This window comes from Methylobacterium sp. J-072 (assembly GCF_022829425.1).
GTDB lineage: Bacteria > Pseudomonadota > Alphaproteobacteria > Rhizobiales > Beijerinckiaceae > Methylobacterium.
In genome coordinates this window covers 1-54,636 of the sequence record NZ_JAKSYK010000075.1, presented here as the reverse complement: position 1 = coordinate 54,636, position 54,636 = coordinate 1, and the positions used below count along the sequence as shown (strand labels likewise).

60 protein-coding genes, 2 tRNA genes and 1 pseudogene (1 of these 63 only partly in view) are annotated in these 54,636 nt (G+C 68.3%); 26 read left to right on the top strand and 37 right to left on the bottom strand.

Annotation, left to right across the window (positions count from 1 at the left end; genetic code table 11):
- Positions 1-42, top strand: the 3' end of a protein-coding gene (locus MKK67_RS07365; protein WP_243963128.1) for a bestrophin family protein. It extends 855 nt beyond the left edge of the window; only the last 42 of its 897 coding nucleotides appear in the window; its start codon lies beyond the left edge, outside the window; it ends in the stop codon at positions 40-42.
- An 8-nt stretch (positions 43-50) separates the two neighbouring features.
- Here MKK67_RS07365 and MKK67_RS07360 read toward each other — a convergent pair whose 3' ends face one another.
- Positions 51-632 (bottom strand): histidine phosphatase family protein, encoded by a 582-nt coding sequence (locus MKK67_RS07360; protein ID WP_243963126.1) that lies wholly within the window; start codon positions 630-632, stop codon positions 51-53.
- Between the two features lie 131 nt (positions 633-763).
- Between MKK67_RS07360 and MKK67_RS07355 the strand changes: the two genes are divergently transcribed.
- From MKK67_RS07355 to metH, 4 genes are all read left to right on the top strand, one after another.
- Positions 764-1,789, top strand: coding sequence for an ArsR/SmtB family transcription factor (locus MKK67_RS07355; protein ID WP_243963125.1), 1,026 nt, complete (start codon positions 764-766; stop codon positions 1,787-1,789).
- A 75-nt stretch (positions 1,790-1,864) separates the two neighbouring features.
- Positions 1,865-2,785: a methylenetetrahydrofolate reductase [NAD(P)H] gene (gene metF, locus MKK67_RS07350; RefSeq protein WP_243963124.1), complete on the top strand. Its 921-nt coding sequence runs from the start codon at positions 1,865-1,867 to the stop codon at positions 2,783-2,785.
- A gap of 39 nt (positions 2,786-2,824) precedes the next feature.
- Positions 2,825-3,076 carry a hypothetical protein gene (locus tag MKK67_RS07345; protein ID WP_243963123.1) on the top strand — a complete coding sequence of 84 codons (252 nt, stop codon included), beginning with the start codon at positions 2,825-2,827 and terminating at the stop codon, positions 3,074-3,076.
- Positions 3,077-3,254: 178 nt separating this feature from the next.
- Positions 3,255-7,007 (top strand): methionine synthase, encoded by a 3,753-nt coding sequence (gene metH / locus MKK67_RS07340; protein WP_243963122.1) that lies wholly within the window; start codon positions 3,255-3,257, stop codon positions 7,005-7,007.
- Between the two features lie 227 nt (positions 7,008-7,234).
- On the opposite strand, the gene MKK67_RS07335 is transcribed toward metH, so the two are convergent.
- The 4 genes from MKK67_RS07335 to MKK67_RS07320 form a co-directional block, all read right to left on the bottom strand.
- A complete protein-coding gene (locus MKK67_RS07335) occupies positions 7,235-8,239 on the bottom strand; it encodes an SMP-30/gluconolactonase/LRE family protein (RefSeq protein WP_243963121.1) in 1,005 nt (334 codons plus the stop codon).
- Positions 8,240-8,344: 105 nt separating this feature from the next.
- The gene (gene araD, locus MKK67_RS07330; protein ID WP_243963120.1) at positions 8,345-10,075 is read right to left on the bottom strand and encodes an L-arabinonate dehydratase; all 1,731 of its coding nucleotides are present in this window, start codon (positions 10,073-10,075) and stop codon (positions 8,345-8,347) included.
- Complete coding sequence (locus MKK67_RS07325; protein ID WP_243963118.1) at positions 10,075-11,442, bottom strand: MFS transporter; 1,368 nt, start codon at positions 11,440-11,442, stop codon at positions 10,075-10,077. The genes araD and MKK67_RS07325 overlap by 1 nt, the downstream gene beginning before the upstream one ends.
- Before the next feature lie 61 nt (positions 11,443-11,503).
- Entirely contained in the window at positions 11,504-12,223 is a 720-nt protein-coding gene (locus MKK67_RS07320) for a ribonuclease activity regulator RraA (protein WP_243963116.1), read from the bottom strand.
- A 188-nt stretch (positions 12,224-12,411) separates the two neighbouring features.
- Here MKK67_RS07320 and MKK67_RS07315 point away from each other — a divergent pair, with 188 nt between their 5' ends.
- The 4 genes from MKK67_RS07315 (at position 12,412) to MKK67_RS07300 (ending at position 16,768) form a co-directional block, all read left to right on the top strand.
- Complete coding sequence (locus MKK67_RS07315; protein WP_243963114.1) at positions 12,412-13,104, top strand: GntR family transcriptional regulator; 693 nt, start codon at positions 12,412-12,414, stop codon at positions 13,102-13,104.
- 151 nt (positions 13,105-13,255) lie between these two features.
- Positions 13,256-14,926 (top strand): thiamine pyrophosphate-binding protein, encoded by a 1,671-nt coding sequence (locus tag MKK67_RS07310; protein WP_243963113.1) that lies wholly within the window; start codon positions 13,256-13,258, stop codon positions 14,924-14,926.
- A 59-nt stretch (positions 14,927-14,985) separates the two neighbouring features.
- Positions 14,986-16,563 (top strand): aldehyde dehydrogenase (NADP(+)), encoded by a 1,578-nt coding sequence (locus MKK67_RS07305; protein WP_243963112.1) that lies wholly within the window; start codon positions 14,986-14,988, stop codon positions 16,561-16,563.
- A 130-nt stretch (positions 16,564-16,693) separates the two neighbouring features.
- A tRNA-Gln gene (locus MKK67_RS07300) sits at positions 16,694-16,768 on the top strand.
- Between the two features lie 185 nt (positions 16,769-16,953).
- Here MKK67_RS07300 and MKK67_RS07295 read toward each other — a convergent pair.
- The 3 genes and pseudogenes from MKK67_RS07295 to MKK67_RS07285 all read right to left on the bottom strand — a co-directional run.
- A pseudogene (locus tag MKK67_RS07295) lies at positions 16,954-17,417 on the bottom strand (IS3 family transposase); the annotation flags it as partial.
- Positions 17,418-17,718: 301 nt separating this feature from the next.
- Positions 17,719-19,959 (bottom strand): glycoside hydrolase family 16 protein, encoded by a 2,241-nt coding sequence (locus tag MKK67_RS07290; RefSeq protein WP_243963111.1) that lies wholly within the window; start codon positions 19,957-19,959, stop codon positions 17,719-17,721.
- 603 nt (positions 19,960-20,562) lie between these two features.
- A complete protein-coding gene (locus tag MKK67_RS07285; protein ID WP_243963110.1) occupies positions 20,563-21,273 on the bottom strand; it encodes a Crp/Fnr family transcriptional regulator in 711 nt (236 codons plus the stop codon).
- A gap of 241 nt (positions 21,274-21,514) precedes the next feature.
- Between MKK67_RS07285 and MKK67_RS07280 the strand changes: the two genes are divergently transcribed.
- Positions 21,515-22,228, top strand: a complete 714-nt coding sequence (locus tag MKK67_RS07280) for a Crp/Fnr family transcriptional regulator (protein WP_243963109.1) — start codon at positions 21,515-21,517, stop codon at positions 22,226-22,228.
- 90 nt (positions 22,229-22,318) lie between these two features.
- On the opposite strand, the gene MKK67_RS07275 is transcribed toward MKK67_RS07280, so the two are convergent.
- Entirely contained in the window at positions 22,319-22,543 is a 225-nt protein-coding gene (locus MKK67_RS07275; protein WP_243963108.1) for a hypothetical protein, read from the bottom strand.
- A 275-nt stretch (positions 22,544-22,818) separates the two neighbouring features.
- Between MKK67_RS07275 and MKK67_RS07270 the strand changes: the two genes are divergently transcribed.
- The 3 genes from MKK67_RS07270 (at position 22,819) to MKK67_RS07260 (ending at position 24,860) form a co-directional block, all read left to right on the top strand.
- A complete protein-coding gene (locus MKK67_RS07270; RefSeq protein WP_243963106.1) occupies positions 22,819-23,460 on the top strand; it encodes a DUF47 domain-containing protein in 642 nt (213 codons plus the stop codon).
- Positions 23,461-23,469: 9 nt separating this feature from the next.
- Positions 23,470-24,459 carry an inorganic phosphate transporter gene (locus MKK67_RS07265; RefSeq protein WP_243963104.1) on the top strand — a complete coding sequence of 330 codons (990 nt, stop codon included), beginning with the start codon at positions 23,470-23,472 and terminating at the stop codon, positions 24,457-24,459.
- 167 nt (positions 24,460-24,626) lie between these two features.
- Positions 24,627-24,860, top strand: coding sequence for a hypothetical protein (locus tag MKK67_RS07260; protein WP_243963103.1), 234 nt, complete (start codon positions 24,627-24,629; stop codon positions 24,858-24,860).
- 6 nt (positions 24,861-24,866) lie between these two features.
- Here the strand turns inward: MKK67_RS07260 and MKK67_RS07255 are convergent, their stop codons facing one another.
- Both MKK67_RS07255 and MKK67_RS07250 read right to left on the bottom strand, forming a co-directional pair.
- On the bottom strand, positions 24,867-25,007 hold the full coding sequence (locus MKK67_RS07255) for a hypothetical protein (RefSeq protein ID WP_243963102.1): 141 nt from the start codon (positions 25,005-25,007) through the stop codon (positions 24,867-24,869).
- Positions 25,008-25,145: 138 nt separating this feature from the next.
- Positions 25,146-25,526, bottom strand: a complete 381-nt coding sequence (locus tag MKK67_RS07250) for an energy transducer TonB (RefSeq protein ID WP_243963101.1) — start codon at positions 25,524-25,526, stop codon at positions 25,146-25,148.
- A gap of 433 nt (positions 25,527-25,959) precedes the next feature.
- Between MKK67_RS07250 and MKK67_RS07245 the strand changes: the two genes are divergently transcribed.
- Complete coding sequence (locus MKK67_RS07245; RefSeq protein WP_243963100.1) at positions 25,960-26,205, top strand: hypothetical protein; 246 nt, start codon at positions 25,960-25,962, stop codon at positions 26,203-26,205.
- 52 nt (positions 26,206-26,257) lie between these two features.
- Here MKK67_RS07245 and MKK67_RS07240 read toward each other — a convergent pair whose 3' ends face one another.
- From MKK67_RS07240 to MKK67_RS07195, 10 genes are all read right to left on the bottom strand, one after another.
- On the bottom strand, positions 26,258-26,533 hold the full coding sequence (locus MKK67_RS07240; RefSeq protein WP_243963099.1) for a hypothetical protein: 276 nt from the start codon (positions 26,531-26,533) through the stop codon (positions 26,258-26,260).
- 179 nt (positions 26,534-26,712) lie between these two features.
- Positions 26,713-26,787 (bottom strand) — tRNA-Thr (locus tag MKK67_RS07235).
- Between the two features lie 85 nt (positions 26,788-26,872).
- Entirely contained in the window at positions 26,873-27,328 is a 456-nt protein-coding gene (locus tag MKK67_RS07230; RefSeq protein ID WP_243963098.1) for an NUDIX hydrolase, read from the bottom strand.
- A gap of 241 nt (positions 27,329-27,569) precedes the next feature.
- Positions 27,570-29,066: a heme biosynthesis protein HemY gene (locus tag MKK67_RS07225; protein ID WP_243963097.1), complete on the bottom strand. Its 1,497-nt coding sequence runs from the start codon at positions 29,064-29,066 to the stop codon at positions 27,570-27,572.
- Positions 29,067-29,186: 120 nt separating this feature from the next.
- Positions 29,187-31,406, bottom strand: coding sequence for a translation initiation factor 2 (locus MKK67_RS07220; RefSeq protein WP_243963095.1), 2,220 nt, complete (start codon positions 31,404-31,406; stop codon positions 29,187-29,189).
- A gap of 95 nt (positions 31,407-31,501) precedes the next feature.
- Positions 31,502-32,221 carry a uroporphyrinogen-III synthase gene (locus MKK67_RS07215; RefSeq protein ID WP_243963093.1) on the bottom strand — a complete coding sequence of 240 codons (720 nt, stop codon included), beginning with the start codon at positions 32,219-32,221 and terminating at the stop codon, positions 31,502-31,504.
- Positions 32,222-32,224: 3 nt separating this feature from the next.
- Positions 32,225-33,100 (bottom strand): aldose 1-epimerase family protein, encoded by an 876-nt coding sequence (locus MKK67_RS07210; RefSeq protein ID WP_243963092.1) that lies wholly within the window; start codon positions 33,098-33,100, stop codon positions 32,225-32,227.
- Positions 33,101-33,173: 73 nt separating this feature from the next.
- Entirely contained in the window at positions 33,174-34,925 is a 1,752-nt protein-coding gene (locus MKK67_RS07205; protein WP_243963091.1) for an ABC transporter ATP-binding protein, read from the bottom strand.
- A 300-nt stretch (positions 34,926-35,225) separates the two neighbouring features.
- Positions 35,226-35,516 (bottom strand): hypothetical protein, encoded by a 291-nt coding sequence (locus MKK67_RS07200; RefSeq protein WP_243963090.1) that lies wholly within the window; start codon positions 35,514-35,516, stop codon positions 35,226-35,228.
- Positions 35,517-35,600: 84 nt separating this feature from the next.
- On the bottom strand, positions 35,601-36,281 hold the full coding sequence (locus tag MKK67_RS07195; RefSeq protein WP_243963089.1) for a DNA-binding protein: 681 nt from the start codon (positions 36,279-36,281) through the stop codon (positions 35,601-35,603).
- A gap of 255 nt (positions 36,282-36,536) precedes the next feature.
- On the opposite strand from MKK67_RS07195, the gene MKK67_RS07190 reads away from it, so the two are divergent.
- Both MKK67_RS07190 and MKK67_RS07185 read left to right on the top strand, forming a co-directional pair.
- Entirely contained in the window at positions 36,537-37,202 is a 666-nt protein-coding gene (locus MKK67_RS07190) for a response regulator transcription factor (protein ID WP_092038362.1), read from the top strand.
- On the top strand, positions 37,202-38,539 hold the full coding sequence (locus MKK67_RS07185) for a sensor histidine kinase (protein ID WP_243963088.1): 1,338 nt from the start codon (positions 37,202-37,204) through the stop codon (positions 38,537-38,539). The genes MKK67_RS07190 and MKK67_RS07185 overlap by 1 nt, the downstream gene beginning before the upstream one ends.
- A gap of 4 nt (positions 38,540-38,543) precedes the next feature.
- Here the strand turns inward: MKK67_RS07185 and MKK67_RS07180 are convergent, their stop codons facing one another.
- Complete coding sequence (locus MKK67_RS07180) at positions 38,544-39,935, bottom strand: PLP-dependent aminotransferase family protein (RefSeq protein WP_243963087.1); 1,392 nt, start codon at positions 39,933-39,935, stop codon at positions 38,544-38,546.
- A gap of 113 nt (positions 39,936-40,048) precedes the next feature.
- On the opposite strand from MKK67_RS07180, the gene MKK67_RS07175 reads away from it, so the two are divergent.
- The 4 genes from MKK67_RS07175 to MKK67_RS07165 all read left to right on the top strand — a co-directional run bounded on the left by MKK67_RS07175 (position 40,049) and on the right by MKK67_RS07165 (position 41,583).
- Positions 40,049-40,354, top strand: a complete 306-nt coding sequence (locus tag MKK67_RS07175; RefSeq protein WP_243963085.1) for a DUF1127 domain-containing protein — start codon at positions 40,049-40,051, stop codon at positions 40,352-40,354.
- A 66-nt stretch (positions 40,355-40,420) separates the two neighbouring features.
- Positions 40,421-40,672 carry a DUF4926 domain-containing protein gene (locus MKK67_RS07170; protein WP_243963084.1) on the top strand — a complete coding sequence of 84 codons (252 nt, stop codon included), beginning with the start codon at positions 40,421-40,423 and terminating at the stop codon, positions 40,670-40,672.
- On the top strand, positions 40,653-40,958 hold the full coding sequence (locus tag MKK67_RS32865; protein ID WP_409568376.1) for a DUF6883 domain-containing protein: 306 nt from the start codon (positions 40,653-40,655) through the stop codon (positions 40,956-40,958). The genes MKK67_RS07170 and MKK67_RS32865 overlap by 20 nt, the downstream gene beginning before the upstream one ends.
- Positions 40,959-41,322: 364 nt before the next feature.
- A complete protein-coding gene (locus MKK67_RS07165; protein WP_243963082.1) occupies positions 41,323-41,583 on the top strand; it encodes a hypothetical protein in 261 nt (86 codons plus the stop codon).
- Here the strand turns inward: MKK67_RS07165 and MKK67_RS07160 are convergent.
- A complete protein-coding gene (locus MKK67_RS07160) occupies positions 41,510-42,130 on the bottom strand; it encodes a DEAD/DEAH box helicase (protein WP_243963080.1) in 621 nt (206 codons plus the stop codon). The genes MKK67_RS07165 and MKK67_RS07160 overlap by 74 nt on opposite strands.
- Positions 42,130-42,852 carry a hypothetical protein gene (locus MKK67_RS07155; protein ID WP_243963078.1) on the bottom strand — a complete coding sequence of 241 codons (723 nt, stop codon included), beginning with the start codon at positions 42,850-42,852 and terminating at the stop codon, positions 42,130-42,132. Before MKK67_RS07155 ends, MKK67_RS07160 begins: the two co-directional genes overlap by 1 nt.
- A gap of 300 nt (positions 42,853-43,152) precedes the next feature.
- Between MKK67_RS07155 and MKK67_RS07150 the strand changes: the two genes are divergently transcribed.
- From MKK67_RS07150 to MKK67_RS07140, 3 genes are read left to right on the top strand one after another with little or no spacing between them, the layout of a single operon-like run.
- Positions 43,153-43,356 carry a hypothetical protein gene (locus MKK67_RS07150; RefSeq protein ID WP_243963076.1) on the top strand — a complete coding sequence of 68 codons (204 nt, stop codon included), beginning with the start codon at positions 43,153-43,155 and terminating at the stop codon, positions 43,354-43,356.
- Positions 43,356-43,685 carry a hypothetical protein gene (locus tag MKK67_RS07145; RefSeq protein ID WP_243963074.1) on the top strand — a complete coding sequence of 110 codons (330 nt, stop codon included), beginning with the start codon at positions 43,356-43,358 and terminating at the stop codon, positions 43,683-43,685. The genes MKK67_RS07150 and MKK67_RS07145 overlap by 1 nt, the downstream gene beginning before the upstream one ends.
- Positions 43,682-44,233, top strand: coding sequence for a hypothetical protein (locus MKK67_RS07140; protein WP_243963073.1), 552 nt, complete (start codon positions 43,682-43,684; stop codon positions 44,231-44,233). Before MKK67_RS07145 ends, MKK67_RS07140 begins: the two co-directional genes overlap by 4 nt.
- 91 nt (positions 44,234-44,324) lie before the next feature.
- On the opposite strand, the gene MKK67_RS07135 is transcribed toward MKK67_RS07140, so the two are convergent.
- From MKK67_RS07135 to MKK67_RS07095, 9 genes are all read right to left on the bottom strand, one after another.
- A complete protein-coding gene (locus MKK67_RS07135) occupies positions 44,325-44,528 on the bottom strand; it encodes a hypothetical protein (RefSeq protein ID WP_243963071.1) in 204 nt (67 codons plus the stop codon).
- Positions 44,525-44,818, bottom strand: coding sequence for a hypothetical protein (locus MKK67_RS07130; protein ID WP_243963069.1), 294 nt, complete (start codon positions 44,816-44,818; stop codon positions 44,525-44,527). Before MKK67_RS07130 ends, MKK67_RS07135 begins: the two co-directional genes overlap by 4 nt.
- On the bottom strand, positions 44,815-44,982 hold the full coding sequence (locus MKK67_RS07125; protein WP_243963067.1) for a hypothetical protein: 168 nt from the start codon (positions 44,980-44,982) through the stop codon (positions 44,815-44,817). Before MKK67_RS07125 ends, MKK67_RS07130 begins: the two co-directional genes overlap by 4 nt.
- A 1-nt stretch (position 44,983) precedes the next feature.
- Positions 44,984-45,133, bottom strand: coding sequence for a hypothetical protein (locus MKK67_RS07120; protein WP_243963065.1), 150 nt, complete (start codon positions 45,131-45,133; stop codon positions 44,984-44,986).
- Entirely contained in the window at positions 45,130-45,360 is a 231-nt protein-coding gene (locus MKK67_RS07115) for a hypothetical protein (protein WP_243963064.1), read from the bottom strand. The genes MKK67_RS07120 and MKK67_RS07115 overlap by 4 nt, the downstream gene beginning before the upstream one ends.
- Positions 45,361-45,373: 13 nt before the next feature.
- Complete coding sequence (locus tag MKK67_RS07110) at positions 45,374-45,523, bottom strand: hypothetical protein (RefSeq protein WP_243963063.1); 150 nt, start codon at positions 45,521-45,523, stop codon at positions 45,374-45,376.
- Between the two features lie 194 nt (positions 45,524-45,717).
- Positions 45,718-45,984, bottom strand: a complete 267-nt coding sequence (locus MKK67_RS07105) for a hypothetical protein (RefSeq protein WP_243963062.1) — start codon at positions 45,982-45,984, stop codon at positions 45,718-45,720.
- 321 nt (positions 45,985-46,305) lie between these two features.
- The gene (locus tag MKK67_RS07100) at positions 46,306-47,250 is read right to left on the bottom strand and encodes a hypothetical protein (RefSeq protein WP_243963061.1); all 945 of its coding nucleotides are present in this window, start codon (positions 47,248-47,250) and stop codon (positions 46,306-46,308) included.
- A 234-nt stretch (positions 47,251-47,484) separates the two neighbouring features.
- Entirely contained in the window at positions 47,485-48,513 is a 1,029-nt protein-coding gene (locus MKK67_RS07095; RefSeq protein WP_243963060.1) for a LysR family transcriptional regulator, read from the bottom strand.
- An 81-nt stretch (positions 48,514-48,594) separates the two neighbouring features.
- Between MKK67_RS07095 and MKK67_RS07090 the strand changes: the two genes are divergently transcribed.
- A complete protein-coding gene (locus tag MKK67_RS07090) occupies positions 48,595-49,893 on the top strand; it encodes a GNAT family N-acetyltransferase (RefSeq protein WP_243963058.1) in 1,299 nt (432 codons plus the stop codon).
- Positions 49,894-50,477: 584 nt separating this feature from the next.
- Here the strand turns inward: MKK67_RS07090 and MKK67_RS07085 are convergent.
- Positions 50,478-50,777 (bottom strand): hypothetical protein, encoded by a 300-nt coding sequence (locus tag MKK67_RS07085; protein ID WP_243963056.1) that lies wholly within the window; start codon positions 50,775-50,777, stop codon positions 50,478-50,480.
- A 352-nt stretch (positions 50,778-51,129) separates the two neighbouring features.
- On the opposite strand from MKK67_RS07085, the gene MKK67_RS07080 reads away from it, so the two are divergent.
- The gene (locus MKK67_RS07080) at positions 51,130-51,432 is read left to right on the top strand and encodes a PilZ domain-containing protein (RefSeq protein ID WP_243963055.1); all 303 of its coding nucleotides are present in this window, start codon (positions 51,130-51,132) and stop codon (positions 51,430-51,432) included.
- Positions 51,433-51,507: 75 nt separating this feature from the next.
- Here the strand turns inward: MKK67_RS07080 and MKK67_RS07075 are convergent, their stop codons facing one another.
- From MKK67_RS07075 to MKK67_RS07065, 3 genes are read right to left on the bottom strand one after another with little or no spacing between them, the layout of a single operon-like run.
- Positions 51,508-51,954 carry a hypothetical protein gene (locus MKK67_RS07075; RefSeq protein ID WP_243963054.1) on the bottom strand — a complete coding sequence of 149 codons (447 nt, stop codon included), beginning with the start codon at positions 51,952-51,954 and terminating at the stop codon, positions 51,508-51,510.
- Between the two features lie 43 nt (positions 51,955-51,997).
- Complete coding sequence (locus tag MKK67_RS07070) at positions 51,998-53,194, bottom strand: glutathionylspermidine synthase family protein (RefSeq protein WP_243963053.1); 1,197 nt, start codon at positions 53,192-53,194, stop codon at positions 51,998-52,000.
- Positions 53,194-53,619 carry a hypothetical protein gene (locus MKK67_RS07065; RefSeq protein WP_243963052.1) on the bottom strand — a complete coding sequence of 142 codons (426 nt, stop codon included), beginning with the start codon at positions 53,617-53,619 and terminating at the stop codon, positions 53,194-53,196. The genes MKK67_RS07070 and MKK67_RS07065 overlap by 1 nt, the downstream gene beginning before the upstream one ends.
- Before the next feature lie 350 nt (positions 53,620-53,969).
- Between MKK67_RS07065 and MKK67_RS07060 the strand changes: the two genes are divergently transcribed.
- On the top strand, positions 53,970-54,636 hold a 667-nt coding region (locus tag MKK67_RS07060; RefSeq protein WP_243963051.1), incomplete at its 3' end, for an MCP four helix bundle domain-containing protein.

Genomic DNA, 54,636 nt, shown 5'->3' with positions numbered 1-54,636 from the left:
ATGCCGGTCCCGCTGGCGCCGGACGGGTACTGGCTGCGGTAGGGCCGGGATCAGCCGTTCCAGCCGCGCAGCACCGGCTCGCTCCGGTCGTGCTCATAGCCAAGGACGCTGACGCTTGCGGTGCCGAGCACCAGCAGCGCGCCGCCTTCCGGCGGCAGGCCGATCCAGCGGGCCGCGAGCACGCGCAGAACATGCGCGCTGGAGAACAGGATCAGGTCGGCATCCAGGGCGCGGATCCGCGCGATGACCCGATCCGCCCGGGCGGCGACAGCGGCCGCATTCTCGCCGCCGGGGCATCCGTCGCGGAACAACCGCCAGCCCGGACGCTCGGCCAGGATCTCCTTCGTGGTCCGGCCCTCGTAGGCGCCGTAATCCCACTCGGCGAGGTCCGGGTCGATGATGCGGTTTTCCCCGAATCCCGCCAAGTCGCAGGTGGTCACCGCCCGGCTCGACGGGCTCGACCAGACCGCCGCATAGGATCCGGCCGCCAGGCGCGGCGCGAGGGCACGGGCCGCCGCCTCGCCCACCGGCGTCAGCGGGATATCGCTGCGCCCGGTATGTTGGCCGGATAGGCTCCAGGCGGTCTCGCCGTGGCGGACCAGGGTGATCTGCGGATGTTTGGTCTCGGACATGCACGCCTCCGGCTGCCTGCCATCAACGCGTCCCGGCCGATCCGGCACCGGGCACCAAGACAACAAGACAATACGCGGGCGCCGCAACATCGCGCTTGCGTCACCGGCGAAACGGACATAAACATATCTTTATGTCTATCGCTGAGAGTCGAACGGCGGGATCAATCCCCTTTCCGGAAGCCCTGGGCGTCCTGCGGGCGGCGGCCGAGGAGACGCGCCTGCGTATCCTGGCGCTGCTCACGGATGGAGAACTGTCGGTCTCAGATCTCACCGACATCCTCGGTCAGTCCCAGCCGCGCATCTCGCGCCATCTGAAGCTTCTGGTCGAAGCCGGACTTGTCGAGCGCCATCGTGAGGGCGCCTGGGCGTTCTTCCGCCTGTCCGAGGCCCGCGCTGGCCTCGCAGACCCGCTCTTGTCCGGGCTCGACCGAAGCACGCCGCCGCTTTCGGAGGATCGCGCCCGCCTCGATGCGGTGCGCACCCAGAGGGCCGAGGCGGCCCAGACCTTCTTCGCGCGGCTCGCACCGAAATGGGACGAGTTGCGCTCCCTGCACGTGCCCGAAGCCACCGTCGAGGCGGCGGTGCTCGACGCCCTGGGCGAGCGCCCCCTCGGCAGCCTGATCGATCTCGGCACCGGCACGGGCAAGATGCTCGGCCTGCTCGCCCCCCGGGCCGCCCGGGCTACGGGGCTCGATTCGAGCCACGCCATGCTGTCCGTCGCCCGAGCCAATCTGGAGCGGCAGGGCCTGTCGCGGGTGGACCTGCGCCAGGGGGACATCCACGCGCCGCCCTTCGCCCGGGCGAGCTTCGACCTGGTGGTGGTGCATCAGGTGCTCCACTATCTCGACGATCCGGCCCGCGCCCTGCGGGGCGCCGCGCGCCTCGTAGCGCCCGGCGGGAGGCTTCTGGTGGTTGATTTCGCGCCGCACGATCTCGAATTCCTGCGGACGAGCCAGGCGCACCGCCGGCTCGGTTTCTCCGCCGACCAAGTCTCACACTGGCTGGCCGAGGCCGGGCTCGCCACGGTCGCGACTTCCGACCTGGTGCCCCGGGAGGCCGGCCAGCTCACCGTCACGCTCTGGCTTGCCCAGGAGGCAGGCCATCAGCAGGCGGGCCTCGGCCGCGACGCCGAACCGCTCCAGTGGGCGGTCGCCTGACCCTGGGTCCGGCGACCTCCGCACACCTAGTCCCCCTTCATCGTCTGAACCGATCGACATAGAGGACGAGACCCGATGCGCCGCTCCACCCACCGCGCCAGCCGCGACGGCTACCACCCGATCCGCGTCTCGATCGAGTTCTTCCCGCCCAAGACCGACGAGATGGAAAAGGTCCTGTGGTCGTCGATCGAGCGGCTGGCCCCGCTCCAGCCGAAATTCGTCTCCGTGACCTACGGGGCCGGCGGCTCGACCCGGGAGCGCACCCACAACACGGTCGCCCGGATGATCCGCGAGACGACCCTCAAGCCGGCCGCGCATCTCACCTGCGTGGACGCCAGCCGCGCGGAGATCGACGCGGTGGTGCAGGCCTACTGGGATGTCGGCGTGCGCCACATCGTGGCCCTGCGCGGCGATCCGGCCAACGGCGTCGGCCATGCCTACAAGCCGCATCCCGAGGGCTACGCCACGACCGCCGAGCTGGTCGAGGGCATCAAGCGCATCGGTGACTTCAAGGTCTCGGTCTCGGCCTATCCCGAGAAGCACCCGGAGGCCGCCTCCCTCGATGCCGACATCGACGCCCTGAAGGCCAAGGTCGATGCCGGCGCCGACCAGGCGATCACCCAGTTCTTCTTCGAGAACGAGGTCTACCTGCGCTACCTCGAGAAGGTCCGGGCGGCCGGGATCACGATCCCGATCATTCCGGGCATCCTGACGGTGCAGAACTTCAAGCAATCGGCCAACTTCGCCCGCCGCACCGGCGCCTCGGTGCCGTACTGGCTGGCTGCCCGGTTCGAGGGTCTGGACAACGACGTGGAGACCCGCCGGCTCGTCGCTGCCGCCGTGGCGGCCGAGCAGGTGCTCGACCTGGTGGACGAGGGCGTCCAGGACTTCCACTTCTACTCTATGAACCGCTCGGACCTCGTCTACGCGATCTGCCACCTGCTGGGCCTGCGCGCGCAGGCGCCGAAGCTGGCGGCGGAAAAGGCGGCGGCCTAGATTCAGCTGTGCCCGCACGGCGCAGCAGGGGGCAGGACGATGGCCGAACCGCAGAACCTGATTCTTCCGCTTCTTCGGGAGATGCGGACCGAGTTGCAGGCCGGCCTCTCCGATGTTTGGTGGCAGTTCGATGCGGTCGATGCGCGCTTCGACAGATTGGAGCGCCAATGCGACGATCTCCGTAAAGCCATGACGGGCGAATCGGTGCTCGGTCGCTACGCGGCCGCGGGGGTCGGGAAGCGTCTCGCCGCGATTGAGGGGCGGCTCGCCGCCCTGGAAAAAGCGGGCTGACCCGGACGATCTCCGGGCCGGTCCAAAACCGAGAATCCCACCCTCCACCTCATCCTGAGGTGCCGCGAAAGCGGCCTCGAAGGAGGGCTCCAGGGCTCGCCTCGACATCTGGAGGGCTCCTTCGAGGCCTCCGCTTCGCTCCGTCACCTCAGGATGAGGTGATCTGACAGGACGCACGATGACCGATTTTGCCCCCGTCGACGGCACTGAGATCGCCACCGCCCTGCGCAGGCGCGCGGCGGAAAAGATCCTCGTCCTCGACGGGGCGATGGGCACGGTGATCCAGCGGCTCGGGCTGACCGAGGCGGATTTCCGGGGCGACCGTTTCAAGGATCATCCGAACGATCAGAAGGGCAACAACGACCTCCTGATCCTGACGCAGCCGGACGCGATCCGGCAGATCCACCTGGATTATTTTTTGGCCGGCGCCGACGTCTGCGAGACCAACACGTTCTCCGGCACCACCATTGCGCAAGGAGATTACGGCCTCGAATCGATCATCCACGACCTGAACCGGGAGGGCGCGCGGCTCGCCCGCGAGGCGGCGCAGCTCGCCGAAAGCCAAGATGGCCGCCGCCGCTTCGTGGCCGGCGCCATCGGCCCGACGAACCGCACGCTCTCGATCTCGCCGGACGTGAACAATCCCGGCTACCGCGCCGTCACCTTCGATCAGGTCAAGACCGCCTACATGGAGCAGGTCCGCGGCCTGATCGCCGGCGGGGCCGAGCTGATCCTGATCGAGACGATCTTCGACACGCTCAACGCCAAGGCGGCGGTGGCCGCCTGCTGGGCGGTGTTCGAGGAGACCGGGATCCGCCTGCCGATCCAGATCTCCGGCACGATCACCGACCTGTCGGGCCGGACCCTGTCGGGCCAGACCCCGGCGGCGTTCTGGAACGCGCTGCGCCATTCCGATCCGCTGACCTTCGGCCTCAACTGCGCGCTCGGCGCCCGCGAGATGCGCGGCCACATCGCCGAGCTATCCCGGATCTGCGACACCCTGGTCTGCGCCTATCCGAATGCCGGCCTGCCCAACGAGTTCGGACTCTACGACGAGAGCCCGGAGGCCATGGGCAAGCTCGTCGGCGAATTCGCCGAATCCGGCTTGGTCAACATGGTCGGCGGCTGCTGCGGCACCACGCCGGACCATATCCGCGCGATCGCTGAGTCGGTCGCCGGCAAGACGCCGCGGCAGATCCCGGAGATCCCGCGCCTGATGCGGCTCTCGGGGCTGGAGCCCTTCGTGCTCACCAAGGAAATCCCGTTCGTGAACGTCGGTGAGCGCACCAACGTCACCGGGTCGGCCAAGTTCAGGAAGCTCATCACCAACGGCGACTACGCCGCCGCCCTGGACGTCGCCCGCGACCAGGTCGCCGCCGGCGCCCAGGTGATCGACATCAACATGGACGAGGGCCTGCTCGACTCGCAGAAGGCGATGGTCGAGTTCCTCAACCTGGTCGCCGCCGAGCCCGACATCGCCCGGGTGCCGGTGATGGTCGATTCCTCGAAGTTCGAGGTGATCGAGGCCGGCCTGAAATGCATCCAGGGCAAGGCGATCGTGAACTCGATCTCCATGAAGGAGGGCGAGGAGAAGTTCATCGAGGCGGCCCGCGTCTGCCGCTCCTACGGCGCCGCCGTGGTGGTGATGGCCTTCGACGAGCAGGGCCAGGCGGATACCTACGAGCGCAAGGTCGAGATCTGCACCAAGGCCTACCGGATCCTGACCGAGCAGGTCGGCTACCCGCCGGAAGACATCATCTTCGATCCCAACATCTTCGCGGTCGCCACCGGCATCGAGGAGCATAACGGCTACGGCGTCGCCTTCATCGAGGCGACCCGCACGATCCGCGAGACCCTGCCGCACGCCCACATCTCGGGCGGCGTCTCGAATCTCAGCTTCGCGTTCCGCGGCAACGAGCCGGTGCGCGAGGCGATGCACGCGGTGTTCCTGTACCACTGCATCCAGGCCGGGATGGACATGGGTATCGTCAATGCCGGCCAGCTCGCCGTCTACGACGAGATCCCGGCGGAGCTGCGCGAGCTGTGCGAGGACGTGGTCCTCAACCGCCGCGACGATTCCACCGAGCGCCTGCTGGAATCGGCCGAGCGCTTCAAGACCGGCGCCTCGGCCCAGGCCAAGACCGCCGACCTGACTTGGCGCGAGGCCCCGGTGGCCAAGCGCATCGAGCACGCCCTGGTCAACGGCATCACCGAGTACATCATCGCCGACACCGAAGAGGCACGGCAGGGCGTCGAGCGGCCGCTCCACGTGATCGAGGGCCCGCTGATGGCCGGCATGAACGTGGTCGGCGACCTGTTCGGCGCCGGCAAGATGTTCCTGCCCCAGGTGGTGAAGTCCGCCCGGGTGATGAAGCAGGCGGTCGCCTATCTCGAGCCGTACATGGAGGAGGAGAAGCGCGCCAATGGCGGCGACGGCAAGCGCCAGGCCGCCGGCAAGGTGCTGATGGCCACCGTGAAGGGCGACGTCCACGATATCGGCAAGAACATCGTCGGCGTCGTGCTGGCCTGCAACAATTACGAGATCATCGATCTCGGCGTCATGGTCCCAGCCGCCAAGATCCTCGACGTGGCCCGCAAGGAGAATGTCGACATCGTCGGCCTGTCCGGCCTGATCACCCCGTCCCTCGACGAGATGGTCCATGTCGCGGGCGAGATGGAGCGCGAGGGGTTCTCCGTGCCGCTGCTGATCGGCGGCGCCACCACCAGCCGCGTCCACACGGCGGTGAAGATCCACCCGGCCTACGCCAAGGGCCAAGCGGTCTACGTCACCGACGCGAGCCGCGCGGTCGGCGTGGTGTCGAGCCTGCTGTCCAAGGAGACCCGCGACACGACGATCGAGAAGGTGCGCGCCGAGTACGCCAAGGTCTCGGCCGCCCATGCCCGCTCGGAGCTCGACAAGCAGCGCCTGCCCCTCACCAAGGCCCGGGCCAACGCCTTCAAGATCGACTGGTCGGGCTACGCGCCGAAGAAGCCGGCCTTCACGGATGCGCGGGTGTTCGGTTCCTACGAGGTCGCCGACCTCGTGCCGTATATCGACTGGACGCCGTTCCTGCAGACCTACGAGTTCAAGGGCCGCTTCCCGGCGATCCTCGACGACCCGGACCAGGGTCCCGCCGCCCGCGCCCTCTACGAGGACGCGCAGGAGATGCTCAAGCAGATCGTGGCGGAGCGCTGGTTCAACCCGAAGGGCGTGATCGGCTTCTGGCCGGCCAACAGCGTCGGCGACGACATCGTGCTCTACACCGGCGAGAGCCGCAGCGACCGGCTGGCGACCTTCCACGGCCTGCGCCAGCAGCTCTCGAAGCGCGACGGCCGGCCGAACACCTGCCTGTCGGATTTCGTCGCCCCGAAGGAGACCGGGATCGCCGATTACGTCGGCGGCTTCGTGGTCACCGCCGGCCTGGAGGAGGTACGGATCGCCGAGCGCTTCGAGCGGGCGAACGACGATTACCGGGCGATCCTGGTGAAGGCGCTCGCCGACCGGATCGCCGAGGCCTTCGCCGAGCGCATGCACGAGCGCGTCCGCCGGGAGTTCTGGGGCTACGCGGCGGACGAGACTTACTCGCCCGCCGAACTGGCGAGCGAGCCCTATGACGGCATCCGCCCGGCCCCGGGTTACCCGTCCCAGCCCGACCACACCGAGAAGACGCAGCTGTTCGATCTGCTGAAGGCCGAGCGGCGGATCGGGGTGAAGCTGACCGAATCCTACGCGATGTGGCCGGGCTCCTCGGTCTCGGGCCTCTACCTGGCGCACCCGCAGGCGCATTATTTCGGCGTCGCCAAGGTCGAGCGCGATCAGGTCGAGGATTACGCCCTGCGCAAGGGCATGGACGTCCGCGAGGTCGAGCGCTGGCTCGGGCCGATCCTGAACTACGACCCGACGCGGTACCTGGCCGAAGCCGCGGAGTAGGGGGCTCGGCCGGCCTCACCTGTGAGGGACGCCTTGCCGCGCCTGAACACCCGCGTCGTCATTCCGGGGCTCGCCGCAGGCGAGAGCCCGGAATCCAGAACCACGGGTGGGATCGGATGATGCACGCGGGTTGTTCAGAACTCGCAAGCTCGGCGGTTCTGGATTCCGGGCTCCGCTGCGCGGCCCCGGAATGACGGCGCGTCTCAGCTCCTTCGGAGCAACCCGGATCAGCAGGTCCCGGCGCCGCGGGTGTTGACGTAGAGCGCGTAGACCGAATGCGAGGCGGTCATCAGCAGCAGGTTGCGGTTGAGGCCGCCGAAGCAGAGGTTGGCGCAGCGTTCGGGCAGGCGGATCCGGCCGATCGGCTTGGCTTGCGGCGACAGGATGAGCACGCCGTCCTCGGCCTCGCTCATGCCCCAGCCGCACCAGAGATTGCCGTCGACATCGACCCGGAACCCGTCCGGCGTGCCGGTGCCGGCGTCGAAGAACACCCGTCCGTTGGCGGTCTTGGTGCCGTTCTCGATCACGTCGTAGACGCGGATCAGGCGATTCGGCTTGGCGCGCGCCTCGATGACGTAGAGCTTGGACTCGTCCGGCGAGAAGGCCAGCCCGTTCGGGCCCGCGATCCCCGCCACCGCGACGCTCGCCTGACCGGTCGCCGGGTCGACCCGGTAGACGTTGCCCGGAAGCTCCGGCGGCGCCATGGCTTCGTGCGGGTTCGGCCCGAAGACCGGGTCGGTGAACCAGACGGCCCCGTCGGAATGGCAGACCACGTCGTTGGGCGAATTCAGCGGCTTGCCGTCGAACCGGTCGAGCAGCGTGGTGATCGCGCCGTCATGCTCGGTCCGGGTGACGCTGCGGGTCTTGTGCTGGCAGGTGACGAGGCGCCCCTGCCGGTCCCGGGTGTTGCCGTTGGCGTAGGAAGACGGTTTGCGGAACACCGTGAGCGCGCCGGAGGCCTCGTCCCAGCGCATGATTCGGTCGTTGACCAAGTCGCTGAACAGCAGCGCGCCCATGTCGCCGAACCAGACCGGCCCCTCGGCCCAGCGCAGGCCGGTGGCGACCCGCTCCACGGTGGCGGAGGCGAGGCGGTACTTGGCGAAGGCCGGGTCGAGCACTTCCACGGCCGGATCGGGCACGCGCAGCGACGGCTCCCATCCGGCCCCGGCCGCCCGCGCGGCCCCGAGCAGGGCCGCGCCCGCGAGCAGGCCCCTGCGTGCGATCATCGCCATGTATCCTCCCGGTTCTTATCAGCCGCCGGCCATCGCCGACGGGCCGCTCTTTCGACGGGCTTCCTTGCGCCGGGCTGGGATCGGGTCCGGCGGGAGGCGCGTGGATCAGTGGATCTCGGGTTCGGGAATGCCGCCCGCACCCTCCAGGAAATCGAAGTCGCAGCCCTCGTGCGCTTGCTTCACGTGCTGGGCGAACAGACGGTTGTAGCCGCGTGGATAAGCCCGGTCCGGCGGCACGAATGCCGCGACGCGTGCGGCGATCTCGGCATCGTCCAGGTGCAGGTGGATGCGCCGCTCGGACACGTCGACCGTGATCAGGTCGCCGTTGCGGACGGCCGCCAGCGGCCCGCCGGCCGCCGATTCCGGCGAGACGTGCAGGATGCAGGCGCCGTAGCTGGTGCCGCTCATGCGGGCGTCCGAGATCCGCAGCATGTCGCGCACGCCCTGCCGGAGCAGGACCTTCGGGATCGGCAGCATGCCCCATTCCGGCATGCCGGGGCCGCCGATCGGGCCGGCATTGCGCAGGACCATGATGTGGTCCGGGGTGACGTCGAGGTCGAGGTCGTTCACCGCGGCGGTCATGGCGTCGTAATTGTCGAACACCAGGGCCGGGCCGGTATGCTTGAGGAAGCGCGGGTCCGCGGCCGGCGGCTTGATCACGCAGCCATGCGGCGCGAGGTTGCCGTAGAGGATCGCGGTACCGCCGAGGGAGACGATCGGCTTGTCCAGCGGGCGGATCACGTCGTCGTTGTAGACACTCATGCCGGCGAGCCCGTCGCCGATGGTGCCGCCGGTGACCGAGCGGGCGTCGAGGTGGAGGAGGGGGGACAGCCGCACCATCAGCGCCCGGATGCCGCCGGCGATGTGGAAATCCTCCATCAGCCACTGGCCCGAGGGCCGCAGGTTGGCGATCACCGGCACCTTCTGGGCGAACTCGTCGAACTCCGCGAGCTTGACCGGGATCCCGGCCCGGCCCGCCATCGCCACCAGGTGGATCATCGCGTTGGTCGAGCCGGCCAGCGCGTTGTGGACCACGAGGGCGTTCTCCACCGAGCGCCGGTCGAGGATGTCGGACGGCTTCAGGTCCTCCCAGATCATCTCGACGATGCGCCGGCCGCAGGCGCTGGCCATGCGCGGATGGTCGGCATCGGCCGCCGGGATCGAGGCTGCGCCAGGCAGCGACAAGCCGAGCGCCTCGGCGATCGACGTCATGGTCGACGCGGTGCCCATGGTCATGCAGGTGCCGAAGGTGCGGGCGATGCCCGCCTCCATGTCGTTCCACTGCTGCGTGGTGATGGTGCCGGCTTCCTTCTCGGCCCAGTATTTCCACACGTCGGAGCCCGAGCCGAGGATCTTGCCGCCGGAATGCCCGCGCATCATCGGCCCGGCCGGCAGGAAGATCATCGGCAGGTTCATCGAGATGCCGCCCATCACCGTGCCCGGCGTGGTCTTGTCGCAACCGCCCATCAGCACCGCCCCATCGACCGGGTGCTGGCGCAGCAACTCCTCCACCTCCATGGCCAGGAGGTTGCGGTAGAGCATCGTGGTCGGCTTGACGAAGTTTTCGGATAGCGAGAGAGCCGGGAGCTCGATCGGGAAGCCGCCCGCCTGCCAGACGCCGCGCTTCACCTGCTCGACCCGCTCGCGGAAGTGGAGATGGCAGGGGTTGATGTCGCTCCAGGTGTTGATGATCCCGACGATCGGCTTGCCGGTGAAATCGGCGCGCTCGTAGCCCATCTGGAGCATGCGCGAGCGGTGGCCGAAGCTGCGCAGGTCGGTGGTGCCGAACCAGCGCTGGCTGCGCAGATCGCCGATGTCTTTCTTGCGTGCGGTCATCAGACGGTCTCCGGTCTCGCGCGTTCGGTCGCGGCAGCCGCCGGCAGGTCCGACGCGAAGCCCGGATCCGCCGCCACGGCCGGCCGGACCGTCAGGAAGGTAATCGTCGCCGAGGCGAGCGCACAGGCTGCCAGGAAGTACAGGCCGGCCTCATAGGTGCCGGTGGCATCCTTCAGCCAGCCCAGGACGTAGGGGCCGACGAAGCCGCCGAGATTGCCGACGGCGTTGATCAGCGCGATGCCCCCGGCCGCGGCCGGTCCCGACAGGAACTCTCCCGGCATCGCCCAGAAGGCGGGCTTGGTGCCGTAGAGGCCGATCGCGGCCACCGACATCGCCGTGAGCGCCCAGAGGCTGCCCAGCATCGGTCCGGCGGCGATCAAACCGAGCATGGCGATCAGGCCGGCGACCACGAAGTGCCAGCGCCGCTCGTCGCGCCGGTCCGACGACCAGCTCCAGGCGATCATGCCCACAGTGCCTATGACGTAGGGGACCGCCGTGGCGAGGCCGGTCTCCCAGTCGGTGAGCTTCAGGCTCTTGAGGATCGGCGGCAGGAAGAAGGTGATGCCGTAGGTCGCCGTGCCGATGCAGAAGTAGATCGATGCGAGGGCGAGCACGCGGCGATCGGTCAGGGCCTGCTTGAGGGTGAAATGCCCGTGCGTCTGGACCGTGCTCCGGCGCTCGGCCTCCAGGGTGTCCTCCAGCCAGGCTCGTTCCTCGGGTGTGAGCCAGGCCGCCTTGGCGGGCCGGTCGGTCATCAGCGCGAGCACGACGAAAGCCAGCAGGATCGAGGGCACCGCCTCCAGGATGAACAGCCATTGCCAGCCGTGCAGGCCGAGCACGCCGTCGAGCTGGAGCAGCGCCCCCGAGATCACCGCCGTGAGGGCGTTCGAGCCCGGCACCGCCAGGAACAGGGCCGCCACCACCCGGGCGCGGTAGCGCCTTGGGAACCAGTAGGTGAAGTACAGGATCATGCCCGGGAAGAAGCCGGCCTCGGCCACGCCGAGCAGGAAGCGCATCGCCAAAAAACTCACCGGGCCGGTGATGAAGGCCATGCTGCCCGCGACCAGGCCCCAGGTGACCATGATCCGGGCGATCCAGAGCCGCGCGCCGTTGCGCTCCAGGAGGACGTTGCTCGGGATCTCGAAGATGACGTAGCCGAGGAAGAAGATGCCCGCGCCCCAGCCGTAGAGGGTCGCCGAGAAGCCGAACTCCCGGTTCAGGCCGAACGAGGCGAAGCCGACATTCGTGCGGTCCATGTAGGCGACGAAGTAGATCACCACGATGAGCGGCAGGAGCCGCCACGAGATCTTGGCGACCGTGTGCCGCTCGATCTCCGGCAGCGCGACCACAGGTATGCCCCCCGACATAGCCCTCTCCCAATCTCGACGTCGGTCTTGCCGGCTTTTCGCCGATCGGTGCCGGACGCCGTCAGCGCCCGGTCTGCTTCCGCCACGCGGCGAAGTCGGCGAGACTCTGCTCGTCGGTGGCAGGATAGAGGCCGAGGATGGAGCGGCCCTTGCGCACCTCCTCGGTGACGAAATCCTCGTAGGCGGTCATCTCGACGGCCTCGTCGGCGATCGCGTCGGCGAGGTGGGCGGGAATCACGGCCACGCCGTCGCCGTCGCCCACGATCACGTCGCCCGGGAAGACCGGGGCGTCGCCGCAGCCGATCGGCACGTTGATGTCGATGGCCTGGTGGTGGGTGAGGTTGGTCGGCGCCGAGGGGCGCACGTGGTAGCTCGGCATGTCGAGCCGGGCGATCTCGTCGGCGTCGCGGAAGCCGCCATCGGTGACGAGACCGGCGCAGCCCCGGATCATCAGGCGGGTCGCCAGGATCGAGCCGGCCGAGGCCGCCCGGGCATCCTTGCGACTGTCGATCACGAACACGGCGCCGGGCGGGCACTCCTCCACCGCCTTGCGTTGCGGATGGGCCCGGTCGCGGAACACCGTGATCGGGTTCAGGTCCTCGCGGGCCGGCATGTAGCGCAGGGTGAACGCCTCGCCGACCATGGTGTCGCCGCCGGCTTTCAGCGGTCGCACGTCCTGGATCATCTGATTGCGCAGGCCGCGCTTGAACAAGGCGGTCATCAGCGTCGCCGTGCTGACGGTCTTGAGCTTGTCGCGCGTTTCAGGAGACAATCCGGGCATCCGCAACTCCTCCCATGAAGACGGTCGCCGTCGAGCCCGGATCGTCAAGGATCCGGCCGGCGCGGATGCGCCCTGGGCGACCACTGATATCCCAGGGCTTGAGTAGGGCGCCGCTCGGAGCCATTGTCAACCGGAGCAGGGGGCGGCTTCGACACAGGCGGAGGATTCGGTTGGCCGATGCGAGGATCTTGACGACGGGTCCCGACGCGAGCGGACTCCTAGCCAACGCGAAGCGGGCGCGATCCCTCGCGGAGACCGCCTACGACGCGATCGAGCAGATGATCATCAGCCGGCGTCTCGCTCCGGGCGCGATGGTGTCGGAGGGCGAGCTCGGGGCGGAGCTGGCGCTCGGGCGAACCCCGGTCCGCGAGGCGCTGGCCCGGCTCAAGACGATCGGCTTCGTCGAGGTCCATCCGCGCCGCGGCGTGCTGGTCACCCCGGTCGACATCATCAAGCATCTCGAATTGCTCGAAGTCCGGCGCCCGCTCGATGAGACTGTGGCCCGCTGTGTGATCGCCCGCGCCTCGGACCGCGATCTCGAGACCCTGCAGACGCACACCGAGGGCCTCCTCGTGGCCGCCGCCGCCCGGGACCGCGAGGTCTACTTCCGGGTGAAACGCGCCCTGCACGAGGCCCTGGTCGGGGCGGCCCACAACCCGACCCTGACCAGCACGATGGGCCCTCTCCACGCCCAGTCCCGGCGCTTCTGGTACACCTACGAGCCCACAGCCAGCTTCCTCGACTGTGCCGGGATTCACGCGACGATCGTGGCCGGCATCGCGGCCCGCGAGGCCGAGCAGGCCCTTTCCGGAATCGGCACGCTGTTCGACCTCCTCGACCGGATGACCCGTCGCGCCCTCGACCGCCGGCCTCTGGTCTGACAGGTTGACCGGGCCACCCGCGGCCCTATCTTGAGACTGACATATCAGTCGCATCCCAGGACATGGCATCGGTCAGGCTGAGGCCGGAAACATCGGCCTGCCGCCCCTGGGAAGAATCCTCCGGGCGGCGTCATCGCCAGGGAGAAACGGCTTGAGCGGATTGCCCCCACGCACCGGCGCGCAGGTGCTCGTCGATCAATTGCTCATCCAGGGCGTCGAGCGGGTAACCTGCGTCCCCGGCGAGAGCTACCTCGCGGTCCTCGATGCCCTGCGCGACAGCGGCATCGACGTGCTCGTGTGCCGGCAGGAGGGCGGCGCCGCGATCATGGCGGAGGCCGCCGGCAAGCTCACAGGCCGTCCCGGCATCTGCTTCGTCACCCGCGGCCCCGGGGCCACCAACGCCTCGGCGGGAGTCCATATCGCCCGCCAGGATTCGACGCCGATGATCCTGTTCGTCGGGCAGATCGCCCGGGCGATGCGCGGCCGCGAGGCGTTCCAGGAGGTCGATTACCGGCAGATGTTCGGCGGCCTGGCCAAGTGGGCGGTGGAGATCGACGACGCGGCCCGCATCCCGGAGATCCTGGCCCGAGCCTTCCGGGTCGCGCTCCAGGGCCGGCCCGGGCCGGTGGTGATCGCCCTGCCGGAGGACATGCTCGACGATGTCGCGGCGGTGGCGGACGCGCCGCGGGTGGTCCCGGCCGATCCGGCGCCGTCGCCCGAGGATGTGGAGCGGCTGCGCACGATGCTGGCCGCGGCGCAGCGGCCGGTCGTCCTGCTCGGCGGCGCGCGCTGGACGGAATCCGCCCGCGCTGCCCTGGCCGCCTGGGCCGAGCGCCACGACCTGCCGGTGGCGGTCTCGTTCCGGCGGGCCAACCTGTTCGATGCCGACCACCCGAATTTTGCGGGCGAACTCGGGATCGGGCCGAACCCGGATCTTCTGGCCCGGATCAAGGGCTCCGATCTGCTGCTCATGGTCGGCGGCCGCCTCTCCGAGATGCCGGCGCAATCCTACGGCCTGCTCGGCATCCCCGATCCCGGCCTGCCGCTGGTCCACGTTCATCCCGACCCGGAGGAACTCGGCCGGGTCTACCAGCCGGCGCTGGCGATCCAGGCGAGCCCGAGGGCGTTCTGCGCGGCCCTGCCGACCTACGACGCGACGCGGACCGGCCGCGCCGCCGAGGCCCACGCCTCCTATCGCGCTTGGTCCGAAACGCCGGAGCCGAAGCCCGGCGCGTTCCAGTACGGCCAAGCGATCACCTGGCTGCGCGAGCGGCTGCCGGCGGAGGCGGTGATCTGCAACGGCGCCGGCAACTTCGCCACCTGGATCCACCGCTACTACCGGTTCCGCGCCTTCGGGACGCAGCTCGCCCCGACCTCGGGCTCCATGGGCTATGGGCTGCCGGCCGCCGTGATGGCCAAGCGCAGCCAGCCGGATCGGATCGTCGTGGCGCTTGCGGGCGACGGCGACGTGATGATGACCGTGCAGGAATTCGCCACGGCCGTGCAATACGGCATCGCCATCGTGGTCGTGGTCCTGGACAACGGCATGTACGGCACGATCCGGATGCACCAAGAGCGCGAGTATCCCGGGCGCGTCTCGGCGACCGAGCTGCGCAATCCCGACTTCGCCGCCCTGGCCCGCTCCTGCGGCGGCCACGGCGAGCGCGTGGAGCGCACCGAGGAGTTCGCCCCCGCCTTCGAGCGCAGCCTCGCCGCCGGGATTCCGGCGATGATCCACTGCCGCGTCGATCCGGAGGCCCTGACACCGACCATGACCCTCGCGGCGATCCGCGCGAAGGCCCTGGCGGCCCGCGAGGGCTGACAGCCCTCAACACCGACCCGGTGCGGAAGACCCGCACCCCATGTGAACAGGAGTCGACGATGATCGTGCGTGGTGAGAACCTGATCGGCGCTCAGGCCCGGCGAGGCACGCAGGCCGCGTTCCGGGGCATAGAGGCGGCCACCGGCCAAGACCTGGAGCCCGACTTCCCCGGCGCCAGCCTCGACGATCTCGACCGGGCCTGCGCCCTGGCGGATTCCGCCTTCGACACCTACCGCGAGACCACCCCGGAGGCCCGGGCGGCCTTCCTCGAGACGATCGCGGCCAACATCCTCGATCTCGGCGACGACCTCGTCACCCGCTGCATGCAGGAGACCGGGCTGCCCCGGCCGCGGATCGAGGGCGAGCGCGGCCGCACCGTCGGCCAGCTGCGCCTGTTCGCCGGCGTCCTGCGCGAGGGCAGCGCCTTCGAGATCCGCATCGACCCGGCGCTGCCGGACCGCAAGCCGCTGCCGCGTCCGGACCTGCGCCTGCGCAACGTCGCGCTCGGGCCGGTGGCGGTGTTCGGCGCCAGCAACTTCCCGCTCGCCTTCTCGGTGGCCGGGGGCGACACCGCCTCGGCGCTGGCCGCCGGCTGCCCGGTGATCGTCAAGGCGCACCCGGCCCATCCCGGCACCTCCGAACTGGTCGGCCGGGCGATCCAGAAGGCGGTCGCCGCCTCCGGCCTGCCGGAGGGGGTGTTCTCGCTGCTGTTCGATGCCGGCCAGTCGATCGGGCAGGGGCTGGTGGCCGATCCCCGCATCGCCGCGGTGGGCTTCACCGGATCGCGCCGGGGCGGCACCGCCCTGGTCGAGATCGCGGCCAGGCGGCCCCGCCCGATCCCGGTCTATGCCGAGATGAGCAGCATCAACCCGGTCCTGCTGTTCCCGGGCGCCCTGGCGGCCCGGGGCGAGGCGATCGGCCGGGCCTTCGCGGCCTCGCTGACCCTCGGCGCCGGTCAGTTCTGCACCAATCCCGGCCTGATCCTGGCTGTGCCCGGCCCCGGCCTCGACGCCTTCCTGGCCTCGGCCACGGCCGCCCTGCGGGAGAGCCCGGCCGCGACCATGCTGACCCCGGGCATCCACCGGGCCTATTGCGAGGGCGTCGCGCGGCTCGCCGGCCACGCCGCGGTCACGCGCCTTGCCGAAGGCCCCGAAGGCTCCGCCACCCAGGGCCGGGCGGCCCTGTTCGCCACCGATTCGGACGCCTTCCTGGCGGAGCCGGAACTGCAGGAGGAGATGTTCGGCGCCGCGGCCCTGGTGGTGCGCTGCCCCGACCTCGCGGCGGTCCGCAAGGTGCTGGAGCATCTCGAAGGTCAGCTCACCGCCTCCCTGCACATCACGCCCGAGGACCACGCGGCCGTGCGGGAGCTGCTGCCGCTGCTTGAGCGCCGGGTCGGCCGCATCCTGGTCGATGGCTTCGGCACCGGGGTCGAGGTGGCCCACGCCATGGTCCACGGCGGCCCGTACCCGGCGACCTCGGACGGCCGCACCACCTCCGTGGGCAGCCTCGCGATCGACCGGTTCCTGCGGCCGGTGAGCTACCAGGACCTCCCCGACGCCCTGCTGCCCGCCGCCCTCCAGGAAGCCAACCCCCTCGGCCTGCCGCGCCGGATCGACGGCGCCCTCGAACGCCGCTGACAAGCCCAGGCGCGCGGGGACAGGCGCAAGCCGCCCACACCCGCGCGCCATCGGCTCAAACGGTGTCGTTCGAGCCCCATCGACCGCTTGCCAGGCCGGGGCAGCCCGTCTAGACAGCCCCGGCCCACGGTGGGGCGTCGCCAAGTGGTAAGGCAGCGGTTTTTGGTACCGCCATTCCCAGGTTCGAATCCTGGCGCCCCAGCCAAGCTTCCGTTAAGTCATTGATCTGATGGCAATCGGCTCGCAGCCGCTCCCGCGGCACGGCCGATTGTACGCAGCGCTGTTGCACGCGCTTGTCCACAGGGGCAGGCCGTTGACACTGTGTTTGATCCTCCCCCGACTTCACGGACAGGAGGTTTAGCTCGCGTTCCGTTCCGCTTGCTCAGACGTCCGGACGTGGTCGAGACGGCGACGGTTGGACGCCGACCGGGCACTCTCGGGACGGGATCGCCAGTCGTAGTAGCCATTGTGAGAGACTTCGAGCACGCGGCACATGAGACGCACCGGCCAGGTGCTCGCATGCTGCTCGATGAAAGCGAACGTCACTTGGGCATCTCCGCAAAGATGCCGATCGCTTTTTTTTAGGACGTCGCGCTCCATGCGCGTCCGATCGAGTTCACGCCGCAGACGAGCGATCTCGGCGGCTTGGTCGGAGGGGGAAGCCAACGGGCTCGCAGCCGCGGCTCCTGGTGATGCTGCTGCCCGTGGTGGTGGTGAAGAGCCTCCCATCAGCGCCGTGCGCCACTGCCTCAGCATGCAGGGTTGGATCCCAAGTTCGGCCGCGATCTGCATCTGTGGTCGGCCCCCGCCTCGCGTTTGAACCCGGGCGTGAACTCCCGGCTCGTCTTCGCCATCAAACACCTTCCCAGCCAGCAAGGAGCGTATCAGAGGTGCCCATGGGGCCGGGGGAGGATCAAGATGCAGGGCGATGGCTCTGTGGGCGAGTCACGGCCAGGTGCTGCGGCGAGGTCGAATTCCCCGCCGGGGACGAAGGGCACCCCGGGGCGAGGCCCGACGCCACCTGTTCATCCACCTCGAAGGCTACGACAAGCGGCAGCGCATCCACTTGGCGGTCAGCTTCCCGATGCCCGAGCGCCGCCCGATCGCGTCGCGACCGGGCGGAGCTCCGAGTTTTTGGCCGAACGCGCCCGTCGCCTACCAAAGATGCATCAGGACATTGGAAAGCTTGGCGAACCAGCTGGTCGACGCGGCGTGACTGGGCTCGGCATGGTTGAACTTCTCCATCACGGCGATCGCAGCCTTTCGCTGGCTCTCGGAAATGGAGAACGTCTGATAGTTGGCGGCCTTGCTCACCGGCGGAGTCCCGGCTGAGCCCTGCGTGCTTGTCCCGCTCGCAGTCGCGGGCTGCGACGAGCTCGTCGGGCTGACCGGGCTCGGGGTAGCGGGGGACGAGACAGGCGCATTGCCGGTCGGCGCTTGCAGGCTCGGGCTGACGGTGGGCGAACGCGTCGCGCCGGCGAGCGCCGACTGTGCCGGGCTGGCGGTGCCGTTGGTCGCGCCTGCCGTTGGGCTGGTCGGGACGGTGGCAGCCGCCGGCTGGACCGGGCTTGTCGGCGCGTTGGTCGGACTGATGCTCGCGGCCGGGGAAGTCGGGATGCCGGTTGCGCTGGTTGCCGCACCGTTCGTGCCCGTCGGAGCCGGGCTCGTGGGGCTGGGCGCCGTGGCAGGGACTGCGTTGGCGGGCGCGGTCGTGACGGTGGAGGTCCCGCCTGCAGATGCAGAACCAGTGATGGTCGGGGCCGCCGTTCCGGAAGAGCCGGGTGTGATGGCAGCAGCGCCCGCGGCATTCGATCCTGCGGCTGGTGTATTGGCCATGCCATTTGCGGGCGTGGGCGCGGCGACCGTATTCGTCGAGCCGGTGGACGAATGATTTGCCACGTTGGACGCGGTCGGACTCGCCGTGCCGGTCGAGCTCGCGGAGGCGCTGGCCTGCGCGGCGGGGACGGTGGAACTCGTCGCCGGGATCGCGGCCGCGTTGGACGTCGCGCTGGCCGTGACCGGGCGCGTCCCGACCGATGCGGTGCCGCTCGCTGCATTCGTCGTGCTGGTCGAGCTCGGGGCAGTACCAGTCGCACTCGGAGCGGCGCCTGCCGGATTCGGCGGGACGGTGGCGCTCACGGTTGGGCTTGTCGTGCCGGCAGACCCCGTCGACGGGGCGGCCGCCTGGGGTGTCGCGCTGGCGGCTGCCGCAGGGGGCGTAGCCGTCGTCGTGCTGCCGATCGCCGAATTCGTCGCGCCGGTCACGCTGGGAGCGGCGCTGGCCGGAGCGGTCGAGACGGTGGAACTCGGGGTCGTGGTCGTCGTGCCGGTGGTCGAGCTGCTTGCCCCCGAGGTGTTGCCAGTCGTCGAACCGGTCGCCGGCTTGGTCGTCACGCCGGTCGTCGTCGCAGAACCGGTGGCCGGGCTGCTCGCGCCCTGGGACGAATTGGTCGACGGTGTCGAACTCGCCGCACCCGTCGTGTTGCTCGAAGGGGCCGCACTCATGGTCGTGGCGCTGGCCGTGGTCGTGGCGGTCGTACTTGTCGATGCGGCCGCCGCGGGGGTGGCGCCGTACAAACCCGGATCCTTGCCGTCCGGGCTCGATACGGCATCCTGCTTGACGGCGACGGCCGTCGGATCCTTCGAATAGGCCCGAACGTAGTCGATTTTGGACGTGATCGGCACACCGGCGCTGTCGGCGTTGTTGCCGCCCGAACCCTGCGTGGCCAAATTGACCAGCATGTACATCGGGCTGTGCAGATCCGAGGGGGTGGCCTGCGAGCCGGCCAGCTGGCCGTCGACGTAGAAGCTGAGCCGGTCGGCCTGCCAGTCCATGCCGTAGGTGTGATAGCCGTTCTCGTTCGGCATCTCGCTGGTGACCTGGCGATTCTGCTGCCAGGGAATATTCGGCGTCTGGTCCGTGGTGTGGATCGTGCTGTAGACGGTCTTCGGCCCACCGCCGTATCGCTCGACGACGTCGAGTTCCTGGTGCTGACCCGCATTGTGCGGATCCGGTGTCTGCTGGTTGGGCAACAACCAGAACGCATCCCACGCGCCGACCTGCTCGGAGAAGTCGGCCCGGACCTCGAAATACCCGTAGGTCTGCGAGAAGTTGCCCTGGGTGGTCAGCAGGCCGGATTCCCAGCTGCCGGGAACGCCCGACGACGTCCTGTCCGGCACCGCGGTGATCGACAGGGCGCCGTTCTGAACCTGGAACGGGTCATAGCCCGAGCCCTTGTCCACGAAGGACGAGTGACCGAAGCCGACATCGGCGTTCGCATCGCCGCGGTCCTGCGCGCGGATATCCGCCCAGGTGGTGCCTGCTCCAGTTTGTGAAATGCTGCGCGTGTTGAATTCGTCGTCGAAGGTCAGCTTGTAGCCGGTCAGATCGACCATGAATGTTTCCCCAGACTTGCAGCAAGGCGCGATTCTTCGATCGCAGCACAAGAAAGCTTGCCTACGTGGCGTCAGGTCCCCGAGACGACGGGCAACCGGCTCAGCTATGTTTTCCTATATTTAACACTGTGGAAACAATACGTACGTGGTTGCGCTGCTGTCAAGATTGGTATGGGCTCAGAATTCAAGCTACTCTTTTTGATGTATATAGATTAGGCACTGCAGGCACCGTGTCGGGGATTGACAGTGTCCGGCAGGCCCCACCCGCGTGTAGCTTTATAGTCCTGTCCTTCGGCCGGCCCGGGCTCGTTGGAGAAGGCGCATCGGACGGTTCTGGATCTGTCGGCGCTTGGTCGCAGCCAGCGCCTCGCTGCCGAAATCCAGCGCCGGTCGCGGCATACGCTGGCGGATCGTCGCGCAGGATGAGCGCCGCAGGGATCTGCTTCGTCGCGGTGCGGCTTTCGATCCCGGTGGGAAAGCGGCGCGGCAGATCCGGGAGGGCGCCCAAATTTTGAGCCCCTGGCATCCGAAGGCCGGGCCGCGGATCAGGATCGGCCGCAGGGGCTCGACACGAGAACCGGCCGCGTGCGTCCTGGATTCCGCTCAGGCTTCCGCCAGCAGGCGCTCGTACTCGCCCTCCGCCGGCCCATAGGTATCGCCGGCCAGATCCTTCAGCCTGTCGCGGTCGAGCACGGTGATGCGCCCCTCGCTCGCCCGGACCATGCCGGCGCCGCTCAGGACATACAGGGCGGCGGTGACGCCGGTGCGGCGCACGCCCAGCATCATCGCCATGAACTCCTGGGTAAGCGGCATCGCTTCGGCGTTCAGCCGGTCATGGGTCATCAGGATCCAGCGGGCGAGCCGCGCCTCGACGTTCAATTCGGCGCTCGCGTAGACCGTATAGCCCATCTGGATCATCAGGCTCAGAACGTAGCGGCCCAGAACGCCCCGCAATCCCGGGCTCGCTTGCAGCGCCTCGCGCAAGGCGGAAGCCGGGATGCGCAGAGCCTCGCCCCCGCCCTGCACGATCCCCAGGACGGGACCGCGATCGGTCCCGAGCACGAGCGGCACGCCAGCCAGCCCCTCCTGGCCGACCAGGCCGATCTCGATCCGACCGCCCTCGGTGGCCGCCACGAGCGAGACCAGGCCGGTCTCGACGAAATAGGCGTGCGACAGCGGCTCATGGGCGCGGATCAGGGTGTCGTGGAGGTGGAGCGGCCAGCGCTCGAGAGCCGGGGCCAGACGGGTGAAGTCCTCCGGCGCCAGGGCGCCGAGCAGGCGGTTGCGACTGTCGGATTGCTGAAGCTGAAGCATGGCTCTGCTCCCAATCAGGGCAAGAGTACGCGGCCTCCCAGTCGTCCGCGCCCGAAAAATCCGACGGACAATCACACAGCTATAGTACTATTTTACACAGAAAAACAGCGCCATGATAAGGGTACGATTCCGGACACAAGGAATATACCTCTATATAAATCTGGTCCAAATCCATCTGGAGGCTTTGTATTCACAGCTCAGACGATCTTTACTGAATCGATACTCGGTGCATGAACCGCAGATGGACTGGAACGCACGGATGCTCACTGCTCGGCCAGCCGACATGGCGGCCTACGCGACCCATCCCCGGAGCCTGACGAACGAACTCGGCTTTTCACTGCGGGAACGCACGGTTCCGAAGCAGAACGAGATTCTGGTCCCCGGGGCCACGCCAAACGTCGCTCACCTGCTGCTGGCCGGCCATACCTGCCGCTACCGCATGCTGCAGGATGGCCGTCGCCAGATCACCGCCATCCTGGTTCCCGGCGACATCTGCGACCTGGAAGCGATCCTGGCGGGGCGCTCCAGCTATGCCGTCAGTACGCTGACCCGCTGCACGCTCGGCGAAATCCCGCTGTCGCGGTTCACGGCGCCACACGATCCGGCCCTCGCGACATTCCTGCAGCGCCGCCTGCGCCGCGACGAGGCCATCGCCCGCGAGTGGATCGTCAGCCTCGGCCGTCGAGACGGGATCGAGCGCACGGCGCATCTGTTCTGCGAATTGCGCTGGCGGCTTGCCGAGGTCGGACAGGCGACGGAAGACAGCTGCAAATTGCGCATCACCCAACACGACCTGGCGGATGCGCTGGGCCTGACCTCCGTGCACGTGAACCGCGTGCTCATGCATCTGCGCGCCGAAGGGCTGATCCACCTCAAGGCCGGCCAGCTGACGATCATCGACCGCACGCGCCTGAAGCACTTGGCCCAGTTCGATCCGGCTTATCTGGTCCCGTGATCGCCGCCCCGGCTGGTCTGCGTCGACCTCCATGCGAAGGCGCATCCCGGCGTGAGGTCCGGGATGCGCCTTCGATAGGGACCGGCCACCTCAGCGGGTCGGCAGCGCGGTCGCGGTGACGACACGGGTCGCGGTCGGGACCGCCGGGACGAGGCGCGGCGTGGTCGCCAGTTCCGTTGCGGGACGCTGGGCGGAGGTCGCGCGGGCCTGCTCGCGGTAGAGCGGCGGTGTCAGGGTGAGGGCCTCGTCCGCCAGAGCGGAGCCGATCATCGGCAGGGACGCCAGGGTGGCGATCAGGAAGGGTCGCAGGGTCATGATAGGGTGCCTCTCGCTATCCAGGCCCGAAGCCCGGTGTCGAGGCGATATTTGCGCTGCACTGCGTCATGATTCAAACAGATAGGATCGATACTGGAAATCGATACTGTCAATGATCCGGACGGCGTCAGCCTGTGCCGGCGAGAACCGCCCATCCGTATGGGGCCATGCGGCGCGTCGTCTCCGCGGGCCGGATGCAGTTCATCGACGGCCATGCTAGGCCCCTCGGGTCCGTCGAAGTCGAACGGATACCAGTCCTCGAACTGAGACATCGCATGCTGGGCTGGTTTCGTGCACTGATGCCGAAGGAAGATCGGTTCTTCGACCTGTTCGAGCGTCATGCCGCGACGATCGTGGCCGGCGCGGCCGCCCTCCGGGCGCTGCTCGACGGCACGGAGGACGTGCCGGTGGCCTGCCAGGCGATCGCCGACCACGAGGACGAGGCCGACACGATCACCCGCGAGGCCCTGCTCGCCGTGCGCCGGACCTTCATCACCCCGTTCGACCGGGGCGACATCCAGGCCCTGGTCGGCTCCCTGGACGACGCCATCGACCAGATGCTCAAGACCGCCAAGACCGTGCAACTGTTCGAGGTCACCGCCTTCGAGCCCTCGATGCGCGAGATGGGCGCGGTGATCCAGGAGGCCGCCGCCGCCACGGCCGAGGCCCTGCCGAAGCTGCGGGCGCTGGGCGAGAACGCGACCGTCCTGAACACCCTCACCGAGCGGGTGATCCAACTCGAAGGCCGGGCCGACGACCTGCACAATGCCGGGCTGAAGGCGCTGTTCAAGGCGTCGCGCCAGGATCCCATGGCCTTCGTGGTCGGGGCCGAGCTCTACGATCACCTGGAGAAGGTCATGGACCGGTTCGAGGATGTCGCGAACCAGATCAGCAGCATCGTGGTCGAGCATGTCTGAGTCGATCGCGTGACGCTCCTGATCGTCCTCATCGCCGTCGCCCTGGTCTTCGACTTTCTGAACGGCCTCCACGACGCGGCCAATTCGATCGCCACCATCGTGTCGACCCGGGTGCTCGCACCCCGCTACGCCGTCATCTGGGCGGCGTTCTTCAACTTCGTGGCGTTCCTGATCTTCGGCCTGCACGTCGCCGGCACGGTGGGGTCCGGCATCGTCGACGTCACGATGGTGACAGACCGGGTGATCCTGGGCGCGCTCGGCGGTGCGATCAGCTGGAACCTGATCACCTGGTACGCCGGCATCCCGTCCTCGAGCTCGCATGCGCTGATCGGCGGCCTGCTCGGGGCCGGCATCGCCAAGGCGGGCTTGAGCGCGATCGTCTGGCCGGGCGTGATCGCCACCAGCGCCGCGATCGTGCTCTCGCCCGCCCTGGGCTTCGGCCTCGGGCTGCTGCTGATGCTAGCGGTGTCGTGGATCTTCGTGCGCTCGACACCCCACGCCGTGGATAGGCTGTTCCGGGGGATGCAGTTCGTCTCGGCCTCGCTCTACTCCCTCGGCCATGGCGGCAACGACGCACAGAAGACCATGGGCATCATCGCGGTGCTGCTCTACGCCCACGGGGAGGGGGGCGGCGCGTTCCATGTGCCGCTCTGGGTGGTGCTCTCCTGCCAGACCGCCATGGCGCTCGGCACGCTGCTCGGCGGCTGGCGCATCGTCCACACGATGGGCTCGAAGATCACCCGGCTCTCGCCCATGCAGGGCTTCTGCGCCGAGACCGGCGGGGCCGTGACCCTGTTCGCCGCCACCGCGTTCGGGATCCCGGTCTCGACAACCCACACGATCACCGGGGCGATCATCGGCGTTGGCGCGGCCAAGCGCGTGTCGGCGGTGCGCTGGAACGTCGCCCAGGGGATCGTGGTCGCCTGGGTGATCACCATGCCGGCCGCAGCCCTGGTGGCGGCCCTGGTCTACGGCGTCTCGGGCTTCGTGCTGCCGTGACCGATCCGGCGTCGGAACAGCAGGGCGGGACACCGTCGGCCCGGCCCTGCCGGCGCGTGGCGGACATCACATCCGCCGCGGATCACTAAATTTGGGTTTCTTAATATTGCAGCTCGTATAGAATTGGAGCGTAATCCCTAATATTGCATCCAATAGGGTCCTGCTTGTTGCTTATCGCGGCCCTTTTGTTCGCGCTCGGGGTTCTGGAAGGCTGGCGCTACCGGGCCCCGATGGTGGTGGCGAGCTCGATGCTCATCGCCCTGGTCTGCCTGCCGCTCTGGGCCCTCGCCGCCACGCTCGACGCCGGGAAGGTGCTGGTCCTGCTCGCCTATCTGGCGGCGCATCAATCCGGCTTCCTGGTGGGGGCCTATCTCAGCGCCGGCCCGCATCCCGACCGGTGAAGCCGCTCACCAAGTCCAGACGATCCGGCCGGCAGAGTGACAGATCACCACCCAGATCCCGATCGAGACGATCAGCGACGCCACGACCACCGGGAGGGGCGGCTTCCTGCCATCCACCCGGCGCAGTCTCACGAATGCGTCCTTCACGCGCAGCCTCCCGGGCGCAACCTGCGCCGCGGGCCTCAACGGAGACGTTCAGGAGAAAGTTTCAGGTTGCAGCTACGCCAAGCCGGATCGCCGAGAAGGCGACGGCTTGGGCAATGCCCCCATCGCGGGTGCTGCAACTCAGGGGCCGAACTCCACCGGCACGCTGAGGTCGGCTACACCGGTCTCGGCCAGCAGCTCGGCCGGGGGCGGCTTGAACGGGCTGGCGCCCCGGACCGCCCGGAGCGCCCGCTGGTCGAGGCCGGGGGAGCCGGAGCTGCTCTCGATCTCTGCCTGCCGCACCGATCCGTCGGGGGCGATCGCGACGTGCACCACCACGGTGCCGGCCGCCCCGCGGGTCTGCCCGCGCCGGTCGGTCCGGTCGACCGCGTCGATCCGCGTGACCAGCGCGGACAGCCAGCTGCGCACCGCGGGCGTGACGCCCGTCCGCGCCTGCGCCGGCCAGGGCACCAGCAGGAGGCCGAGCAGGACGGTTCCGTGGGTCAACAGGCGCGACGACATGCTGGAACAACGACCCTACGGCGGAATGAACGCATCCATCCTTACGCCGAAGGGTTTACCGGCCGTCACCCGAAAGCCGGGCTGCGGCGAGGCGCCGCCCGGGATGATGCGGGCCGGCGCTGGGGCGGCCCGGATGCCCGGGCGCCCACCATCGATATCGCGCGCTCGCGCATGACGGGGATGACCCCGACGGGTCATTCTCGCTGCCACCCGGACCGAGGGGCGAGCGGATGGAAAACTTGATCCATGATGCGAAAACCGCCTAGCTTGATGCTTATGGTGGTCGATTGTCGGACTTCGACCCCAAAGTATGATCGCCGACTTCGCCCGCACACAGGGCGCCGCGGCGGCACCGCTGGAGAGATCCTTGCGCGGGCGCCTCGAAGCCTCGGCGAGTCCCATGGCATCCACCCCGATCCAAGAGAGAGCCCACATGACCCGATTGGCCGAGCTGCAGAGCGACCCGGCGTTCCAGCAGGCCGTGCTCGCGGTGCGCGGCGCGGCCAGCACCCTGAGCGGCCGCGCCGTCACCGCGGAGGAAGCCAGCTTCCTGGTGGGTGTCGCGCTGGCCACCTTCGCCAATGCCGGCGGCCTGAACGAGCCGAGCCTCAGCCGCCTCGGGCGGTTCTCGGACACGCTCGGGCAGAACGAGACCGTCGACAGCCTGACGAAGCACTGAACGCGCGGGGGTTTCTCGGGGAGGGGGCACGCGGCTGCCGCGGCGGGCCTCGCTACAAAAACCCCGTGCGCCGGGCCAGCATCACGCCGAAGGCCAGGCAGGCCGCGAGGCTGACCGCCAGCATCGCGACATTCGTCCAGAACCGTACCGGACGGCTGGAGCCCTCGATCCCGCTGGCGCGGAGCCTGACCCAGGGAACGTAGAGAAACAGCGCGACCACGGTCAGGACCAGGAACGCGAAACTGGCGATCCGGCCGGAAAACAGCGCGATCCCGGCCAGGACGGCCCAGCCGAGCACGATGCCCAGCATCGTGAAAAGCGCCGTCATATTCACGTCCGCATCATCCCCTCATCGGATGCATCGGCACGCCGTCATGCGCAGGACGGAAGGCTCACCCGGGAGGACCGGCTTTCTCGCGATCCGATGCGCACGATCAACGCTCAGCACGAGACTTCACGCAAGAGCGTTAGAAAGTCCGGATCCGATTACGCTGGCGTCGAGATATCTGGTGCTGCGAGACAGGATTGAACTGTCGACCTCTTCATTACCAATGAAGTGCTCTACCACTGAGCTACCGCAGCAAGCGCCGTGGCGACCCCGCTCGGGGGCGTGTCCGTCCGGCTGAGGGGGGCAATAACGGATCAGCGACGGCTTGGCAACGGTGAGTTACGCGTCCGCCGCCTTTACCTGCCGGCAGGTGGCGCGAATGATCGCGGCAAGGCCGGGTTCGGACACGGCCTCGGCGGCCTCGGCCGGCGTGAACCAGCGCAGCTCGCGCTGGTTCACCTCGGGGAAGGTCTTGAGCTGCTTGCGGACCTTGAGCGGGAACACCTTGACCTGGCACAGGACCGCATCGAGGTTCTTCAGGCGCTTCTGGTAGACATAGTAGCCGAGCGGGCGCTTACCGACATCGCCGCGCAGGCCGGCCTCCTCGTAGGCTTCGCGCGCCGCCGCCTCGAACGGCTTGCGGCCCTTCATCGGCCAGCCCTTCGGGATCACCCAGCGCCGGCTCTCGCGCGAGGTCACCAGGAGAATCCGATCCTCGCCGTCGCGCCCTTGCTGGAACGGCAGGACGCCAACCTGCCGGCGCGGCTCGGGCTCGTCTTGGATCGCGGCCGTCACGGCTGCACCGGCCGGGTCGAAACCCTGGTCGCGCCCCGCCGGATCATCGGCGTGGCAGGGGGGTGGAACGGAGCACAGATGGTCGGATCCTCGGTCGGCATAACGCTGCATCAGCAACAAAATACGCAGTATCAGCAACTGCCGTCAACATAACCGCACGGGCCAAGGAAAAGTTCGACACAAGACTGATATCTCCGCACCTCCTATTTGTTGCTCGGCTAAAGCCGGATCCGTCGTCCGGTCATCCGATCCGCCGCACCGCACGCTCCCCGGAGACCGGCGCCGCGGCGGCAGCCATCCCGGCGGAGACCGCGTCGGCGCCCGGAGCAGGCGGCGTGTTGCCGGTCGGCATGATGGTCGGGAGGGGGGCGAGCGGCTTCGGACCGGCCGGGACCGGAACGTGCTGCGGTGCCTCGGGTTCCTCCGGCTCCACCGCGGGCACGGACGGCGCCAACGTGTTCGGCGGCTCGCGCCACGCGAAGGCGTCGAGACGTCCCGTGACCGGCGAGACCGGCGCCCAGGTATCAGAGGCGATGCCGTCGGCGATCCAGACCGGATCACGCGGCGCCCGGGCCGCCCGGGACAGCCACTCGCGGGCCTGGCCCGACGCCGCGCCGTGCTCGGCCTCCTCGATCGCCGCCATCATCAGGCTGGAGCGGACGGTCGGCCGGTCGGCGAGCAGCGGCTTCAGGGCCTCACGGGCTCGGCCGTAATCGCGCGCATCGAGGCCCGCCTGCGCCACGGCGAGACGGGATTCCGGATCCCAGGAGGACAGCTTGGCCAGCGTCTCGGCCCGGGCCAGGCGATCGCGGACCGAATCGCCGGTCCGCAGGCCGAGATAGACCGTGGCCAAGTCGGGATGGGGATTGGCCTTCCACGCCGCCTCGACGACCTTGGCGGCCTTGCGCAGGTCACCCCGGCGGGCGAGCAGCCGCCCCGCGATGCAGGCCGCCGGAACGAGGTCGGGGGCGAGTTTCACCGCCTGCAGCACCCGCTCCGCGGCGAGCTCGGGCTCGCCGGCCTCGCGCTCGCCTGCAATCGCCGTCAGCAGCACGGCCCGCTGGCGCCGGGCGGTGGCCTTGTCGATGAGCCCGAGCGAGGAGCGCCGCTCGACGGCCTCCAGGGCCGAGGCCCAGTCGCCGTCGGCCGAGTGTGCCTCGAGCACCGCCTCGTTGGCCCAGGTGACGCTCGGGGCGAGGCGGGCCGCCTCGACCGCGTAGGCGCGGGCGGCGGTTTCGTCCTCGCGGCGGCGCGCCTCCACGAACAGGCCGCGCAGGCCGAGCACCCGGGTCTCAGGGTCGTCGACCATGCGCTGGAAGGCGCTCTCGGCGGCGGCGCGGTCGCCGGAGATCTGGGCCGCCTGGGCCTTCAGCAGCAGGGTCAGGGGCTCGGGCCCGAGCAGACGCTCGGCATCCCCGGCGTAGCGCCGGGCCGCGAGGGGATCGCCGGAGCCGACCGCCACCATCCCGCGCGACAGGGCCGAGAAGCCCTTCGCCCGGCGACGCTCGGCCGAGCCGCGCACCAGCGCGTCCGGCAGGCCGATCACGCCGCGCACGATCGCCCAGAGCAGGCCGAGGACGATCGCGGCTGCGATCACGCCGACCAGGGCGACGGCAAGGCTGGTGCCGATCTGGTAGCCGTTCCAGACGACGGTGACGGTGCCGGGCCGGTCGGCGATCCAGACCGCCCCGAAGGCGGCGAGTGCGAGCAGGGCCAGGAAGGCGAGGGCGCGCCACATGGGGTCAGTGTCTCCTGTCGACGGCCGCCGGGCGGCCGCCGCTGGGTGCGGGAGAGGCGGGGCGCCCAGGCGCCCGGCCGGAGGGGATGCAGCCGCGCGATGCGCGGATTGGCGCCGTCACTATCGGGCGGCCGGAGCCGCCGGCGCGGCACCGGGGGCCGCATCCGTCGGCAAGGCCTTGAAGGCGCCGGCGAGCAGCGTCCGCACGGCCTCCTCGGCGGCGGCCCGGGCCTTGAGCTTGGCGGCGAAATCGCCCGCCTGGTCCCGCGCCTCGGCCGGCAGGGCCGCGAAGGCCGCAGACGCCGCCGGCAGGTCGCCGCGGTCGAGCGCCGCCTGGACCTTGGCCTCCGGTTCGTCGGATTCCTCCGGGGCCGGGGCGGCAGCGTCGACCTTGCGCACCTGCACCAGTCCGTCGGCCATGCTCAGGAGCTTGGTGCGGAAATCGCCGGTCTCGGCCGCGCTCTTGGCTCGCTGCGACCGGCGCTTGGCGGCGATCTGCTCGGCGACCGGCCGAAACGCGTTGGCGAGTTGGGCCGTGGTCGGCGCGCCCTTTTCGGCGAAGGGCGCGAGCGCCGCGGCCTGGGCTTCCGCACCCGGGTCGAGGTTGCGCAGGGTCGCCAGCGGCTCGGCGTAGGGCATGCCGGCCGCCAGCGCCGAGGCGACGCGATCGGCCACCACGACCCGCAGGGCCGCCTGGACGGTCGAGACCTCGGCGCGCTGAGCCAGGCCCTTGTCCAGAGCGGCGATCTTGTCGGCCTGCTCCTGCAGGCGGCGATCGACCGCCTTCGTGGCCTCGGCCGCCTGGGCCTGCCCGGCCTCGGCGGCGGTGCGGCTCGCCTGCGTGGCCGCCTGAACCGCCTCGGTGGCGGCCTTCACCCGGGCGTCGAGGGCCTGCTGCAGAGTGTCGAGGCGCTGACCCAGGGCAGCGTCGGCCTCGGCATTGGCCTTTGTCCGCTGCTCGACCTCGCCCTGCAGGGCGGCGACTTTTTTCGACGCCTCGGCGACCTCGCCCTTGTTCGGCTGATCGGACTCGAGCGCCTTCACCCGGGCGTCGAGATCGGCGATCGGCTTGGGATCGGCGGCCTGGGCCACGCCGAGCTTCGAATCGCTCCCTTGATCCCGCCCGGGCTCCTCTTGAAGCGCGGCCACTCGCTGATCGAGGCTGTCGAGGCGCGCCGCGAGATCGGCCGGCACGGCTAAGGCCGCCGCGGGGGCCTGCCCGTCTGGCGCGGCAGCGCCGGGCGCCGGAGCCTTTTCCAACGCCTGACGCGCCGCGGCCTCGGCGGCGGCGACCCGCTTGTCGAGATCGGTGACGGCGTCGCGCGGGGCGAGCCCATCCACGCGCTTGTCGAGGGACGCGACCTGGCCGGACAGGGTCGAGTCGGGTGCGTTCGGTCGCAGACCGCCGCTGAGGCCGGCGCGCTCGGCACCGAACAGCGCGCCCGCGCCGATCAGGCCGCCGAGCAGGCCGGCCGCCGCCAGGGATCCGAAGCCGGCCCGGGCACGGCCGCCCGGCGGGGTCGCGCCCGTCAAGGCCGTCGAGGTCGGGACCGGTCCCTTCGCGGGTCCCTTGGGGGGTTCCTTCGACGCTTCCCTGGCGGCGTCCTTCGCGCCATCCTTGGATGCGTCCTTCGCAGCGTCCTGGCCGGGCGCCGGCGGATCGGGAATGCGCTTGGCCTTCAGGTCGAGGATCGGTCCGGCCGTCATCGCGGCACCCGTGGCCGCTGCGCCGGGACGGGGACCGCCGCCCGCCTGCGCCCCCGCGCCCGGCTGGCCGGGCTTGGCGGGATCCGGCTTCGTGGGATCCGGCTTGGCCGACTCGGTCTTGCCGGCTTCAGTCTTGCCGGCGTCAGGCTTGCCGAAGTCAGGCTTGCCCGGCTCGGCCTTTGCGGGCTCGGGCTTCGTCCCGGCAACTCCCGAAGCCAGCTTGGCGGCTTCGGGACCGGACGACGCCGTGGCGCCGGGCTGCGACGCCGCAGGCTGTCCGTCAACAGGGCGGCCCGGCGCAGCGGCGGAAGGCTTGGACTGATCCGTGGGACCGACTGGTTTGCCGGCTTCGGGCTTACCGTCGGCCGGACCGGGCGTGCCCGGCTTGGCGGCCGAGACCGGATCGGTCGCCGGCTTGGGCGGGTTGGCCGACGGGGATCCCGTGCCGGGCGTCGCCGGCTGATTCGCAGTGGCCTGCGCAGGCCTGGCGCCGCCCACCGTGGGTGCGGGCGACTTCGCGCCGGGCCGGGACTCGGTCCGGCCGGGATCGGGCTGCACGGGCGTGGACGGGGCGCCGCCCGGCTTCGGACCGCCGGTTCCGGGCTTGTCGGCGTCGCTGGGTGGTGGCGTCACGGGCAAGTCCTCCAACTCTTCGGCGGTCGCCGCGCCCCCGTAGCACCGCGGCGGCACCGGGCGCGAGGGCGAGATACGGCGGCTCTGTCCCGCTGTCACCGCGCGCCGTCACCGAGGCGCGGCGCGAGGGCATCGAGCAGGTCCGTTTCCCGCGGTCGTGCCGCCACGACATGGACCGGGATCCCGGCGGCTTCCAGGGGGAACGCGACATCAGCCGACAGGCAGTAATGCCTCAGGCGGCGGAAAGCTCCGCCGTGTCCCGATCCGTCCGCGAGCGCGAGCGCGACGGCCGCACTGCGGCGGGAATAGTGCAGCACGGCATCGAGGTCCCCGCCCGCGAGCGCGTCGCCCACGGAAGGGGGCAGGGTGAGAACGGGCGCCGCCGCGTAGATCTCGACGATCACGACCGCGAATCCGGCGGCCGTCAGGCTCGCTGCAGGCTCGGGTTTGCGCGCGGTCCCGGTGGCGTGGAGCAGGCGGGCACCGGTGGGCAGCACCGCCGCGACCAGGGCGGCGAGCCCGGCCGCGTCGCCCGGCCCCTCCCGGACCGGCCCGAGGCCGGCCGCGCGAGCGAGCGCGGCGGTTCGGGACCCGACCGCGAAGACCGGCAGGCCGCGCAAGACGGCCGTGTCCCGCAGCGCCGGCACCCCGTTGGCGCTGGTGAGCAGCAGCCCGTCGAAGGGTCCCTCGGGCACCGCCGCACCGGTCGGCCGCACCGCCAGCACGGGGGCGACGAGGGCCGAATGCCCGCGCGCCGCCAGGGCCGCACCGGTTCGGGCGGCCCCCGGCTCGGGCCGGGCGACCCAGACGCGCAAGCGCTAGCCCTCCAGGGTCAGGCGGACGCCGTGACGTGCCTGCGCCCCCGGCGGCAACAGGCGCTGCGAATCGCGCGCCGCGAGGGGCCCAGAAAAATCCGCCCAGTCGGCGTAGCCGGTCCAGCATTCCAGCGACAGAAACGGCGCGGTCGGCTTCGTCCAGACGGCGAGATGCGGAAAATCGGCCATCTCCATGCGGATCGCCTTGTCGGGTCCGGTGAAGCGCATCCGGCGGCTCTTCGCGTTCCGGAACACGAATGCTTCGGTGAAGATGTTTGGGTCGAGGGGCAGCGTATGGCCCGTGATCGGGATCGGCTGCTCCTCGCGCAGCAGCAGGCCGCCGGGGCCGACCTGGGGCGCGAACGGGCGCTCTTCCTGCTCGAATTCGACCGCGTAGCCACCATCCTTGGCCCGCGTGCCGCCCGCGAAGGGCCACGGGAAGGCCGGGTGGAAGCCGAGCGCGTAGGGCAGGGGCGCGTCGCTGGTGTTGGTCACGGTGACGTCGAGGTCGAGGCCGGCCGGACGCACCCGGGCGGCAATGTCGAGCCGGAAGGCGAAGGGGTAATGCGCCCGGGTCTCCGGCGCGTCGGTCAGCCGCAGAATCACCGCGTCGGCGCTGCGCTCCACCACCGCAAAGGGCAGGTCCCGGGCGAAGCCGTGCTGCGCCATCGGGTAGCTTTCCGACCCGACCTTCACTTGGCCGCCGGCCGAGGCGCCGACCACCGGGAAGAGCCAGGGGGCGTGCCGGTTCCAATGCGCCGGGTCGCCGCTCCATAGATACTCGGTCCCACCGACCCGCCAGGAGACCGGCTCGGCCCCGTGGGTGGACAGCGTGGCCGTGGTGCCGTCCGGCGCGGTCAGGTCGATGCGCGTGCTCAAGCGGGCCTCCCGGGCGATCCTCGGACAGCCGAGGTAACGGACGCGGGCCGGGACGCAAGGGGAGGGTCGCGTCTCACGCCACCGTTCCCAGCTCCGGCAGGATGGTCTCCGGCGGCCCGGAGGCGACGAGCCGGCCCGCCTCCAGCACATGGACCGCGTCGGCGCTCTCCAGGGTAGACAGGCGGTGGGCGATCAGGATCAGGGTGCGCCGGCCCGAGAGCGCCCGCAGGGCGCGCATCACCGCCCCTTGCGTCTCATCGTCGAGCGCCGAGGTCGCCTCGTCGAACACGATCACGTCCGGGTCGTGATAGAGCGCCCGGGCGATGCCGATGCGCTGGCGCTGGCCGCCGGAGAGCCGCGCCCCGCGCTCGCCGACCCGCTCGCCGTAGCCCCGGGGCAGGGCGGCCACGAAATCGTGGGCGCCCGCGAGCCGGGCCGCGCGCTCGACGGCCGCGAGGTCCGGCGTGTCGAGGCCGAGCGCGATGTTCTCGGCCACGGTGCCGTCCACCAGAAAGACATCCTGCGGGACGTAGCCGATGCGGTTCTGCCAGGCGGGGAGGGTGCTTGCGTCGAGCACCTGCCCGTCCACGGTGATCCGGCCGGTGCCCTGGGTGAGTACCCCCAGCAGCAGGCCTGCCAGGGTCGACTTGCCCGAGCCGGTGCGGCCGGCGAGCCCCACCGTGGTGTTGACCGGGATCGTCAGGTCGATGCCGGCCAGCGCCGGCCGGCCGGCGCCGTAATCGAAGCCGATCCCCTCCAGCCGGATTTCTTGCGCGAAGGGGAGACGCTCGGACGTGCGGGCCACGGGTTTGCGCTCGTCGGCGAGCTCGTCGACGATCACCTGCACCACCGGCCGGTAGAAGCGCATCAGCGAGACCGAGGTAAAAATGTTCTGGAAGGCCGGCAGCATCCGGTAGCCCGCGAAGGCGAACAGGCCGAGCAGCGGCAGGATCCCGGCCACATCCAGCCCCTGGGCCAGGGCGAACAGCACCACCACGATCACCCCGCCGAAGGCCAGGGCCTCGATCACGAAGCGGGGCATCTGGCCGGTGAGCAGGCTCGCCGCGGTCGCGACCGCGTAGGCGCGCGCCGGGGCGTCGAACCGGCCGGCAAAAGCCTCGGCCCGACCGTAGAGCTTCAGTTCGGTGAGTGCGCCGAAGGTCTCCTGCACGATCCGGAACCGGGCCTCGTTGTCGGTCACCGAGCGGCCGCCGAGCCGGGCGAGCCGGGCCCGCATGATCAGGTAGATCCCGACATAGAGGCCGCCGAACCCACCCCCGAGGATCAGGGCGAGTTGCGGCGCGTAGGCCAGCAGGAAGGCGATCACCGCGAGCGCGGAGGTCGCCCGGGAGGCCAGGACGGTGGCCGGGGTCAGCACGCCAACCACAAGCCGGTCAGTCTCGGATAGGACGTTCTTGGCGAGCTCGGCGCTGTTGGCCTGGGCGAAGAACAGCCGCTCGCGGTCGAGATAGCGGAACAGCAGCCGCCGGCTGAAGCCGTAGCCGGCCAGATGCGTGAACAGGAGCTGCGCGTAGGTCAGCCCGGCATTGACCACCGCCGTGGTCAGGATCGCCAAGAGCGCCGCCCCGCCGGTGACCAGCAAGAAACTGCGCTCGTCGGCGAGGCCGAGGGCTTCGCGAGCCTGGGCCAGATACGGCACCCGGGTCGCCGCCGAGGGGTCGCCGACCAGGGTCAGGAACGGGATCACCGAGGCGACGCCGACCACCTCAAGCAAGGCCGCGACCGCGAGGCCCAGCGCGATCAGCGCGAGCCGCCGCCGGTCGCGTGCGCGCATAATGCGCACGAGGTCGATCAGCGCGCGCATGGTTCGGGACGGATCGGCGGGAGGGCTCGCATGGCCGGGCCGGGCTTAGAGGGCTCGGCGCCGGAGGGGAAGGTGGTTGGAGGCAGGAGGGGCGGTGCGGATCCGCTCCGGTGCTTCGGGAACACCGGCCTCCCACCCACCCCCTCATCCTGAGGCGACGGAGCGAAGCGGAGGGCTCGAAGGAGCCCTCCAGCCGGCCGCGCGATCCCTGGAGCCCTCCTTCGAAGCCCAGCGATCTTCGATCGCCGGTCACCTCAGGATGAGGGGGGTGGGTGAGAGAGCGGGCGCCCAGCCCGATCGTCAGTCGAGCTTCTTCAGCGAGCCCAGGTCCACGTCGCCGTTCTGGCTGGAGAAGGTCAGCGACTTCGTGCTGCCGTCCGACTGCGAGACGCCGCCGATCCGGTGGTCGCCGCTGTCGTAGGTCGAGACCTGGCCGTCGCGCTCGATCAGGAGCCGGTGCTTGTCCGGGAAGAACGCATATTTCATCCCGTTCTGGGAGCCGCTGGTCGAGGGGTCGCCCAAGTCCTTGGGCCAGAAGGGCTCCATACCCTTCATCGGCTTCATCGGTTCCATGGGCTTCATGGGTTCCATCGGCTTCATCGGTTCCAAGGCGCGCCTCCTGTCCGGGTGAGTGACAGGAGGACGCGGCAGGGCCGAAACAGTTGCATCAAGCCGTCAGAGCCGGGCGCCCGGGACCGGCAGCTCGCGGACTTGGCCGTCGAAGCCGACATGGAGCTGATGCTCGCGCCCGTCGCGGTCCTTGGCTGCCACCTCGAGGTGGCGCGGGCCGCGGCCGGTCACCCGCACGTCGCCGTAGCCGGCGGCCTGGACGGCGGCGGTCAGCGCCGGCACGTCCGGGGTGGGCCCGAGACCGAGCTTGTCCTTGGCCCAGTCGAGGCTGCCGGTCGGCGGCCCGCCGGCCGGGCCGATCACCACCTTGCGGCCGTCACCATGGGTCAGGACGCTGGCATGCAGGAACCCGGTCTCGAAGCGGCCCTGCACGGTCACGGCCTCGCCCTTGGCGACGAGGTTGCCGCCCTCGCCGGCGGGACCGGTCTCGACCAGCGCCCGGCCGGTGGGGTCCTGGACCACGAACTTGTTGCCAAAAATCTCGGCGACCTCGCCCTTGATGGCGGTGGCGCTCGACGGGGCGAGCGCCTGGATCGCCACCGGATCCACCGGCGTCGGCTGGAACGCATTGCCCTGTGCCAGGGACAGACCGGCGGCGCCGAGCGCCAGGGGCGCGGCGATCGCGGCCACCACCCAGCTCCGCGCCGGGATCTTTTTGATTGTCTTGGCGGGGGCCGGCTCGCGGATCTCGCGGGCGGTGCCGTCGATGGTGTTGTCGTCGCTCATCGGTGTCGTCCTTTGAAGGTTCGGGACCCGATCGGTCCGTGGCTCCTTCGTAAGGCGCCCCCGCCAATCCGGTCTGAACCGCCCGGTTCAGCCCCGGTTAAACCCGCCCGCCTATGGCCGAGACGCGCGGGCGATCAAGGACTTGGCGGCGCCGGCCGATCCGGGAGGCCGGATTGATGGGCAGCGTCAGAAGACGGCCCTAACTTCCCGCAGCGTTGTGATGTCCGGCGGCCGAGGCACGGGGAGGGCGAACGCTTGAAAATCCTGCTGGTGGAGGACGACGCGGCGCTCGCCGACGCCCTAGCCAAGGTCCTGCGGGCGGAAAATTTCGTCCTCGACCGGGCCGCCACCGGTGAGGACGCCCAGCATCTCGGCGAGACCGAGGGCTACGACGCGGTGGTGCTCGATCTCGGCCTGCCCAAGGGCGACGGCGTCTCGGTGCTGCGGGCCTGGCGGGCCGCCGGGCGGACCCTGCCGGTGCTGGTGCTCACCGCCCGGGACGGCTGGAGCGACAAGGTCGCGGCCTTCAAGGCGGGGGCGGACGATTACCTGGTCAAGCCGGTGCGAGTGGAGGAACTGGTGATCCGCCTGCGCGCCCTGGTGCGCCGGTCGCAGGGCGGCGGGGCCAGCCGGATCGCCTGCGGGCCCCTGAGCTTCGACACGGGACTCGGCGCCTTCGAGCACGAGGGCCTGCCGCTCAAGCTCACGGGCCTCGAATGGCGGGTCCTGTCCTGCCTGATGCTCAACCGCGACGCGGTGGTGCCGCGCCCGCACCTGATCGAGCGGGTCTACGAGGGCGACGCGGATGTCGATTCGAACTCCGTCGAGGTGATCATCACCCGCCTGCGCCGGAAGATCGCCCCGGCCCGGATCGAGAGCGTGCGCGGCCACGGCTACCGCCTGCACGCGGACCCGGCCTGATGCCGCCGCCGAAGAAAGGACCGCCGCCGCACCGCTCCCTGCGGACCCGCCTGCTGGCCGCCGCCGTGGTGCTGGTGCTGGCCGCCCTGGTGGTGGCCGGCCTCGCCATCGGGGTGATCCTGCACCGATTCGTCCGCGGGCAGATCGAGGGGCATCTCGACGCCCAGATCGTCGCCCTCCGGGCCGGGCTGGAGGCGGGGCTGCTCTCTCAGAATCGCGACGCACCGCCCTTCGACCGGGACGGCCCCGGCTGGGCCTGGGAGGTGCGCCGGGGGTCCGAGACCTTCGGCTCGGGCTCCCTGCGGGGCGGCCACATCACCGTCACCGAGCCGGGCCCCGACGACGAGCCCGACCACCCGCACCCCGCGGACGGAACCGGGCCGCGGGGGGAGCGGCTGATCCTGCGCGTGCTCACCGTGCCGGGCACGCCCCCCGCTACCATCGTCGCGGGGGCTCCCCGGGGTGCCCTCTACGGGCCGTTGCGCGAGGCTCTGACCAGCCTCGCCCTGGCCCTCGGGATCCTCGGCCTCTGCCTGATCGCCGGTCTGGCGCTGCAGGTCCGCCTCGGCCTGGCGCCTTTGCGACGCCTGCGGGCCGACCTCGCCGCCGTGCGCGCCGGGCGCCGGGAGCGGGTGCCGGAGGAGCAGCCCGCCGAGATCAAGCCGCTGGTCACCGAACTCAACGCGCTGCTCGACCAGAACGCGCAGAACCTGGAGCGCGCCCGCGGCCACGTCGCCAACCTCGCCCACGCTCTCAAGACGCCGCTGGCGACCCTGTCGATGGCCCTGGCCGACCCCGCCCGCGATCCCGGCGGGGCGCTGCGCCTCCAGGTCGACGACATGGACCGGCGGGTCCGCCACCACCTGCGCCGGGCCCGGGCGGCGGCGCTCGCCGGCTCGGCCCGGGGGCGGACACCCCTGGCCCCCCGGGTCTCGGACCTGCGCGACGCCCTGGTGCGCCTTTATGCCGAGAAGGGCGTGGCGATCGAGCTCGCCGTGCCGGATGACCTGTCGGTGCCCTGCGAGGGCCAGGATCTCGATGAGATGCTCGGCAACCTCGTGGACAATGCCTGCCGCTGGTGCCGCACCCGGGTCCGAGTCGCGGCCGCCAGCCAGGCCGGCGGAATCGGGGTGCGGGTCGAGGATGACGGGCCGGGCCTCGACGGCGCGGCCGCCGAAGCGGTCATGGCCCGCGGGCGCCGCCTCGACGAGGGCGTGCCGGGCCATGGCTTCGGGCTGCCAATCACCCTCGAACTCGCCGAGCTCTACGGCGGCGGCCTCACCCTCGGGCGCTCGGATCTCGGAGGCCTGAAGGCGGAGCTGCTGCTGCCGGCGTGATCGGTCAGGCCAAAGCCGCCCTCAAGATCGGCCGGATGCGCGGGTCGATGCAGTGGGCGACGTTGAAGCGCATGTAGCCGTTCCAGCCGTCGGAGAGGCTGAAGGCGGTGCCCGGCGCCAGGACCATGCCCTGCGCCAGCGCCCGGCGCGCCACCTCGGCGCCATCGCGCCCGTCCGGCAGGCGCATCCACAGGAAGAAGCCGCCCCGGGGCTGCGCCCACGGCTCCAGGCCGCAGGCGCCGAGCTCGGCCGAGGCCTGGACCATGGCGCCGGCGAGCCGCCGCTTGGTCTCGGCGAGGTGCCGGCGATAGCAGCCCTCGGTGATCAGGCTGTGCACGAGCGCCGCGGTGACGTGGCCATTGCCGAGGCTGAGCGCGAGCTTCAGGTCGACCAGGGGCTCGACCCAGTCGGCCCGGAGCGCGATCCAGCCGCAGCGCGCCGCCGCCGACAGGGTTTTTGAGAAGCTGCCGATCTGGATCACCCGCTCCAGCCCGTCGAACCCGGCGAGGCGCGGGGCCGGCTCCGGTTCGAGGTCGCCAAAGATCTCGTCCTCGACGATCAGGGTGTCGTGCGCCTCGCACAGCTTCAGCAGCCTATGGGCGATGGCCGGGGCGAGGCTCGCGCCGGTCGGGTTCTGGAGCGCCGCGTTGGTCAGGTAGAAGCGCGGCCGGTGCCGTTCGAGCAGGGTCCCGAGGGCCCGCAGGTCCGGCCCCTCCGGGGTCAGCGGCACGCCGACCACCGAGACCCGGTGCGCCCGCAGCAGCGCCAGGAAGTTGAAGTAGCAGGGATCGTCCACCAGCACGGTGTCGCCGGGCTGGAGCAGGAACCGGCAGACCAGATCCAGCGCCTGCGTGGCCGATTCGACCAGCACGATCTGGTCCGGCTCGGCGCCCACGCCCTTCTCGGCGATCTTGCGGGCGATCTGGATCCGCAGGGGCTCGTAGCCGAGCGGGCGGTCGTAATTGGTCATCTCGGCGAGGTCCGCCCGCGCCACCCGGCGCAGGCCCCGCCGGAGCGCCTCGTGCGGCATCCAGGAATCCGGCAGCCAGCCGGCCCCGGGCTTGAGCTGGTCCGCACCGGCCTGCTGGGCCTGGCGGGTGATCCACAGGGGATCGACGATCCGGTCGAGCCGGGGCCCCATCGCCTGCAGCGAAAGCGGGCGGGTTTTGCCGGCGACGTAGAAGCCCGAGCCCGGCCGCGCCACCAGGGTGCCCTCGGCGGCCAGCCGGTCATAGGCCTCCACGACGGTCGATTTCGACACGCCCATGGATTCCGCGAAGGCCCGCACCGACGGGATCCGGACCCCAGGCACGAGATGGCGCGCCGCGATCCGCTCGCGGATCTCGCCGGCCACGGTCTCCACGCGCGTCCCGGCGAGCTTGGTGGCGACCTGCATCCGTACTGCCTTTCCGACCGGACAATTCATCCAAATCGTACTGAACTGTTCCTGTCGCCGCCAGTCCCGTGTGGTCAAGATCGCCGGGTTCCGAACAGACGGAGGATCGAATCATGGACCAGTGCCTCACCGAGACCGCCCATGCCGCAGGTCGGCCGTCCTGGCTCGCCCGGTCCATCCAGGCGATCGCCGAAGCCGCCGCGGAGGTGCGGACGGGACTGTCGCGCGTGGCGATGAACCGGCGCGTCCTGCACCGGCTCTCGACCCTGTCGGCGCGGGAGCTGAAGGATATTGGCCTGACCCCGCAGGACGTCGCCGACGCGGGCGTGCCGGGGCGGCACGACGCCATCGCGTTGCTGGTGGGGCGGCGGGACGCGCGCCGCCGGGGGCGGGGCGTGGGCGACTGGCCCTCGGCCTGAGGCTTCGGTCCGCTGTGCGGAGGTCATCGACTTGCGCACGTTCATCGCAGGCGCCAATCTCAAGAGATGTCGGTCGACTTCTCATACCTGCTGCGGAAGGAGGATCCCGGGGCCACGCTTCGGGATCTCGACGACGTGGTCGCGCTGGCACCAGTCGTGACCGATGACGGCGATACGATCCCGGCCGGCACCGAAGGGACCATCGTCGGGGTCTGGAAGGGCGGCGAAGCCTTTTTCGTCGAATTTCCGGAGCCGGCGGGTGCCCTCGCGACAGTGCTACCAGTCAATCTGAGACGCACTGGTCGCCACACGCCGTGAGTCGCGCGGGCCTGCCGGCACTCCTGGGGTTGCGCATCCAGGGCGAGAAGATCGTCGGTTACTTGCTGAATCCTACGCACCCGAAGGGGGCTCGAAGGCAAAGTTTTTGCTTCGCTTCGGATTTTCAGCGGATCAGCCGAACATTCTGGCAGATGCCTTGGTAAGCCATTACGTGTCCGCACCGGACACGCAAATGATTTTCGACGCGGTTGGGTCCAGGCGCATCGTCTGCGAAGGCCCAATTAAGGGTGTCGATGGCCGGGAACCCTGGATTCGCTCCGTCTGACTCATCGAAGAGGACCTTTACGGTCGCCTCCTTACCGTCATCCCGCTGCCCGCACGGCGCAACGCATCATCGAAGTTCTCCGTGTCAGGCCCCAAAACGCCCTAACAACGCGTACTCGATAGGACGCCTCCGACGCGAGCGAAGGGCAAACCTAAATTCTGATTTTAAGAGACTTATGGAAGTGGCGCGGGCGACGGGACTCGAACCCGCGACCTCCGGCGTGACAGGCGGGGCGGAAATGCAGATCCGTCAAAGGGCCGTCAGACTTTTGGTCTTCAAAAATCTCCTCGGCGGTGCGCCAGAGTCTGACGATCCTGGACTACGCGTCATGGACGACGAGAGGTGGCTGCGATAGCTGATCGCCATGGCCAAAGAGACCCCCAGCGTCAGCGATCTGCGTCGCATATCGGACGTGAGCGACGACGAGATCACCGCCGCGGTCGATGCGGTGTTGGCCGACCTGGCGACCGAGGCTTACCCTCTGGCCAAGGGCTGGACGCTGGACCTGGTCGCGGCGATCGCGAGCCACAAAGCTTCCCAGGACGCGCTGCTCACCGACCGTGACGCCTACAAGCGCAACATGGTCCGCACCGCGATCCTGCTGGCGCATCCGGTGAAAGGGTGAGCGAGGACGCCTCGAACCCCTTCGGTCTCGGCCTCCCGCAGCGCATTGTGGTGCTTGAAGAAGCGGTGATCAGCTCCGCGAAGAACTCACCGAGCCCCTTGCCGTCCAGGCGCTCGGGCGTCGCCGTGAGACCCAGGTGACGCAACGCCGGGAAGCGCGCCCGCAGGGCTGCCCAAGACTTGGCCGCCACGTGGTGCGCCTCATCCCAAATCATCAGGTCGGGCGACGGCAGCGCGTCGGCCCGCCGCGTGAGGCTGCCGATCGCGCACACCTGCACAGGTCGGTCGGGCTCGAACGGACGACCGGCGCCGACGACGCCGTGCGGCACGCCGAGCTCGGCCATGGATCGGCTCGTCTGACCGACGATCTCTCGCCGATGCGCGACGATCCACACCCGCTCGCCGACCGCGGCCGACACGCCCGCAACATGGGCCGCGATGTGCGTCTTGCCTCCACCGGTCGGGAGCTGGAGCAGGACCGAGCGATGCTCGGAGAGCGCCGCGCCAATCCTTGCCACGAGGTCGATCTGATAAGGGCGCAGGCGCATCAGGCCTGAGCCTGCATCGCCATGATGTCGCGTACCAGCCCGGCGATCAGCCCGGGGTCGGGCCGCGTCTCCTCATCCAGATCAATCTGCGCGAGTTGCGCCTTGATCCTGAGGCCGTCGAGCGTGCGCGCCGTAGCGTCGCGGATCGCGCCATCGAGTTCGTTCTGGGCATCGTCCAGAGCTTCCCATTCGGCCTCGGCAGCATGGAGGCCACTCGCCGCGTAGATCCGTTCTAGTTCAGCCTTCCAGCCGTCCCAGGCCGCCACGATTGCATCGGCCCTGGCCTGCGCCTCCGGCCATGCCACGCGCCGGCCGATTGTGCTGTCCGTGCCATGCAGCGAGTGCCCCTCGGGGAACGGCTCGTCCACGATCCGTGTCCGGCGACGGCGCAGTGGTCCTGCCCGCCCGCCAGCGCCCGGCGCTTGGACAGAATACCAAAGCCGACCGGATCCGTGCGCTGTCGCCAGCCCCAGGAAGCCAAAGCCCTCGTCGCCAGCCTGAACAAACACCGCCTCGGGCGGCAGGGGCAACTTCGTCGCGTCCGACAAGTCGTCGTGTCGCCTGCCCGCAGCCTTCGCCGCCGCTTCCGCGAGGCCGCGACGTCGCCAGAGGTCGAGTAGTTCTGCGTCTGGATGCGTGTCGCCGGCGAGTACCGGCAGCGTCGGAACGGTGGATGTCGTGAGGCCGACGAGCATGCTCCGACGAGATATGCCGCCGCTCATCGGACGGCTCCGACGCGCATCACAGCTACAAGCAGCATGTAGCTTTCGCTTCGGTTGTTCGGTGTTTCCTCTCCGCGCACCGTTCGGATCGCCGCGGTGGCGGGTCCAACTGGCTTGGATTTGCGCTCATGCAAACGGAGCGCAAACGCGCTATGTGTGATGACATCCATGACCTGCATCTCCGTGCGGGCTGTGGGGAGGATCGGAGAGCGAGGTAGCCGCCTCATCTCTGGTCCGTCATGTCATTACACGAGGCTTGTGCCGTGTCAATACACGCGGTACATTCAGCACATGTTGACGATGGCCGAAACCAAACGAGAACATGACCGCGTTTTCCAAATGCGCGTGTCAGATGCCTTCCTGTCGACGCTCGACGAGTGGCGCCGCGGACAACCCGATCTGCCTTCGCGTGCGGAGGCCGTACGGCGACTTGTCGAACGAGGCATCGTCATCCGTACCCATGACGATCCCGATCACGCCAAGGGCTCCCAGGGGGCGAACTGATGGCGGAAGGCGATGAACTCGATCCATACGATCCGCATAATGAAGCAGAGATACCTGTTGCGGATATTCTCTCTTATCTTAGAAGACGCAAATACAACTGTGAGATATGCGACACTAGCTCTTGGTTTACCCCCTCGGCGCCAGGAACAACGAACGCCATATCACACATATCTAAGCCGGCATTCCTTAATGATGAAGGCTACGATGTAATCACTTATCCAGTTGCATGTATTGAGTGTGGTAATACTAAATTCATGAACAAGGTTATAATAAAGTATGAACTACAGAGACTACGCGAGGAGGACAACAAGAAACGAGATGGCGAATGAGTGAGGGAGCTGGACGCAACGTAGAACGAGCCTTGCTAGATATTTTGGCAGCAAGGGGACGCTTGCCGACTGCGCACGCCCGTGACCCTTCAAGCGAGGCGGGCGAATTTAGCGAAAGATCGGACGTTCAAGCCGCGCCGCTTGATGATGAGGTAGCTGCCGAACAGCCTCTGGTCTCGCCAGCACAACCAATGGTAGGGCAACCAATGGCCGGTCCGACAAGAGAAGAGATCGACGCCAAAATTGCTGCAGCAGAAGCTCGCGGTGATACGAAGCTTAAGGGTCTCGAAGGCAAAATCGACCTGTTGATCCAAACGCTCGGCGAGGTTCGCAACGATAATCGGTCGCTCAAGACCAACATTTGGACGGTGTGCGCCATCATCGTCGCCGCCATCGTAGGCGTCGCGGGGATTATCGCAGCGGTGGTACCCTTCGCCTTTCAGACAGGGATCCAATTCAAAGATCTAACGGATCAGGCCATCGCCACTCGATCCAGCGGTTCAACCTCACAACCCTCCCAGACGCCGCCGGCCAAGCAAGGGCAATAAGTGCGCGTTGCACCTCACTAGACCCTTCGGTTCACGCGATCGACATCGATACAGGCGAGTTCGTAAGGCCATACGAGTCGACGGTTCGAATTTACGGACGCGACCCGCAGACGGTTTTCAAATAGCGGCCATCGCCGAGGAGCTGGTCGCGGGCGACGCTCGTCTGACCGGTCATGAGACAGGCGAAGACGGACGGCGTCTTGGCGGTGATGACGTCGAGCGCGGTCTCGCGCGTGCAGTCGGGCTGTGCCGTCGTGGCGGCGCAGACCAGGATCAGGGCGTAGACCGTGTTCATGCGCCGGGCATCCCTTCGACGGGCAGGCAGCGGGCGGTGATCCGCGATCCGGCCGGCAGGAGCTTCGTGAGGTCGGCGAACTCGGCGATGCGTGCGGCCCGGGTGGTGCAGGTGTATTTCCCCTCGGCGCGCTGGCGGCCGAGCATGGTCCGGCAGGCCTTGGTGCAGGCCTGGACCTCGATGCGCCAACCGATCGTCTCGGCCCGGCCGGTCGCCATGGCGCCGAGCAGGATCGCAGTCGCCAGCGCCATCTCCAGGATGAGAAGCGCGAGCAAACTACGGATCGTCATCGCCGCGGTCCCTTGGTGTCGCAGAAGGTTTCCTGCAGGACGATGCCCAGCAGCAGGATCAGCGCGATCGCCAGCACCTGCGCGGTCACCGGGGACAGGCAGACCGGCGGCACGAAGGGCGCGATGCGCTCGGGCGCGGCTACATCGAGGATCAGGCCGTCCATGTCAGGGGGCCTCACCGACAGACAGAGCCCGGCCGGCGTGGACCGGCCGACCGATGCAGAGCGCCGGCGCGGGATCGCGCCAGGAACGGATCTTGACCGGCTCGGCGCGGCGCAGACCGACCAGCAGGGCGATGCGCGCCAGAATGTTCACGACCTGAAGCCCTGCAGGAAGGCCCGGCGCACCTGCACGCAGTCGGCGGCGTTGCGGCACTCCTCGCCGACCACGGCGGCAATCCGCTCGTGCATCGCGGAGGGGGCCTTGGCGGCGTAGGCGTCGAAGGCGTCGGCCGCGGCGCGGAGGCTGGAGGCGGAGGTGCCCACCATCGGAGCGAGCTGCTCCACGGCCTGGTCGACGAGGTCGGAGGCGCTGAGGTTCATGCGGGTCGAGCTCTCAGCCGAAGATCGAGCGGAAGAACGTGGCGTCGAACGCCAGCCGGAACTGCAGGCTGTGCGCGCGGAAGCGGATGTCGGCCGGGGCGCAGTCGCAGCGCTGGATCGCGGCACACAGGTCGAGGAGCGCAGCGCGCTGGGAGGCGGACATGGACGCTCCAAAGAAAAACCCCGCCGGAGCGGGGTTGGCGTCGAACAGCGGGTTCGATCACGGTTCCGTGATACGAATTTGAAACCCGATATGGGCAAGGTCGGGCGGCTGCGTCGGGCCGTGCAAAAGCCTCGGCGTAGCCGGCGGGTCGGGCGCCAACGCCCCTCAGCAGAGCCCGGCCCGCCGTTATTCGATCAGGCCGTTTTGGCCGTAGCCCTGAGACGTTCCCGGTGGCGCAGGACTGCGGCTGGCACCGGCGCCGGCGCCCGACGCGGCGGGCCACCGCCTTCTTGATCGGGCCAGTGCCCGGTGAGCTCGCGATAGAAGCGTCGGAGGCCGTCGCGGATCTCGTCGCGGTCTTCCATGAACGACTCGGCCGTGTGCCGATGGCTCGGCATCTTCAGCCTGTCGGCCTGGCCGCATAGCAGCCGAAGGCGCTCGGCTATCTCGCGCTCTGTCACGGCAGCGGATCCGGCATGGCGTCGACCATATAGGGTTCGCCCGTCACGTCACACCGCCGATCTGTCAGGGGTGAAGCGGGTCGTGATCGGGCGAAAGGGGGAGGTGCGGGCCGGGGCTACAGCTTCAACCACCGCCCGAGGGCGGCTGCGGGTCTTTCGGGCGTCCTGGCTGGCCGGCTTACTGCGATGCCTTTTTCACGCGCCGTGGCGCGCCGCACCATCTCGCTCGGGCCATGCCCGGAACGACGAAGGCCCCGCGCGTTTCCGCCGGGGCCTTCTAAAACTCTGCAGGGTCCGAACTACCGCAAGCCGTTCTCCCGGTCAAGCTGTTCGTTCGCTGGCCGGCCTCCAATCGCGGGGGTCGATCTTGCGGACCGGCGAGGCGCGCAGCGGAAGGGCTTTGCGTCCTGCGGCCCGGCGGTTCGTGGGTTCGATGTGACGGCGGGGGCGCAGGTTCGGCAGCGGGGCGCGGTCCTCTTCCTGCGGCTCGATCCAGGGAGCGGCGCTGGACTTCGGCGGCAGAACCTCGATGCTGGTGAGGAACTGGAGCGCGGGCACCAAGTAGGCGAGCGCCGCGTGCCAGAACGCATAGCGCAGCTGCTCTTCGACGACCTCGGCGCCCGTTCGGGTGAATTTCAGCTTGCAGAACAGGCCGGTGTCGCGGGCGTCGCCCTTCGAGGTAGCGATCTCGTCATGGCTGGCGAACCACGGCTTGCCGTCCGGGCCCTCGCCGCAGGGCGTGGTGATGGTGCGCCAGAGCGTGATCTTGCCGTTGTCCGACTTCACCGCCTCAACCTCGATGCCGCCACCAACGTCCGGTCGGCTGCCACGGATCGCGCAGGTCATGAGCCAGGCGGGGGTGGCGTGCAGCGCAGCTGAGATCAGAACTTCAAGGTTCGCCTTCCCGCGCAGCTCGGTCTGGATCGGGTAGGCAGAGAGGTCGAGCGGGCACGCCGCCGAGCCGGCCGCGGCCAGCTGCAGGGTCTCGCCCAGAACTTGGAGGTGCGCCTCGATCGTGATCGCGTCCGGATGAGGGTCACCCATGGCCAGCGGCATGCCGGGTTCCCGCGACCAGTTGTCAATCGGTCCCCCGAATACGCCCGCACGCCACATCGCGTGCATCGCCGGCGGCATCGGCCCCCGGATCGGTTGATCGTCGCGGCGCTTGGGTAGCTCGTCCCGGATCGTCCAGCGGAGGACTTCCTCGATCGTCATCTTGCGGCGCTTCTGCGCGCTCTGGGTGGTGCTCTGCGTCGATGCTTGCACGGTGGTCCCCAATCCTCATGCCAACCCACACCGGTCAGCAACACCACATTGATCCGGGTCCGGTTTTCTCAGGGTCAAGCATTATTTTTTGGCCCAATCGGGCGCGAACGATTGCCTCAGCGTTGCGAGGCTTCGCTCGCATGGCAACTGGATAGCTTTCCGCCGGCTCGACACAAACAGCAGAATACCGCCGTGAAACTTTTGGAATTGCTAAACATATCAAGTCAGCTCTGACTACGGGATGTAACCGCGATAAAATTGCGAAAGAGGAAGATGCTTATCAAGTATAGGAAGGTCGTTCGGGTGAATCCATTCTTTCCTAAAGAAAGGATATCGTCTGCCGTCGAAACATGCTCGAAGCCAATCAATCATCTGACGTACCCGCGGAACCCTGACCGTGTCGGGATGATAAGTCAGCCAAATGTCAAACTGGAAATTGACGCCGCAATCGATTGGAATGATCCCGAGCTGTAGCGAGTGAATGTACGTCGGCAGCCAACCGATGCCCATGCCGTTCGCAATGGCCAATCCATGTACGGTACTGGCATTTGAAGTGAAGGGCACGAAGGGCGCACGATCCATGTCCGGGATTGCAGATTGGAAGAGGGTCGACTGACCAGTGTGCTCCGCGACTTGCAAAATTAGCCTATGATCCGCAAGATCGCGAACGGATTGGGGACTTCCATACTTGGCGATATAATTTCGCGATGCAAATGGCATCGAGTGCAGATACCCTAGTCGGATTATCTTGAGATCGACTGCAGTTGGGCGCGTGAGCTGGATTGCAATGTCGGCCTCCATGCGCAGAACATCTGCTGAGCTTAGGCCGCAGTTCATGTCGATGCGCAACTGTGGATGTTGCTGCTGGAACTCGGCCAGCCTTGGCGTCAGCCAGACTGAACCCAGCCCCTCGGTCACAGCAATCCTGACGTCTCCGGAGACATCGCTTCCAAGCGTGTCACGCGCCCTCAGAACAGAGAAAGCAGCCTCTTCCATCGCCAGCGCGCTGTCCAAGATGCGCTCACTTTCAGGTGTCGGTCGGACTCCGTCCACATGTCGCGTGAACAATGACACGCCGAGCACCGCTTCAAGCTCCTCTACGCGTCGGCGCACGGTGTTGGTTGACAGGGCAAGGCGTTCGGCAGCTGCGCGGAAACTGCCTGCGCGACGAAGCTCCAGAAACAAGCGGAGCAGTTGCCAATCCAGTTGCGCTTCAGTCCGCTCGCCCGGCAGGCGTTCCCTTACTGGAACACCGCGTTTCACCGCTGGTCGCATACAGCCCCCGCAAACAATGCAAAACATTGCGCCGCTTCAGGTAGTATTTGTACAGGCGAATTCCAGACCATGACCGCTCATCACCCTCCTACGAAGATATTCGCTAATGCTAGCCCGTCCGTCGAGGTCTATGGTCGGCACAGTTTGCATAATCTGGATGTGACACGGACAGCGCGTCGCGTCGTGATTTTCTCGCCAAGTATGACTGAAATTGAGAGACTTCTGGAATTGTGGAAAGCTGAAGTTGGCCCATCTTCTTCCGTGGATGCACTTCGCCGCATGATGTCCGCCAATCCTGATGTCATACGTGCGATCGCTCTGAAGAAAACGTTCGATTGGGCTAATCCGATCGCGCAAGGGTTCTTTGCTGTCCTGCCGCTCTCGCTGGCGGGACATCTCGCTCTACTCGACGGTTCTTTTGATGCCCGCGATCCAAACGAGGAACACCTTGTCGGCCAGCACGAGAAGGCGGCCGCGATCTACTTTGCCGCGATATATGCGCCAGGCCAGATGGCTGGGGGGATCGGTCTGGCCTTCGAGCAGGTCTGCGCTCCTTTGCGCCGGGACGCAGATCTGTACTCACGATTGGCCACGTTCGCCGGGCAAAACTTGATGCCCCAGCTTGGCTTCGAGCCGGTCGATACGACTGCCGTCGTAAGCAACGCTACACTCTATGTATTTAGGCGGACCGCCCAGGCGGTCGAGCGGCCCATCTATGATAGTTATCCGAGTCCTACATCGAAGTACGCAGTCGGTGTCGTTCGCAATTTAGAGGATTACAATAAAGTAATATCCATTCGAAGCTCCGTTTTCGTCGGCGAGCAGATTTGCCCGTATGCAGAGGAGTTCGATGGAAACGATCTTTCAGCTACGCATCTGATTGGCTACATTGACGATGAGCCGGCCGCAACGATCCGCATCCGCCTCTTTGCGGGCTTCGCGAAGCTCGAACGTGTCGCTGTGCGGCGTGAACATCGTCGATCAGAGATCGCATTCGTCATTATTCGAGCAGCCCGGGAATTTTGCCGAATGAAGGGCTACCGGACGATCTATGGGCATGTGCAGAAGCGCTATGTAGAATTTTGGAAACAGGTGCTCGGTGCCCGCGTGGCCGATAAGGCTCGGGAATTCACGTTCTCAGATTTTGACTATGTTGAGATGATCGTTGACCTTGACGAACATCCCGACGCCATCTCGATGGCTACAGATCCATTCGTTATACTGCGACCTGAGGGACGCTGGCACGAACCTGGTATCTTGGACCAATCAGCTTCTCGACCACCCTCCCGCCCCTCTTCCAAGCGGGTTTCGCCGGCTGAGCGGGCAAGCGTTCGTCCTAATGTTCGCGGCCCTGTTGCGGGCGCGTGATCATGATCTCATCGCTGAATGAGCCTACCGATGCAACGGATCCAGATCGCGAGTGTGCAATGCGCGTCGCTGAACTCGCCGCTGATCTCTTGGAAGCCGCACGAAAGCTCGGCGATACTGCCGTTATAGCGGCAGCGGAGCTGGCGGCGTACCAGGCTGCGATCGCCTTGGCTCGATCAATCCGATCGAGAGAAAGCGACGCCTGACGCACTGCGTCGCGCGCCGCTCTTCACATCTACTGCGGACGGCCTCGGCGCCTGGCGAGGATCGAATGGGCGTATCTAAACAGTTCGGCTCGATCTGCGGGATCGACCATAGCATGCAAGATCGCTAGAAGTTCGGTCGTGTCGCGGGCTACGGCTTGAGCACTTGTTGCGCCGAAGAAATCGGCTGTCGGCCGATCGAGTAGGTCGGCGATCCGCTCAAGTTGGGCGTGCATACGCACCTTGTCATCATCACTCCCTTCGCCCATGCGGCCAGCTCTTACTTAACTGTGGTTACTCACACTATACACGGTCTCGATCACGGCGCGAAACCAACCGTGTTCAATGGCGCAAGATCAGCTTGGTGAATGCCAGCGCTCGTCAGCCAGCATGACCGTGCAGCCCGACGATAGTCGCATTAATTCTGGATGCAATCTGCGCCGCGGCCTCATCGCGCAAGCGATAAGTCGTAGCCGATTTCCAGCCCATCTCGCGGATGAGCTCCTGAAAGCTCTCCCGTTCCGCTCGGCATCGTGCCCAGGCGAGTAGTACGTCTCGCTTTCTGGTCCAGTCCGGATCGGCGATGTCGAGATACTCGTTCAACCAATTAAGCGGCCGGATCTCAGCCGCACTGCGCGTCTTCGGGTTGGTCTTGAACGCTCGCTTGAGCCATAGCAGCACGTCGCCGCTCGTCCAGGAGGGCGTGTGACCGAGGCCTACGGGGAGTGGCGGACCTTCCTGGCGGGGCAGCATTGAACGCGGGGGCGCGGCCCACATCGCCGCTCGTCGTTCCTAGCATGTTCCAGGAATACAGATCGTGGCTTTGGCGCCATGCCCGAGCCTTGTGTCCACCAGAAGACGCTTCTCGCTCGACAGATTTGGCGACCACGAAGATCTGGTTGATGGCGGAACAGCGGGGGCAGCCAACCTCTGACGCCCCTTTCAAAGCAATGCGGACAATTTGAGCGTTTTAAGCGACATGTTCTCCACGCGCATCGGGCTTACTGTTCTCGGACAATATTGAGCCCTATTAATGATCGAGCGCCGAGCAGAGCCCCGCTCATATCTGTCGGACATCACCGGCAGGATCCTGATCGACGAGCATAGGACCGTGCCATGCATCGTGTCCGATCGCTCGTCGAGCGGCATCAAGGTCACGCTGCCGAGCACAGACGACGTGCCCGACGCATTCATTCTTACTGTCGATGGTACCGGGGAGACGCTGGTCTGTCGTGCCGCGTGGCGGAAGGACGATCAGATCGGCTGCATCGCGGACACGCTTGTGACGGAATGGCGCCCCCGGCCGACATTGCGGAGGCAGCCGATTTTGGCCTGATCCACCGCCAAGCCCTACTGCATCCTCTCGACGCTCTCATCCAAATACCGGGCGAGATCGCTGTTCACCTGCCGGCTACGGTCTAATCGGTTCGTCTTCGCCGACCAAAATTGGCGGGACAGACGCAGCGGCCTCCTCGGCAGCCGCATGCAACCGGGCGAGGTCGTATTGCAGCTGCTGCCAGATCAGGGGCGCCTTGTCCTTGAGACGGTCCGACCCGGTCCCAAGCCCATCGACGGGCAGAACCACGATGCCCCCCTTGCGGAGGCGGCCAACCAGGCGCTGAAACGCGGCCCGGCTCTCGATGTAATAGGCGTCGAGATCATTGTCGCTGAAGAAAGCGTCGACGAGCTGACTGGGAGATCGCCTCGTCGGGATGCCGATGGCGTTCGGCTCACCGCGCATCTCGTCTGGCTGGCCGCGGACGCCACGCCGCTCAAGATTGTCCGCGAACACGTAGAGCCGATCTCGCTGCTCGCGGAGCATCATCCGTGTGACGCGCCCTCCCGTGTAGATCGGCATTCCCGAGCGCCTCCTCCGTCCTTCCTTCGTTCGATAGGGGTTTTCATACGTCTGCCACCCTTCCTGACTGGATGAAATGCGGCACGAGCTGCGAAGTGTCGTTGGAGATCGGCCCGGCACTCTCGCGCAGAATGATCCCGGCCGGCTCGTCGCCGACCACCCAGGAGCCGATCACGACGCGCCGGCCGTCGAATTCGGGGATCGGCGCCAAAGCCTGACGCACGTAGCCGCTCTCAGCATACGGCCCGTCCTCCGTCGCAGCGACTTGGCCGTCCGTGACGATCGTCACGTTGGCCCCCTCGCGGCCGAGCAGAAGCTTGCGGGCGAAGCTCTTATCGAGCTCGAACTTGCGCGAGTCGTCCTCGAAGTAGGCCGGCAGCAGGTTCGGATGGTCCGGGTGGCGCTCCCAGAGCAACGGCAGGATGCCCTTGTTGCTCAGCACCATTTTCCAGGCCGGCTCGACGAAGGTGGTGGAGGTGGCGGCGATCGCGGGGCCGAAGCCGTCCCTTAACAACCACTCCCACGGGTAAAGCTTGAACAGGAGATGGACCGGCGCGCCGCTTCGGTCGATGAAAGACGTGCGATCGCCCTCTAGATGCAGGCCGATGTCCGACATGTCGATCAGGCGCACCTGCAGGCCAGCTTGAGCGGCGCAGTCCGCGAGGTACCCGACCGTGCCGCGGTCCTCCGGGAACTCGGTCATGCAGGTCAGGTGCAGCGCATCGCCGACTCGGCTTCGGATCCGGCCGAGCTGGGCCACCAGGCGCTCATGGACCGAGTTGAACTGGTCGGCGTCCGCCGGCAGCGCGCCGCTCGCGCTGAGGTCTTCCAGCCACCGCCACTGGAACACCGCGGCCTCGAACAGGGCAGTCGGCGTGTCGGCGTTGTACTCCAGCATCTTTGCCGGGCCGGCGCCGTCGTAGGCCAGGTCGAACCGTCCGTAGAGGTACGGGTCGCGGGCGCGGAAGCTGCGCGTCACCAGAGATTGCGCCCAGTCCGGGATGCCGAGGCGGGCCATCAGCGCCGGGCTTTCGGAGATCTCGCCAGCCAGATCGAGGCAGAGCCGGTGCAGCGCGGCGGTGGGCGCCTCTAGGTCCTCCTCGATCTGCGCGATGGTGAAGCTGTAGGCGGCCGACTCGGACCAGACCGCGTGTCCGTCCTCATCGGTGTGAAAATCGAAGCCGCTCTCGTCGGCGAGTGCGCGCCAACCCGGCCGGGGCGTGAAGCTGTGGCGCCGCATCACGAACCTCCGCCGAACCTCGCCATGGCCCGTCCGATCGAGCCGAAGCCGCCGAACGAGGTGGTGCCGGCAGGTGCAGCCGCGCGGACCGCGGGACCGGCTGAGGCGTAGGCATGGGCTGCCGGCGTCGATGGCCCGTAGGACGAGCCGCCACCGTGGAAGAACCAGAAGATCCCACCGCCACCATGCCCGCCCGAGGACGAAGCGTGTCCGGTGCTGGCCGCGGCGACCGGCGCCTGCGGGTCGTGGCACTCCGGCCGCGGGAAGTCCTCCGGCCGGTCGCACCGAGGCTTCGGTACTGGGAGCGCGAGACTCTCGGCGAACTGCTGCGGCGTCGGTTGGGGCGGCGCGGACCGGTCATCCTGGCATCCGGCGAGCGCCGTTGTGCCGAGGAGGACGAGGGTGACGTGGCGGGACCGCTTCATGATGCGGTTATTGTATCCGCCTGCTGCCATCTTCACAAAGAGTTCAGCGGCACCAGACCGACGTCAGTCGAGGCCGAATGCACGGTGGGGCGATAGGCCGTCCCAACGTGGCACGAATGCCCTTCCGCCCGTCTTGCAAGCCTTGAAACAGCGCCGCCGACCGCGGAAGGGGGATCTCGGCCAGCGTGTGCCATTAGTGCCGGCTTCGGCGAACAATGGCAGACCGGCGGCGTCTGTAATTATCTTTCCTGGTCGAGTAGACCGCCGGCGAAGCGGATATAACGATCGTCATAAGCATAATCTTAATCGTTACTTGAGATCAGACAGCAGCGGTAAGGGAGCTGGTCTTGTTGTCAAACCTCACCATCCGGGCCCGTCTCATCGGGGCGCTATCCCTGCTGTTCGTGTTGTCAGCTGGGCTCGGTGCCTTCTGCTATGCGAAGCTACAGCAGTTGAGCGTCGCCACCGACAGCCTTGGTGGCAATACGCTACCATCGGTTCGCATTCTCGGGCGACTCGGCGCCGATTTCGAGGCCCTTCGCAGCCGGCAGCTCGCTTACCTCGTGTCCAATCCAGAACGCCGACCACAGTCCCTGACGCGCCTGCGCGCAAGTCTGTCCGACGTCGCCAAGGATCTTGCGGAGTACGTGCCCTTCGTCAGCGCCGGCGAAGAAGCTCTCTGGAAGGCGGTTGCGACCACAGTTCCGGCTTATACGGCCATGACTGACGAGTATCTCAGGCACTTGGACGCCGGCGACGCCAAGGGTGCAAGCGACTACCTGTTGGACGGCATGCTGCCTGCCCTGAATGCCGCCCGCGCGGCGCTCAAGGCGGCCGTCGGCTTCAACGAAGCTGCAGGAAAGCAGGAAGCCACTGTAGCGGCCGAGCTTGGACGGAGCGGCCAGTTCGCGATCTTGGTCGTCCTCGGCCTGGTCGCTGCGATCACTCTCGCGGTCGGCTGGATGTCCGTGACCACGATCTCCGTCCCGATCCGCAGGATGGCGGGCGCGATGAGCA

Coding starts and splice junctions, on each gene's coding strand:
- MKK67_RS07360 (WP_243963126.1), bottom strand. CDS start 632: ATGTCCGAGACCAAACATCCGCAGATCACCCTGGTCCGCCACGGCGAG.
- MKK67_RS07355 (WP_243963125.1), top strand. CDS start 764: ATGTCTATCGCTGAGAGTCGAACGGCGGGATCAATCCCCTTTCCGGAA.
- metF (WP_243963124.1), top strand. CDS start 1,865: ATGCGCCGCTCCACCCACCGCGCCAGCCGCGACGGCTACCACCCGATC.
- MKK67_RS07345 (WP_243963123.1), top strand. CDS start 2,825: ATGGCCGAACCGCAGAACCTGATTCTTCCGCTTCTTCGGGAGATGCGG.
- metH (WP_243963122.1), top strand. CDS start 3,255: ATGACCGATTTTGCCCCCGTCGACGGCACTGAGATCGCCACCGCCCTG.
- MKK67_RS07335 (WP_243963121.1), bottom strand. CDS start 8,239: ATGGCGATGATCGCACGCAGGGGCCTGCTCGCGGGCGCGGCCCTGCTC.
- araD (WP_243963120.1), bottom strand. CDS start 10,075: ATGACCGCACGCAAGAAAGACATCGGCGATCTGCGCAGCCAGCGCTGG.
- MKK67_RS07325 (WP_243963118.1), bottom strand. CDS start 11,442: ATGTCGGGGGGCATACCTGTGGTCGCGCTGCCGGAGATCGAGCGGCAC.
- MKK67_RS07320 (WP_243963116.1), bottom strand. CDS start 12,223: ATGCCCGGATTGTCTCCTGAAACGCGCGACAAGCTCAAGACCGTCAGC.
- MKK67_RS07305 (WP_243963112.1), top strand. CDS start 14,986: ATGATCGTGCGTGGTGAGAACCTGATCGGCGCTCAGGCCCGGCGAGGC.
- MKK67_RS07290 (WP_243963111.1), bottom strand. CDS start 19,959: ATGGTCGATCTGACCGGCTACAAGCTGACCTTCGACGACGAATTCAAC.
- MKK67_RS07285 (WP_243963110.1), bottom strand. CDS start 21,273: ATGCTTCAGCTTCAGCAATCCGACAGTCGCAACCGCCTGCTCGGCGCC.
- MKK67_RS07280 (WP_243963109.1), top strand. CDS start 21,515: ATGGACTGGAACGCACGGATGCTCACTGCTCGGCCAGCCGACATGGCG.
- MKK67_RS07275 (WP_243963108.1), bottom strand. CDS start 22,543: ATGACCCTGCGACCCTTCCTGATCGCCACCCTGGCGTCCCTGCCGATG.
- MKK67_RS07270 (WP_243963106.1), top strand. CDS start 22,819: ATGCTGGGCTGGTTTCGTGCACTGATGCCGAAGGAAGATCGGTTCTTC.
- MKK67_RS07250 (WP_243963101.1), bottom strand. CDS start 25,526: ATGTCGTCGCGCCTGTTGACCCACGGAACCGTCCTGCTCGGCCTCCTG.
- MKK67_RS07245 (WP_243963100.1), top strand. CDS start 25,960: ATGACCCGATTGGCCGAGCTGCAGAGCGACCCGGCGTTCCAGCAGGCC.
- MKK67_RS07240 (WP_243963099.1), bottom strand. CDS start 26,533: ATGACGGCGCTTTTCACGATGCTGGGCATCGTGCTCGGCTGGGCCGTC.
- MKK67_RS07225 (WP_243963097.1), bottom strand. CDS start 29,066: ATGTGGCGCGCCCTCGCCTTCCTGGCCCTGCTCGCACTCGCCGCCTTC.
- MKK67_RS07205 (WP_243963091.1), bottom strand. CDS start 34,925: ATGCGCGCGCTGATCGACCTCGTGCGCATTATGCGCGCACGCGACCGG.
- MKK67_RS07200 (WP_243963090.1), bottom strand. CDS start 35,516: ATGGAACCCATGAAGCCCATGGAACCGATGAAGCCGATGAAGGGTATG.
- MKK67_RS07195 (WP_243963089.1), bottom strand. CDS start 36,281: ATGAGCGACGACAACACCATCGACGGCACCGCCCGCGAGATCCGCGAG.
- MKK67_RS07185 (WP_243963088.1), top strand. CDS start 37,202: ATGCCGCCGCCGAAGAAAGGACCGCCGCCGCACCGCTCCCTGCGGACC.
- MKK67_RS07180 (WP_243963087.1), bottom strand. CDS start 39,935: ATGCAGGTCGCCACCAAGCTCGCCGGGACGCGCGTGGAGACCGTGGCC.
- MKK67_RS07175 (WP_243963085.1), top strand. CDS start 40,049: ATGGACCAGTGCCTCACCGAGACCGCCCATGCCGCAGGTCGGCCGTCC.
- MKK67_RS07170 (WP_243963084.1), top strand. CDS start 40,421: ATGTCGGTCGACTTCTCATACCTGCTGCGGAAGGAGGATCCCGGGGCC.
- MKK67_RS07165 (WP_243963082.1), top strand. CDS start 41,323: ATGGCCAAAGAGACCCCCAGCGTCAGCGATCTGCGTCGCATATCGGAC.
- MKK67_RS07160 (WP_243963080.1), bottom strand. CDS start 42,130: ATGCGCCTGCGCCCTTATCAGATCGACCTCGTGGCAAGGATTGGCGCG.
- MKK67_RS07155 (WP_243963078.1), bottom strand. CDS start 42,852: ATGAGCGGCGGCATATCTCGTCGGAGCATGCTCGTCGGCCTCACGACA.
- MKK67_RS07150 (WP_243963076.1), top strand. CDS start 43,153: ATGGCCGAAACCAAACGAGAACATGACCGCGTTTTCCAAATGCGCGTG.
- MKK67_RS07145 (WP_243963074.1), top strand. CDS start 43,356: ATGGCGGAAGGCGATGAACTCGATCCATACGATCCGCATAATGAAGCA.
- MKK67_RS07140 (WP_243963073.1), top strand. CDS start 43,682: ATGAGTGAGGGAGCTGGACGCAACGTAGAACGAGCCTTGCTAGATATT.
- MKK67_RS07135 (WP_243963071.1), bottom strand. CDS start 44,528: ATGAACACGGTCTACGCCCTGATCCTGGTCTGCGCCGCCACGACGGCA.
- MKK67_RS07130 (WP_243963069.1), bottom strand. CDS start 44,818: ATGACGATCCGTAGTTTGCTCGCGCTTCTCATCCTGGAGATGGCGCTG.
- MKK67_RS07125 (WP_243963067.1), bottom strand. CDS start 44,982: ATGGACGGCCTGATCCTCGATGTAGCCGCGCCCGAGCGCATCGCGCCC.
- MKK67_RS07115 (WP_243963064.1), bottom strand. CDS start 45,360: ATGAACCTCAGCGCCTCCGACCTCGTCGACCAGGCCGTGGAGCAGCTC.
- MKK67_RS07110 (WP_243963063.1), bottom strand. CDS start 45,523: ATGTCCGCCTCCCAGCGCGCTGCGCTCCTCGACCTGTGTGCCGCGATC.
- MKK67_RS07090 (WP_243963058.1), top strand. CDS start 48,595: ATGACCGCTCATCACCCTCCTACGAAGATATTCGCTAATGCTAGCCCG.
- MKK67_RS07080 (WP_243963055.1), top strand. CDS start 51,130: ATGATCGAGCGCCGAGCAGAGCCCCGCTCATATCTGTCGGACATCACC.
- MKK67_RS07075 (WP_243963054.1), bottom strand. CDS start 51,954: ATGCCGATCTACACGGGAGGGCGCGTCACACGGATGATGCTCCGCGAG.
- MKK67_RS07070 (WP_243963053.1), bottom strand. CDS start 53,194: ATGCGGCGCCACAGCTTCACGCCCCGGCCGGGTTGGCGCGCACTCGCC.
- MKK67_RS07065 (WP_243963052.1), bottom strand. CDS start 53,619: ATGAAGCGGTCCCGCCACGTCACCCTCGTCCTCCTCGGCACAACGGCG.